General features: G+C 62.3%; 53 protein-coding genes, 1 pseudogene and 1 riboswitch. Of the genes and pseudogenes, 43 read left to right on the top strand and 11 right to left on the bottom strand.

Annotated features, from left to right (window positions below; translation table 11 throughout):
* The first annotated feature begins 202 nt into the window (after positions 1 to 202).
* Positions 203 to 958 (top strand): phage terminase large subunit family protein, encoded by a 756-nt coding sequence (locus NKH02_RS27055; RefSeq protein ID WP_352882765.1) that lies wholly within the window; start codon positions 203 to 205, stop codon positions 956 to 958.
* Positions 959 to 1,043: 85 nt separating this feature from the next.
* On the opposite strand, the gene NKH02_RS27060 is transcribed toward NKH02_RS27055, so the two are convergent.
* Positions 1,044 to 1,487: a hypothetical protein gene (locus NKH02_RS27060; RefSeq protein WP_352882766.1), complete on the bottom strand. Its 444-nt coding sequence runs from the start codon at positions 1,485 to 1,487 to the stop codon at positions 1,044 to 1,046.
* Positions 1,488 to 1,619: 132 nt separating this feature from the next.
* Positions 1,620 to 1,991, bottom strand: a complete 372-nt coding sequence (locus NKH02_RS27065) for a nuclear transport factor 2 family protein (RefSeq protein WP_352882767.1) — start codon at positions 1,989 to 1,991, stop codon at positions 1,620 to 1,622.
* Positions 1,992 to 2,118: 127 nt separating this feature from the next.
* Between NKH02_RS27065 and NKH02_RS27070 the strand changes: the two genes are divergently transcribed.
* The 3 genes from NKH02_RS27070 (at position 2,119) to NKH02_RS27080 (ending at position 4,190) form a co-directional block, all read left to right on the top strand.
* Complete coding sequence (locus tag NKH02_RS27070) at positions 2,119 to 2,688, top strand: hypothetical protein (protein ID WP_352882768.1); 570 nt, start codon at positions 2,119 to 2,121, stop codon at positions 2,686 to 2,688.
* Positions 2,657 to 2,782 carry a hypothetical protein gene (locus tag NKH02_RS27075; RefSeq protein ID WP_352872657.1) on the top strand — a complete coding sequence of 42 codons (126 nt, stop codon included), beginning with the start codon at positions 2,657 to 2,659 and terminating at the stop codon, positions 2,780 to 2,782. The genes NKH02_RS27070 and NKH02_RS27075 overlap by 32 nt, the downstream gene beginning before the upstream one ends.
* A gap of 232 nt (positions 2,783 to 3,014) precedes the next feature.
* Positions 3,015 to 4,190: an acyltransferase family protein gene (locus tag NKH02_RS27080; protein ID WP_352882770.1), complete on the top strand. Its 1,176-nt coding sequence runs from the start codon at positions 3,015 to 3,017 to the stop codon at positions 4,188 to 4,190.
* Positions 4,191 to 4,269: 79 nt separating this feature from the next.
* Here NKH02_RS27080 and NKH02_RS27085 read toward each other — a convergent pair whose 3' ends face one another.
* Positions 4,270 to 5,385 (bottom strand): acyltransferase family protein, encoded by a 1,116-nt coding sequence (locus NKH02_RS27085; RefSeq protein WP_352882771.1) that lies wholly within the window; start codon positions 5,383 to 5,385, stop codon positions 4,270 to 4,272.
* A 94-nt stretch (positions 5,386 to 5,479) separates the two neighbouring features.
* On the opposite strand from NKH02_RS27085, the gene NKH02_RS27090 reads away from it, so the two are divergent.
* From NKH02_RS27090 to NKH02_RS27115, 6 genes are all read left to right on the top strand, one after another.
* Positions 5,480 to 7,249, top strand: a complete 1,770-nt coding sequence (locus NKH02_RS27090; RefSeq protein WP_352882772.1) for a portal protein — start codon at positions 5,480 to 5,482, stop codon at positions 7,247 to 7,249.
* A complete protein-coding gene (locus NKH02_RS27095; RefSeq protein ID WP_352873994.1) occupies positions 7,246 to 7,566 on the top strand; it encodes a Bbp19 family protein in 321 nt (106 codons plus the stop codon). Before NKH02_RS27090 ends, NKH02_RS27095 begins: the two co-directional genes overlap by 4 nt.
* Positions 7,567 to 7,916: 350 nt before the next feature.
* Positions 7,917 to 10,478: a hypothetical protein gene (locus tag NKH02_RS27100; RefSeq protein ID WP_352882774.1), complete on the top strand. Its 2,562-nt coding sequence runs from the start codon at positions 7,917 to 7,919 to the stop codon at positions 10,476 to 10,478.
* A 3-nt stretch (positions 10,479 to 10,481) separates the two neighbouring features.
* Positions 10,482 to 10,919 (top strand): hypothetical protein, encoded by a 438-nt coding sequence (locus NKH02_RS27105; RefSeq protein ID WP_352874000.1) that lies wholly within the window; start codon positions 10,482 to 10,484, stop codon positions 10,917 to 10,919.
* Positions 10,920 to 11,456, top strand: a complete 537-nt coding sequence (locus tag NKH02_RS27110) for an SMI1/KNR4 family protein (protein WP_352882776.1) — start codon at positions 10,920 to 10,922, stop codon at positions 11,454 to 11,456.
* The gene (locus tag NKH02_RS27115; protein WP_352882777.1) at positions 11,453 to 11,659 is read left to right on the top strand and encodes a hypothetical protein; all 207 of its coding nucleotides are present in this window, start codon (positions 11,453 to 11,455) and stop codon (positions 11,657 to 11,659) included. The genes NKH02_RS27110 and NKH02_RS27115 overlap by 4 nt, the downstream gene beginning before the upstream one ends.
* A 223-nt stretch (positions 11,660 to 11,882) precedes the next feature.
* Here the strand turns inward: NKH02_RS27115 and NKH02_RS27120 are convergent, their stop codons facing one another.
* Positions 11,883 to 12,197, bottom strand: a complete 315-nt coding sequence (locus NKH02_RS27120) for a YMGG-like glycine zipper-containing protein (protein ID WP_352486238.1) — start codon at positions 12,195 to 12,197, stop codon at positions 11,883 to 11,885.
* 256 nt (positions 12,198 to 12,453) lie between these two features.
* On the opposite strand from NKH02_RS27120, the gene NKH02_RS27125 reads away from it, so the two are divergent.
* The 16 genes from NKH02_RS27125 (at position 12,454) to NKH02_RS27200 (ending at position 30,634) form a co-directional block, all read left to right on the top strand.
* Entirely contained in the window at positions 12,454 to 13,026 is a 573-nt protein-coding gene (locus tag NKH02_RS27125; protein ID WP_352882778.1) for a hypothetical protein, read from the top strand.
* Between the two features lie 246 nt (positions 13,027 to 13,272).
* Positions 13,273 to 14,205 carry a hypothetical protein gene (locus tag NKH02_RS27130; RefSeq protein WP_352882779.1) on the top strand — a complete coding sequence of 311 codons (933 nt, stop codon included), beginning with the start codon at positions 13,273 to 13,275 and terminating at the stop codon, positions 14,203 to 14,205.
* 43 nt (positions 14,206 to 14,248) lie between these two features.
* Positions 14,249 to 15,238: a Coat protein gene (locus NKH02_RS27135; protein WP_127383322.1), complete on the top strand. Its 990-nt coding sequence runs from the start codon at positions 14,249 to 14,251 to the stop codon at positions 15,236 to 15,238.
* A 359-nt stretch (positions 15,239 to 15,597) separates the two neighbouring features.
* The gene (locus NKH02_RS27140) at positions 15,598 to 16,194 is read left to right on the top strand and encodes a phage connector family protein (RefSeq protein WP_352882781.1); all 597 of its coding nucleotides are present in this window, start codon (positions 15,598 to 15,600) and stop codon (positions 16,192 to 16,194) included.
* Complete coding sequence (locus NKH02_RS27145; protein ID WP_352882782.1) at positions 16,194 to 18,659, top strand: phage tail protein; 2,466 nt, start codon at positions 16,194 to 16,196, stop codon at positions 18,657 to 18,659. Before NKH02_RS27140 ends, NKH02_RS27145 begins: the two co-directional genes overlap by 1 nt.
* Positions 18,660 to 18,980: 321 nt before the next feature.
* On the top strand, positions 18,981 to 19,676 hold the full coding sequence (locus NKH02_RS27150) for a hypothetical protein (protein WP_352882783.1): 696 nt from the start codon (positions 18,981 to 18,983) through the stop codon (positions 19,674 to 19,676).
* Positions 19,664 to 20,200 (top strand): virion core protein, T7 gp14 family, encoded by a 537-nt coding sequence (locus NKH02_RS27155; RefSeq protein ID WP_352882784.1) that lies wholly within the window; start codon positions 19,664 to 19,666, stop codon positions 20,198 to 20,200. The genes NKH02_RS27150 and NKH02_RS27155 overlap by 13 nt, the downstream gene beginning before the upstream one ends.
* Positions 20,201 to 22,780: an HNH endonuclease signature motif containing protein gene (locus tag NKH02_RS27160; protein ID WP_352882785.1), complete on the top strand. Its 2,580-nt coding sequence runs from the start codon at positions 20,201 to 20,203 to the stop codon at positions 22,778 to 22,780.
* Positions 22,777 to 23,250: a hypothetical protein gene (locus NKH02_RS27165; protein WP_352882787.1), complete on the top strand. Its 474-nt coding sequence runs from the start codon at positions 22,777 to 22,779 to the stop codon at positions 23,248 to 23,250. The genes NKH02_RS27160 and NKH02_RS27165 overlap by 4 nt, the downstream gene beginning before the upstream one ends.
* Positions 23,251 to 24,042: 792 nt before the next feature.
* The gene (locus NKH02_RS27170) at positions 24,043 to 26,880 is read left to right on the top strand and encodes a hypothetical protein (protein WP_352882788.1); all 2,838 of its coding nucleotides are present in this window, start codon (positions 24,043 to 24,045) and stop codon (positions 26,878 to 26,880) included.
* Positions 26,881 to 27,098: 218 nt separating this feature from the next.
* Positions 27,099 to 28,109 carry an EpsG family protein gene (locus NKH02_RS27175; RefSeq protein WP_352882790.1) on the top strand — a complete coding sequence of 337 codons (1,011 nt, stop codon included), beginning with the start codon at positions 27,099 to 27,101 and terminating at the stop codon, positions 28,107 to 28,109.
* A gap of 853 nt (positions 28,110 to 28,962) precedes the next feature.
* Positions 28,963 to 29,694: a glycoside hydrolase family 108 protein gene (locus tag NKH02_RS27180; protein WP_352882791.1), complete on the top strand. Its 732-nt coding sequence runs from the start codon at positions 28,963 to 28,965 to the stop codon at positions 29,692 to 29,694.
* Positions 29,694 to 29,912, top strand: a complete 219-nt coding sequence (locus NKH02_RS27185) for a hypothetical protein (protein WP_352882792.1) — start codon at positions 29,694 to 29,696, stop codon at positions 29,910 to 29,912. Before NKH02_RS27180 ends, NKH02_RS27185 begins: the two co-directional genes overlap by 1 nt.
* Position 29,913: 1 nt before the next feature.
* A complete protein-coding gene (locus NKH02_RS27190; protein ID WP_352882793.1) occupies positions 29,914 to 30,141 on the top strand; it encodes a hypothetical protein in 228 nt (75 codons plus the stop codon).
* A complete protein-coding gene (locus tag NKH02_RS27195; RefSeq protein ID WP_352882794.1) occupies positions 30,126 to 30,311 on the top strand; it encodes a hypothetical protein in 186 nt (61 codons plus the stop codon). Before NKH02_RS27190 ends, NKH02_RS27195 begins: the two co-directional genes overlap by 16 nt.
* On the top strand, positions 30,311 to 30,634 hold the full coding sequence (locus NKH02_RS27200) for a hypothetical protein (RefSeq protein ID WP_352882795.1): 324 nt from the start codon (positions 30,311 to 30,313) through the stop codon (positions 30,632 to 30,634). The genes NKH02_RS27195 and NKH02_RS27200 overlap by 1 nt, the downstream gene beginning before the upstream one ends.
* Before the next feature lie 50 nt (positions 30,635 to 30,684).
* On the opposite strand, the gene NKH02_RS27205 is transcribed toward NKH02_RS27200, so the two are convergent.
* The gene (locus tag NKH02_RS27205) at positions 30,685 to 30,834 is read right to left on the bottom strand and encodes a hypothetical protein (RefSeq protein ID WP_352882812.1); all 150 of its coding nucleotides are present in this window, start codon (positions 30,832 to 30,834) and stop codon (positions 30,685 to 30,687) included.
* A gap of 206 nt (positions 30,835 to 31,040) precedes the next feature.
* On the opposite strand from NKH02_RS27205, the gene NKH02_RS27210 reads away from it, so the two are divergent.
* Together NKH02_RS27210 and msrA are read left to right on the top strand one after the other, a co-directional pair.
* A complete protein-coding gene (locus NKH02_RS27210; RefSeq protein WP_352882796.1) occupies positions 31,041 to 32,585 on the top strand; it encodes a glycosyltransferase family 39 protein in 1,545 nt (514 codons plus the stop codon).
* Between the two features lie 131 nt (positions 32,586 to 32,716).
* Positions 32,717 to 33,235, top strand: coding sequence for a peptide-methionine (S)-S-oxide reductase MsrA (gene msrA, locus NKH02_RS27215; protein WP_352882798.1), 519 nt, complete (start codon positions 32,717 to 32,719; stop codon positions 33,233 to 33,235).
* A 193-nt stretch (positions 33,236 to 33,428) separates the two neighbouring features.
* Here the strand turns inward: msrA and NKH02_RS27220 are convergent, their stop codons facing one another.
* Positions 33,429 to 34,166, bottom strand: a complete 738-nt coding sequence (locus NKH02_RS27220; RefSeq protein ID WP_352882799.1) for an SDR family oxidoreductase — start codon at positions 34,164 to 34,166, stop codon at positions 33,429 to 33,431.
* Between the two features lie 145 nt (positions 34,167 to 34,311).
* Between NKH02_RS27220 and NKH02_RS27225 the strand changes: the two genes are divergently transcribed.
* Positions 34,312 to 35,232 (top strand): LysR family transcriptional regulator, encoded by a 921-nt coding sequence (locus NKH02_RS27225; RefSeq protein WP_352882800.1) that lies wholly within the window; start codon positions 34,312 to 34,314, stop codon positions 35,230 to 35,232.
* A 124-nt stretch (positions 35,233 to 35,356) separates the two neighbouring features.
* Here the strand turns inward: NKH02_RS27225 and NKH02_RS27230 are convergent, their stop codons facing one another.
* Positions 35,357 to 35,692 (bottom strand): hypothetical protein, encoded by a 336-nt coding sequence (locus tag NKH02_RS27230; RefSeq protein WP_352882801.1) that lies wholly within the window; start codon positions 35,690 to 35,692, stop codon positions 35,357 to 35,359.
* A 217-nt stretch (positions 35,693 to 35,909) separates the two neighbouring features.
* A riboswitch (TPP riboswitch) is annotated at positions 35,910 to 36,022 on the top strand.
* On the opposite strand from NKH02_RS27230, the pseudogene NKH02_RS27235 reads away from it, so the two are divergent.
* A pseudogene (locus NKH02_RS27235) lies at positions 36,013 to 36,414 on the top strand (YkoF family thiamine/hydroxymethylpyrimidine-binding protein); the annotation flags it as partial. It overlaps the preceding riboswitch by 10 nt.
* Positions 36,415 to 36,458: 44 nt before the next feature.
* Positions 36,459 to 36,704, top strand: a complete 246-nt coding sequence (locus NKH02_RS27240) for a hypothetical protein (protein ID WP_352882814.1) — start codon at positions 36,459 to 36,461, stop codon at positions 36,702 to 36,704.
* On the opposite strand, the gene NKH02_RS27245 is transcribed toward NKH02_RS27240, so the two are convergent.
* Positions 36,701 to 37,480, bottom strand: coding sequence for a hypothetical protein (locus NKH02_RS27245; protein ID WP_352882802.1), 780 nt, complete (start codon positions 37,478 to 37,480; stop codon positions 36,701 to 36,703). The genes NKH02_RS27240 and NKH02_RS27245 overlap by 4 nt on opposite strands.
* Positions 37,459 to 40,836 carry a tetratricopeptide repeat protein gene (locus NKH02_RS27250; protein WP_352882803.1) on the bottom strand — a complete coding sequence of 1,126 codons (3,378 nt, stop codon included), beginning with the start codon at positions 40,834 to 40,836 and terminating at the stop codon, positions 37,459 to 37,461. The genes NKH02_RS27245 and NKH02_RS27250 overlap by 22 nt, the downstream gene beginning before the upstream one ends.
* Before the next feature lie 328 nt (positions 40,837 to 41,164).
* On the opposite strand from NKH02_RS27250, the gene NKH02_RS27255 reads away from it, so the two are divergent.
* On the top strand, positions 41,165 to 41,800 hold the full coding sequence (locus tag NKH02_RS27255; RefSeq protein WP_502913556.1) for a methyltransferase family protein: 636 nt from the start codon (positions 41,165 to 41,167) through the stop codon (positions 41,798 to 41,800).
* A gap of 270 nt (positions 41,801 to 42,070) precedes the next feature.
* Positions 42,071 to 42,235, top strand: coding sequence for a DUF3309 family protein (locus NKH02_RS27260; protein WP_352873469.1), 165 nt, complete (start codon positions 42,071 to 42,073; stop codon positions 42,233 to 42,235).
* Between the two features lie 232 nt (positions 42,236 to 42,467).
* Here NKH02_RS27260 and NKH02_RS27265 read toward each other — a convergent pair whose 3' ends face one another.
* Positions 42,468 to 42,725: a hypothetical protein gene (locus NKH02_RS27265; protein ID WP_352882806.1), complete on the bottom strand. Its 258-nt coding sequence runs from the start codon at positions 42,723 to 42,725 to the stop codon at positions 42,468 to 42,470.
* A 74-nt stretch (positions 42,726 to 42,799) separates the two neighbouring features.
* Here NKH02_RS27265 and NKH02_RS27270 point away from each other — a divergent pair, with 74 nt between their 5' ends.
* The 10 genes from NKH02_RS27270 (at position 42,800) to NKH02_RS27315 (ending at position 51,679) form a co-directional block, all read left to right on the top strand.
* Positions 42,800 to 43,069, top strand: coding sequence for a DUF982 domain-containing protein (locus tag NKH02_RS27270; protein ID WP_352873467.1), 270 nt, complete (start codon positions 42,800 to 42,802; stop codon positions 43,067 to 43,069).
* 233 nt (positions 43,070 to 43,302) lie between these two features.
* Positions 43,303 to 44,028 carry a GntR family transcriptional regulator gene (locus tag NKH02_RS27275; RefSeq protein ID WP_352873466.1) on the top strand — a complete coding sequence of 242 codons (726 nt, stop codon included), beginning with the start codon at positions 43,303 to 43,305 and terminating at the stop codon, positions 44,026 to 44,028.
* A gap of 3 nt (positions 44,029 to 44,031) precedes the next feature.
* Entirely contained in the window at positions 44,032 to 45,072 is a 1,041-nt protein-coding gene (locus tag NKH02_RS27280) for an ADP-ribosylglycohydrolase family protein (protein WP_352873465.1), read from the top strand.
* A complete protein-coding gene (locus NKH02_RS27285) occupies positions 45,069 to 46,040 on the top strand; it encodes a PfkB family carbohydrate kinase (RefSeq protein ID WP_352873464.1) in 972 nt (323 codons plus the stop codon). The genes NKH02_RS27280 and NKH02_RS27285 overlap by 4 nt, the downstream gene beginning before the upstream one ends.
* A gap of 53 nt (positions 46,041 to 46,093) precedes the next feature.
* Entirely contained in the window at positions 46,094 to 47,155 is a 1,062-nt protein-coding gene (locus tag NKH02_RS27290; RefSeq protein WP_352882807.1) for an ABC transporter substrate-binding protein, read from the top strand.
* A 67-nt stretch (positions 47,156 to 47,222) separates the two neighbouring features.
* Positions 47,223 to 48,086: an ABC transporter permease gene (locus NKH02_RS27295; RefSeq protein WP_352882808.1), complete on the top strand. Its 864-nt coding sequence runs from the start codon at positions 47,223 to 47,225 to the stop codon at positions 48,084 to 48,086.
* Positions 48,083 to 48,874 carry an ABC transporter permease gene (locus tag NKH02_RS27300; protein ID WP_352882809.1) on the top strand — a complete coding sequence of 264 codons (792 nt, stop codon included), beginning with the start codon at positions 48,083 to 48,085 and terminating at the stop codon, positions 48,872 to 48,874. The genes NKH02_RS27295 and NKH02_RS27300 overlap by 4 nt, the downstream gene beginning before the upstream one ends.
* A complete protein-coding gene (locus NKH02_RS27305) occupies positions 48,874 to 49,941 on the top strand; it encodes an ABC transporter ATP-binding protein (protein ID WP_352873459.1) in 1,068 nt (355 codons plus the stop codon). The genes NKH02_RS27300 and NKH02_RS27305 overlap by 1 nt, the downstream gene beginning before the upstream one ends.
* Positions 49,942 to 50,012: 71 nt before the next feature.
* The gene (locus NKH02_RS27310) at positions 50,013 to 51,263 is read left to right on the top strand and encodes an aconitase X (protein WP_352873458.1); all 1,251 of its coding nucleotides are present in this window, start codon (positions 50,013 to 50,015) and stop codon (positions 51,261 to 51,263) included.
* Positions 51,260 to 51,679, top strand: a complete 420-nt coding sequence (locus tag NKH02_RS27315; RefSeq protein ID WP_352882810.1) for an aconitase X swivel domain-containing protein — start codon at positions 51,260 to 51,262, stop codon at positions 51,677 to 51,679. The genes NKH02_RS27310 and NKH02_RS27315 overlap by 4 nt, the downstream gene beginning before the upstream one ends.
* Positions 51,680 to 51,753: 74 nt before the next feature.
* Here the strand turns inward: NKH02_RS27315 and NKH02_RS27320 are convergent, their stop codons facing one another.
* Positions 51,754 to 52,185, bottom strand: a complete 432-nt coding sequence (locus NKH02_RS27320) for a siderophore-interacting protein (protein WP_352882811.1) — start codon at positions 52,183 to 52,185, stop codon at positions 51,754 to 51,756.
* Between the last annotated feature and the right edge of the window lie 128 nt (positions 52,186 to 52,313).

Below are 52,313 nucleotides of genomic sequence, written 5' to 3' on the forward strand. Positions count from 1 at the left end.
GAAGCACGCTGGCCGCTACCTTGGCTCGTTTGTTGGGACGCGTATGATTGGCGAAACCATCGGACACGGTGTCCTTCTCCCCGTCACTATACGGGGAGATGTGCCCGGCAGGGCGATGAGGGGCAGCGCGACCGGGGCTAGAAAATCGCGTCCGAACAACAACATACAGCCGCCACCTCGCAATGCAATTCAGGAATCCCCCATGTCCCGTCACGTCACCTTCATGACCATCGACGAAGCCGAGCACTACACGCCGCAAGAACGCGCGGCGATCGTTGCCGCCTATCCCGCGCATGAGCGCGAGGCCCGCGCGCGCGGCATTCCGGTGCTGGGCTCGGGCCGCATCTTTCCGGTGGCGGAGGAATTGATCGCCTGCGAGCCGTTCCGGCTGCCGCGCCATTGGCCGCGCATCGGGGCGCTGGATTTCGGCTGGGATCACCCGTCGGCTGCGGTCGAGCTGGCCTGGGACACGGAGGCCGATGTCGTCTATGTCACCAAGGCTGCCCGCGCCTCGCAACAGACGCCGGCCATGCAGACGCTGACGCTGAAACCATGGGGCGAATGGCTGCCCTTTGCCTGGCCGCGCGATGGCCGCCGCGAGACGCTGGAAGGCGCGGGCGTGGCGCTTGCCCGGCAATATGCCGCGCACGGGCTCAACATGCTGACCCGCCACGCGCAATTCGCCGACGGTTCGGTGTCGGTCGAGGCCGGGCTGATGGAAATGCTGGACCGCATGCAATCCGGCCGCTTCAAGGTGTTTTCCACGCTGGCCGACTGGTTTGAAGAGTTTCGGCTGTTCCATCGCAAGGATGGTCAGGTGGTCAAGCTGCGGGATGATCTGATGGCGGCGACCCGCTACGGCGTGATGATGTTGCGGGAAGCGGTGGTGGATCCGGCGGAGTTCAAGAGCGCGCGGAGGAAGGTGGGGCAGAGTGATCCGCTGGGTGCCTTTCGATAATTGAATTGGTGCTTCGACGAAGCGTGCCGGAATTACGGCGACAGAAGAGTGCACCGTCACAGTAATTCTCGTAATTCGTAGCTCTTTAGGTGGGGCGGTCTTTCCCGCCAGCTTCCCCGCCAAGGCTTTCAAAGCGGCCGTCGCGCACGTTGTTCCTTGCCACGTGGAGCGCATCAGCCGCTCTCTCCAACTCAGACATTGTGAACAGGCGATGGCCCGCCGACGTGTGACAAACAACGTGCGGCTCACCAGCGGTGTGCGGGTCCGCTCTTGCACCACATAGCCCATGCGCCAGGCAATTTCGGGTATCGGCAAGTGTCTGGATGTCACTCTGGACCCCTTGGCAAGCCTCTGGCTCAACTGAGCGCCAGTGGCCCCACAATGATCCCTTGAACAACTGGCGGTCTGGCTCGATTGCCTCGATGCGCTCGCGGATTTCTGCTTCCAGCCATCCCCAATGCAGCAGCACATATGCCACTGCGGCCATCAAGTCGCGCATGTTGGGTTGGGCAGCCAAATCATCAGCCATATTCGTAGATCGACCTGCGTTTGCGCCACAAGAATGACGGCGACATGGAACTGTTATCACCCATGTGACTGGAGTGAACCTTCGGGCTGAAACATGGAGAATAGTTGAGAAAAGTGCACTGTCACCGTGATTTCACTCCACGATCTTCCAGTAAGAATCCTTGCGGATCACCTTGCCGTTGCGAAACGTGTAGAAGTCGCAGCCTTGGACTTCCTTTTTCACGCCCTCGTGGGTGGTGCCGGTGAGGGTCCATTTCGACATGCCGGTGTCGGCGGCCTCGTCGGCAAAATGCTCTGCCTTGCCGTAGTGGACATCGGGCAGGCCTTCGAAGCGTGTTGCCAGCGCGTCCCGTACGTTGCGCTTGCCGTCGCAACGCGTTCCCCAGGGCTCGGCTCCCCTCGGCATCTCCAGGACGCAGTCGTCGGCAAAGAACGCCATGATGCGATCGAGATCGTGCGCGTTGAAGGCTTCGCATAGCTCCGTCAGTGTCGCTCGAATGTCCATTCGCCCGTCTCCTGGATAGCCGCAGCGTTCGATGTTCGAAGTAGGTCACCAGCGACGGGGGCGGTCAAGTGCGCAAGCCGTCGAGACTCCGCCCGGAAGCGGGAACCTCCGTTGCTCAGGCCTGCTCATGACCCTTCGCATCGTCCCCGCCACCTTGCGCGACCTGTCCTATATCGCCGCCAACCTGCGTCCCGAAGATCGGGCCGAGATCGACTGCCAGCTCGACCACTGGTCGCCGGCGCTGCTGGCGCTGACGGCGCTGCAGGGGTTTGCCTATGTCGCCGAACTGGACGGCAATCCGGAGGCCGGGTTTGGCGCCGCCGAACAGCGCGGTGGGCTGTGGATCGCCTGGAGCTGGGGCACGCGCCGCATGCGGCGCTGCGTGCCTGGGATCTCTCAATTCTTTCACGCCACGCTTGGGCCTCAAGTCGCGGCGCGCGGCGCCTGGCGGGTCGAGGCGCGGGCGCTGGCCGCCAATGAACTGGCGCTGCGCTGGCTTGGCCGGCTGGGCGCCACGCAACGCTGCCTGCTGCCTGGATATGGCCGCAACGGCGAAGACTTTTTCCTCTATGACTGGACAAGAGAAGGCTGGAACCATGTGTCTGTTTCAAAAACCACCGGAACTGAAGCCGCTGCCGCCGACGCCGACCGCCGAGGACAAGGATGTGCAGGCGCGGGAAGCTGCGCTGCGGGCTGAACTCGAACAGCGCAACGGCACCGCCGGCACGATCAAGACCGACCTCGCGCCCGGCAGCCTCACAGGCCAGCGCCGCGTGCTGTTGGGGATGTGACCATGACCGCGATGAAGCGCAGTTTTCGCAAACGCGTGTGGGATTGGTGGGTGTGGAGGCGGCATGCGCGGGCGGTGAAGCGGCGCGGGTGATCTCCCCCGGAGGGATCGGTTGCTCAGTGTCCCGCCCGCTTTTGCGTTAAAGCGGAGAGCAATTCGTCATCTTGCGGCGGGTTGACAATCCGGCCCCAGCCGCCATGCTGCACTGCAACATTACTATCTAGGAGTCCGCAATGACAGATATCAGGTCATCGCGCATCGAATGCCTCGACGGGCTTCGGGCGCTCGCGGCGATCTGGGTGCTTGTCGGGCATTGCCTGCTTCTGACCGGCTGGCGTGTTCCCATCGTCGGCGAGCCGGATCTCGGCGTCGATCTCTTCATCATGCTGTCCGGCTTCCTGATGGTGTTCCACTATCAGCTGCGCCAGGACAAAGAGCCCTGGCAAAGACCGGGAACCTGGCTGAAATTCTGGACGCGCCGCTACTTCAGGATCGCGCCGCTGTTCTACGTCATGCTTTTGCTGGCACTCGCGCTTGGCCCCTATCTCTACGGTTCCAGGATAATCATCGACGATTTCCTGTCGAGGTCGCACCAGGCGCCCGAGCGCTATCTCGACAGCGGCCCGAAGAACATCGTCGCGCATCTGACGTTCCTGTTCGGCCTGCTGCCAGGCTTCGCCTACCGCACGCCGCTCCCCGACTGGAGCCTGGGACTGGAGATGCAGTTTTACGCGGCCTTCCCGGCCATTATGCTGTTGGTGCGCAGGTTCGACTGGATAAGAAGCGCCGGGCTGGTCGCCGCGGTTGGTTGCATCATCGTGTTTGCGCTGGGCCGATTGTCGGTCCATTTTCCGATGCCGTCGTTCCTGGCGCTGAAGATGCAGATATTCCTGTGCGGCATGCTGCTGGCGGGCGTCGTGCATCAGAGCCAGCCACGGCCGATCCTGTATCTGGCACTGGCGCTGCTTCTGGCGGCGCTGCCGTTTGGCGGCGACTACGGACTTGGCAAGCTGCTGGTGCGAGAAGCGCTGGTGGCGGGGTTCTTTGCCCTGGTTCTCTACCGCATGCTGCCGGGAGCGGCAGGAAGGCTGGCGAGGGCGATAGCCGTGACGCTCAGCAACCGGTTCTTTCATCTCATGGGAGAGCTTTCCTTCAGCATCTACCTGATCCATCTGCTGGTGTTGCAGCCTGTCGCGGCGTTCGTCATCAGCCAATACGGCCACGGGCTGGCGGCGCCGCTGCGTTTCGCGATCGTCGTCGCCATCGTCCTGCCGACGGTGACCCTGCTGTCCTGGGTCACCTATAATCTGATCGAGGTTCCCGGCCAGAAGGCGGGCCGATTCGTCGTCCGGCGCTTTGGCCGCAAGGGCGGCGCGCCGGCGCTGGAGAGCATCAAGCGCAGCGCATGATCGTGCGTGCCGATCGCCAATCGCGCGTCGGCCAAATGGGCACGCTGCCATGACACGACCGGCGGCGAACCAAATCCCGCTAAAACTGTGTCACGCCCTCTCGTGCGCGCCAAAGTGAAAGCCACTGCCGCAGCAGTGTCCGGATGTTCTTGTCGTAGACATAATGCGCGAATGCCGAGACCGCGATGATGACGATGGATGTTCCCAGAATGAACGGCAAGCCGTGCTCGTTCCACGAGGCCCCGGTCACAGATTCGACCACGGCGTTCGAAAGGCGGATGAGCGGCGTGTGAAGAACATAGATGGCGTAGGAGATATTGCCGGAGAAGAGCGCAACCCAGCGCCAAAACCCGGATAGCCGCAAACGGGAGGCCACGAGAACGAGCCAGGGCCAGACCAGGACTATTATCGCCAGACTGCACAATTGCACATGTTCGACGGGTCTGAAGATCATGAGCACGCCGCACAGCGTCAGGAGAAACGGCATATAAAGATTGCCATCCCGACTCTTCCCGGTCGCATATCGGTTGAGAAAGACCCCGAGAAAGAATGAGAACGCGATCCGGGCGGGAGCCGCGATCGTGTCGTCCCAATGGGCGCCGCCCCCAAGGACGAAACCCTGCCAAGCCAGAAGCACCAGGGCCAGGAACGCAACACCGACAATGAGTGCAAGTGAACGAGCAGCCAGCCTTACGGCCAGCGCGGCAAAAACAGCGTTGGCGACGAGTTCATAAAATAGCGACCACGCTGGGCCATTCAGCGGGAAAAGCACGTCGGGAAATGTCGAGAGCGACGGCGGCGTGGGTAAAAAAAGAACGGAAAACCCAAGACTTGCGAGCAAATCCAGCCGCGAATACGAACTGAGCCCGCGCGTTGCGATGATTGCACCCACGCCGATCACAGCCAGGCCGACCGCGGCAAAATATAGCGGGTAGAGCCTGAGAAGACGGATCTCCGCGAACTCCCAAAATGACATGCCCTTTCGGAACTTGTCGTCGTAGGCGTGGGCGATCACGAAGCCGCTCAACAGAAAAAACAGGTCGACGGCGAGGAACCCGGACGGCGCCAGATCATATCGCCGGCCCGTGAATTCGGTGAAGTGGCCTAGCATCACCAAAACAGCAGCGATGCCCCGGAGGCCATGCAGAGCGTCGAAGTGGGCCGTTTCCGCCCTTGATTCTGGCGTTTTGGTCATCCCGTATCCGTTACTTTGCCCATCTACGCACGGATTGCTGCAACGCACAAGAACGTTTTGCGACGCACACTCAACCCACATCCAGGAGCCCCACATGGCCATTGCAGAAGGCTCGATCAGCCGCGCCCGCGATATCCTTTCCCGCCAGTCCGAGCTCGAGAGCGAGCGCGGCCAGTATGAGGCCGTGTGGGAGCAGGTGGCGGAGTTCTGCGACCCCGACGCGCCCGATATATGGAGCGGCCGCCGCGGCGTTGGGCCGGACTCGCAGGCAGAGCGGCAGGAGCGGCGCGGTGCGCGCGTCTATGCCAACACCATCAACTCGGCCGCCAACCGGCTTGCCGCGGGGCTCGAAAGCCTGATCATTCCGCAGTCGGAAAAATGGCATGGGTTGTCGACTGCCGCCATGAACGACGACGAGACCGACGAGGAGAAGGAATGGGCGGAAGGTTTGCGCGATTTCCTGTTTGCGCTGCGCTACTCCGCCAATTCGAATTTCGTGCCGGCCACGCAAGCCTGCCTGCGCAACGTCGTGCGCTACGGTCCGGCCTATCTCTATGCCGAGGAAGGGTTCGGCGCCACGCTGATCCGCTACGCCTCGATCCCCGTGGTCGAGGGCTATCTCAGCCGCAACCGCTGGGGTCAGGTCGATATTTTCCATCGCCGCTACGAGCGCACCGCGCGGCAGGCCGCACAGCTGCTCGGCTACGAAAAGCTGCCGGCGCGCATCAAAGTGCTGGTCGACGATCCGGCCAAATGCGAGACGAAGATCTCGCTGATCCAGTGCATCCAGCCGCGCGACGAGCGCAAGATGTACAGGCTGGGCGGTCAGTACCAATATCTCGACACGGCGTTTGCCTCCTACCACGTCATTGAGGACGAGGAGGAGATCGTGCGGGAAAGCGGCTTTCGCACCTTCCCGGTGTCGACGTTCAATTGGCGCCGCTACGAGGGCGACCCCTATGGCATCTCGCCGACCATAGAAGCACTGACGACCGTGCGCGAGGAAAACGCGGTGCGCCGCTCCGGCCTGCGCGCGCTGCAGCAGATCACCGATCCGGCCACCGCCTCGAAGGCCCGGCTCGACTATGTGCCGGTTCTCAATCCAGGCGAGAATTATCCGGGCCTGATCGACGACAATGGCCGGCCGCTGATCGCGCCGATCTCGACCGGGCAGAACCCGACCTATGCCTTCAATTACGCGCAGAGCCGCGCCGACGAGATTCGCGACATGATGTTCGTCAACCTGTTCCAGACGCTGGTGCAGAACCCGCAGATGACGGCGACCGAAGCGCTGATCAGGCAAGAAGAGAAGGGCGCGCTGCTCGGGCCGTCCGGCTCGATCATCCAGGCCGGCTTCGCCACCAATCTCGACCGCGAGCTTGGCATTCTCGAAGACAAGGGGCTGTACGACGAGGACAGCCGCTTCCTGCCGCCGGAAAGCCTGGCCGGCAAGGCGGTGCGGCCGACCTTCACCGGCCCGCTCGACGTGCTGCGCCGCTCGGCCGAGGCGCGCGACACCATCCAGGTGGTGACGACGGCCATGCAGATGGCGCAGTTCGATCCGGGCGTCATGGACAACATCGACAGCGACGAGGCGATCAAGATCGTGCAAAGCGCCGGCCGCAGCCCGCAGCGCATCTTCCGCCGCAAGGAGGAGGTGGACGAGTTGCGCGGCGCGAGAGCCAAGACCCAACAGGCGCAGGCCGGCATGGCGGCGATCGCCACCGCCGGCAAGGCCGCCAAGGATGCGGTGCCGGCGGCCGTGCAAGCACGCGACAGCGGCCTGCTTGATGGGCTGCAAGACATGCTGGGCGGCGGTGGTCAAAACGGGCAGCCCGTCGGCCCGGCGGGTAACAGCGCATGAGCCGGAAACGCTTCGCTCATGCAGGGCAGGCCGGCAGTCCTGCCAAGGCGCGGGACGCGCTGGCCAAGGCTTATCTCCGTGTGTTTTCCGGCCAGGACGGCGAGATGGTGCTGGCCGACCTCGCGGCGACCACGGGCTATTACCGGCGGCCGTCCTATGGCGAGTGGATGGCGCGCACCAGGACGCCGAACGGCTTCGAACTGCACAGCGCGCTCAGCAATGCGCGGGCCGAGGTGGTGCAGCATATCATGGGGTTCCTGACGCTGGACGACACGCAGCTGGTGGCGCTGGAGAAGGCGGCACGGGCGGAGATGTAGGCGCTGAAGCTGCGTCCCTCGCCGCGTTTACGGGGAGAGGATGCCGGCAGGCAGGTGAGGGGCGGCGCCAGCATGTCGAACCTAGCGCTGCCCGTCCTTCGGACTCCCTGCCGGGGCCTTCTGCCCGTTGAACGGGAGAAGGGGCTAGTAACGGTCGCAGCGGCTCTGCGACGCGGTCGCGCTGCCGAAGTGATCCATTGACCCACACGGGGCAGCACCGCTGCTCCAGGATTCTTTCAAAAAAGTCGATCCGACAAAACCCGCGAAGGCGGACAGCCAGCGTGCGACCCGGCCGTGCCGTGCTCGCCGGCGCGCCCTTTGTTCAAAGCCAGTTGGGCAGGAAACAGCCAATGGTCAGCATCATCCCCCTCTCCATTGCCCCGCGCCGGCTCGATACCGGCAACGCGGTGCAATACCCGCAGGGATCGCCGATCGGCGGCGCCATGCAGGGTCTTGGCGACGAGTTCTCGGCCATCGCCGCGCGCTACCAGCAGATGAAAGACCAGCAGGAGGCATTCGACGCGGAGCTGGCGCGCCGCCGGTTCAATGGCCGGATCGCGCAGGCGGAAGACGAGGTGACGGCGAATGCGCCGGCCGACGGCGCCGGCTTGCATGAGACGATGTACGGCCAGGTCGATCCACGCAGCGGCCGAGTGGTCAAGACTGGGCTGTTCGACACGCTGTTCGACGATGCCCTGCCTGGTATGCCCGAGAGCCAGCGCCCTGGTTTCGCCAGGCAGAAGGAGGCGATGCGCGCGGTTGGCGCGCGGCGCATGGCGCAGCGGCAGCTACAGCGGCGGCAGGATTATGAGCAGACCGAGGCCGACACGGCGCTCAAGACCAGCGCCATCGCCATCGGCAACGCCAACCCCGACGATCCCGTCACCTTCGAAGCAGCGCGCCAGGAAGGGCTCGACCTGATCGACAAGATGGGGCTCGACCCGGGGATCAGGCAGCAGAAGGTGAAGGACTGGTTCGGTACCGCCGCCAAGACACGGTTCGAGGCGTTGATCGCCAAGGACCCGAAGCGCGCGCTTGAGATGTTTGGTGCCGGGACGCCGGCTTCCGGCGGCGATGTCTCCGGCGATGTCGCGCAAACCGCAGGCGCCTCTGGCAGCTCAAAGATGGCTGCGGGAAAAGGTGACCGCGTTGGCAAACAGACGCCGGAAGAAATGCTGGCGCAGGCGTTTCGGGACGACCTTCCGCAACAGGAACAGGCCGCGCTGGTTCGAAAAGCAAAGGTGGCCAAGCTCACCCAGGAGGTCGAGATTCGCGCCGCCATCGGTCGCGCCGAGGCAGAGGCACCAGACGAGATCGCACGCACCGGCGCCTATTCCGGCAAGATGCCGGGCGAGGATGCCTACAAGATCATCTATGGCCGCGACGAGGGCGGCAGGCGCTGGCAAGGCTTGATATGGCAGGCCGATGTCGGGAAGCGGATTTTCGACATGGGGACCATGTCGAACCAGGAAATCCACGCCGCGCTCCGCGATTCCGATTCGGGGCCAAGCGGTCAGCAAAAAGACCAGGATCGCCGTTACGCGACCGCCATAGCGGCAAAGCTGGTCTTGGAGCGGAGACGGGCCGATTCCGGTGGTTACGTCAGCGAATTGTCTCCAGACATCTCCGCGGGCTGGAAAGCTGTGTTTGGCACTGGGCCTTCCGATCCAGAGGCTTTTGATCAAGACAATTACGACAAAACGGTGGCCTTGTCGGTCGCTTCGCAAAAAGCATTGGGTATTGATGATGAAAATCTTCAGCCCGTGCCGTTCTCCATCCTCCGCAAGCTTGCCGAAGACCGCGACAGCGGAAGTATGTACTTCATGGACAGCTACGCGAAGGCAAGCGAGTTGTTCGCGCGCACGAAAAACCCTGTCGCGCGAGCAGCTCTGGTCCGGGAGTTGGATGATGCCGGTCTGGGCGGGATTCTCCCCGGCGGCAAGCCGCGCCTTTCGATGGGCGAGGTGCTTCGCGCGGACGCCAAAGCGCTTGGCAAGACAGCTGCGAATGCCGGGATCGCCCTAGCCAACGCAAATGATTGGATTGCCTACGGTATGTCCGGAGGAACGATCAGCCCTCCAGATTACAAGGATGCCTACTACGAGCCTTCGGACAATGTCGAGAAGGTGATGATGCGTCAGGGAAGTGACGCATTGGGTTGGGCCATACCGGTGCCCGGGGTTGGTCGAGTTGTTGAGAGCGCAGTGGGCGCTAGAGCCGCCGGGCGAGCGGAAGGCCCAATCACCAGAAAGTCCTTCACAAACTCAGAGGGGGCGAATGCCTCGATCCCCGAAGCTGCTCCCGGCCATGTCGAGAAGACAAGTCCTGAGCAAGCGGCAGGCATAACGCCGAAGCCGCAGCCGACGGATTTCTCCAAGCATGATGCCGCGGTGGAGCCTCCTATCGCTGACTCCGACGCCCTCTCTGGCGCTACGACGCCTAGCCCCACGCAAGGTGCTCGCCAGACGATCCGTTCGCCTCGGAAGTCAAAGCTGGACCAAAAGATGATCGCCGCAGTGGCGCGCGAGCTATTTGCTAGAGATCCCGATCGCGTAGAACTCCCCGTCGCAAAATTTGGCGAGGCGACTACAAAAAATTACCGGAAAGAGTATGCTCGGGCGAACCCTGACGTGGATATCAAGGATTTGGTAGTCCATCATCAGGCTGAGCAGCAATTGCTCAAGAGGTTTTTAAATTTTCTATCAGAGAAAAAGCTCAATTCGGCAGAAAATCTTCGTGGTATCCCTAAGAAATTTAATGATATTCTGCATCTTGTTATCCTTAGAGCCGAAAATGACGAATTCTACGCAAATTACCCGAATCCGACAGAGCGGCAAGTTCTTGATCATCGGACAATGATGGATAAGAAGTATGGTCATCATTTCGTCCCGCCTGTCGGAAAATATAGGTGAGCAATGGATTATTACTATGTACAGCCATTTGTTGCTGGCGACTTTGGCAAAAACACGGTTCTCGACAACCGCGTTCACCCGCCGATCGTGCACAAACTGCACTATGAGATCGATGTTTGGATTGGTGATGTCCTGATAAGGAGTTTTCCTTGCTATCTTGTTACCGAAGAAGCTCAGCGGGAATTGTTGAAGATAGGTGTTTCGGGGGTGACGTTTGCCGATGTCGAGGTGACTGCCTCGGAGCTGTTCCATCGGCTGCAGCCAGAGACGAAACTTCCACCTTTCGTCTGGATGAAGATCCATGGGCAGCGGGGACATGACGACTTTGGGATGGCTCCGAACCACGAGCTTGTTGTTTCAGAACGTGCCCTGGACGTGTTTGAGCGCCTCGGCAATGAGTCAGCCGGGATTCGTTCATTCGACGAGCCGGAAATGGATTGAATGATCCTGGTGACGGCGCAGGTAATCAGGAGCGGAGATGACGAGCTCGATTCTGCCCCGGCTCGCACTGCCTCGCGAAGTTCACCGACAACAGGCTACGCCGTGGTGGAATCGGTTGCTGAAGGACCTGGGAGGATAACAGTGGGATATAGTCTAACGGAGGGACAGCTCGACGCGCCGGCTGACTCCGCGGTCGTAGATGGCCTATCCTCACGCCTGGGAGTCGCGCTGCCAAAGGATTACACCAATTTCCTCAAGGAGCATAATGGAGGTGAAGGCTTCATTGGCGATAGCTATTTAATTTTTTTTAAAGCCGAAGAATTGGCTGAATTCAATCGAGAGTATGAGGTTGAAAAATATGCGCCAGGCATCCTCCTATTCGCATCGGATGGAGGAGGTGAAGCCTATGGCTTCGACACTGAAGATGCGGCCATGCCAATCGTGCGCATCCCATTCATAGGTATGGATCGGCGATCCGCTGAGACGATAGCGCGTGACCTCGCCGATCTATTTGCTCGGCTGGAGGAATGGAAATGAGCGCCCAAAATATACATTTGCGTCCCAAGGGAATGGAGCTGTTTGAGATTACACCGATAATCGTTGGCGGCGATCCAGTCAGCATGGAAAACAAGATCTGGTTGACCAGACAAGAGCATTTTGAAGCGGTGCGCTACTGGAATCGAGCTATCGGGATTCTGCGTAAGGCGGCGCTGGAGAAGGGTGCAGGGGCGGAGGGGTAGGCGGTAGCCGTGAAGCTGCCTTGCCTGCCGGCGTTCGTCCGTTGCCCGGACCACGAACGCTGTTCTCTGATTGGAATCGCTGTGATGGCTGGTGCCCTACGGCGCCCCCTCTGTCCTGCCGGCTTTCGTCGCTCGGTAAGCCAAGCAGTTGGCTTACCGTCTGCTACGCGGACCGCTCCTCAACCCCCACGAGGGGGAGATTGGCAGCTTCGCTGCAATCGCCTCAATAGTCGCCGTTGTAGTACCGGTCGTCGCAAGGTGCCGTGTAGATGCGGCCGTAGCGGTCCTGGTAGCGGCAGAGCTGCTCGCCGCGGCGCTGCGGGGTGGTGGCTGAGCCGACGACGGCGCCGAGCAGGGCGCCGCTGGCAGCGCCGATGACCGTGCTCTTGGTGTTGCCGCCGATGGCCTGGCCGACGAGGGCGCCGCCGGCGCCGCCGATCAGCGCGCCGGTTCCGGCCCGCTGCTGGCCCTCGGTCTGCGCGCAGCCTGCCAGTGCCGCAGTCATCAGCACGGCGGCGATGGCTTTGTGAAAGTTCATGTGAGGTCTCCCTTGAATGCCTGAAATCCCTATCGCTCGTCCCGTGCGGCCGCATTGCGGCGGAACGGGGGCACGGGGCCTCACGATATAAGACATGGTTTCTCGGGCGTTGATGGACCGACGGCCGAAAACACCCCTTTCGAACAAGGCGCTAGCGGTGCGCCTTGTCAAAATGATTCAGCTTTTGACGGCCGCCCAAGCTTACAGCTCCGACCGGCCTGAATTGTCACAACTCTTCCAAAAATGGAGAAATGCCATGACCCGAGGTCTTCCCCGGACGCTTGCCCGCGCCGCCGCCCGCGAGGCCGGCCTTGCCCCGCCCAGGCCCGGCCTGAAAGCCGTCACCACAGGGCAGGGCGGCACGTACCGCACTGTCTTCACATTCGCCGGCATGCAGGTGCCGGTCACCGACGCACTGGCCTATGCCGGCCAGAAGATCTTCGATTTCGCCGACGGCAAGGTGCGCATCAAGGGCGGCACGGCGCGGTTGCAGTTCGCTGTCCTCGGTACCCGTGCGGCGACCATCAACGACAATGCCGCACTCACCTGGTCGCTGGGCTCGGCCGCTGCTTCCAGCGCCACTCTGGCCGGAGCCATGGTCAACGTGCTGGCCTCGACGGCTCGCACGCTCGACGGCGCCGGTGCCGCGCTCTCCACCGCGTCGACCGCCGACATCGCCGCCGCTGTGACGCTGGATGGCACCACGACCCCGGTCGATCTCTATCTCAACCTGGCGTTTGCCACCGGCACAGATATCGACGCCGACGGGACGATTGTCGTGACCGGCACGATCACGCTGCTTTGGGAAAACTGGGGCGATAATGTCTAGGCGCCGATGACGCGGCCAATCTCCCCCCTCGTGGGGGAGATGCCCGGCAGGGCAGAGGGGGGCGCTGTCCCGCCAACCTGTCCTGCGATTTTCAGCTCGATCAATGAAGCTAGCGCCTCATAGGCAAACGCGAACGCCGCGTTCCTTCGCGCCCCCCTCTGCCCTGCCGGCCATCTCCCCCTCGAGGGGGGAGATATCAAGCTTTGCCGGCCGGCTCCTTTCTAACCTCAACAAAGGAAACATCACATGACAGATCTGGCAGATTCCGGGTCCGTGGCGGCGCGTGCGCTGCCGGCGGGCAACCCGGCATGGCCTCCGGCCAGCCCGGCATGGCCTCCGGCAGGCGCGGACAACGGGTCCGCCGCGCCTGGCGCCAAAAGTTGGTTTGACGGTCTTTCCGAAGGCAACCGCAAGCTCGCTGAAGCCAAGGGCTGGACCAAGCCTGAAAGCCTCGACCGGTTTTTCACCTCCTATGCGGAGTTGGAGCGGCAGCAGGGTGAGAGCCTGCGCGTTCCCGCGCCGGACGCGCCACGGGAAGACTGGGACAGGTTTCATGCCCGGCTGCCCGAGACCATGCGTCCGGTCACCTCGTCCGAGAAAGTCGAATACCGGCGCCCGGAGGGACTGCCGGAAACCTTCGCCTATTCGGACGAGCTCGCCAATGCGTCCAAGGCGTGGGCGGTCGAAGCCGGTGCTTCGCCGAAGACCGCGCAGGCCTATCACGACAGGTTCGTCGGCTACATGGCCGAGCAGGCCGCGCGCCAGGAAATCGCGCTGGCCCGCTCGGTGGAAGCCACCCATGACGACCTTGTCAGGGACTGGGGACCGACCGACAGCGACGGCTTTCGCCAGAAGCTCGAGGTTGCCAATCGGGCGATGAAGAAGCTCGGCCTGGTCGACGCCTACAAGGCGAAGGGCATCCTTCTGCCTGACGGGGCGCTGACCGATCCGCAGATCGCCAAGGCGTTCCAGGCGATCGGCGAGGCGATGTTCCGCGAAGACACGATCGACGGCGGTGCTGGCTGGAGCGGAGCCAATCCGTTCAAGCGCAATGCCGCCGGCGAACGCAACCTGACCGACATTTCAGCCCTCGTCAAAAGCGACCCCGCCCGCGCCCGGCGGCTGGCTCGCGAGGCGGGAGAAAACCCCGACCTCTGGATGCCGAACAATCCTCTCTGATTCTGAGAGGCCACCGCAAAACCAAACCCGAAGGAAGAGAAAAATGGCAGATGCCTACACCCGCATCGCGGACGCGATCGTTCCGTCCGTCTATGCGCAATACGCTTTCGAGGAACACGTGCAGTCGCTCGAAATCTACCAAGCCGGAATCCTGTTCTCCGACCCGGCCATCTCGTCAAAGCTGTCGATGGGCGGCCGCTCCGTCGACATGCCCGGCTGGAAGGATCTCGGCAACGACCCGTCCGAGCCGGTCAATGACGATCCGGCCGATTCCATCGAGATGAAGAAGATCGGCTCGCGCCGCGAGGTCGCTGCCCGCAATGTCCGCGCCCAGGCGTGGGGCGTTCCGGACCTGACCTCGATCCTGGCCGGCGACGATCCGCAGAAGTTGATCGTCAAGCGGCAGACCGAGTACTGGCAGCGCGCCAACAAGCTGACCTTGCTCGGCATCCTGAAAGGCGTCGTCGCCGACAACATCGCCAATGACGGGGGCGACCTTGTGCGCACCACCGGCGCCTCCATCGTCGACACCGACATCATCGAGGCCGCCTATCTGATGGGCGACCGCGCGGACAAGTTCAAGACGATCTGGATGCACTCCAAGCAGATGAAGGCGCTGAAGCTCGCCGACCTCATCGACTATGTGCCGTCTTCCGAGCAGGGCGGGCCGCTGATCCCCTATTACATGGGGCTGCGGGCCGTCGTCGACGACGACATTCCGCAAGCCGCGGGCGTCTACACCGCCTTCATGTTCAAGGACAAGGCGATCCTGTGGAACGAGCTGCCGGTCAACACCGAAGGCGGCCCGCTGGAGTTCGACCGCAAGCCGCGTCAGGGCCACGGCGGCGGCGTGACGGAAATGGTGGGGCGTCGTCACTTCGTCCCGCATGTTCCCGGCACCCGCTTCCTCGACGCTTCCTCGGCCGGCGAATTCGCCACCGATGCCGAGTTGGCGCTGGCGGCGAACTGGGACCGCACCGCGTCGAGCGTCAAGAACATGACGTTCATTGCACTGAAGACGACTGAGGCCTGATTGGCTTGAGGCGAGGGCGGGGCGATGAGCGCCCGCCCTACCTCTGAACCTCAAAGCCTCCTGTTCCCGGATGACCTACGGCGCGAACAGACAGCCGGGATCCGCGGCCGGCAGGAGCAATTCGCGCGTTAGCGACTTCTCCAAAATCTACGCCCCGACCAAGGCGGCAGCCAAGGCACGGCAGCCCGCCCGATGCCTATCTTGTTGCGACAGCATTCCTTCGCGCCCCCTCTGTCCGGCAGGACAGAGGTGTCTGAATATCGCCATTCAATTCCCCAGCAATTCCCCAGCCGCTTCGCAGCGGCTTTTTTTATGTCCGGAGAAAAATCATGACCCGACCTGCATGGAGGCGCTGACCCATGGCCATCACCCCGCTCGATATCGCCAACATGGCGCTCGCCGTGCTCGACGAGGCGCCGATCGACAGTCTCGATCAGGACGTCAAGGCAGCGCGGCTTTTGAACCTGCATCTCGATCTCACCCGGGAAGCAGAACTGACCAAATGTGCCTGGGTGTTCGCGATCCTGCGCGCCACGGTCGCGGGCGCGGATACCGGCGGCAATTGCGGTTTGAATTTCGCCTATGAGCTGCCGGCTGACTGCCTGCGGCCGCTGCCTTTGACCCATAATGGCGAACCGGACGGCGTGCCGATTTCCTGGCGACAGGAGGCGGGGCTGATCTATTCCGACCGGTCCGGGCCGTTGACCATCCGCTACGTTGCCAACCTTACCGATCCCAACGACTGGGACGCGCTGTTCACCGAGGTGCTGGTGGCTGCGCTCGCCATCAAGGTGGCGCATCCGCTGACGCACAAGTCGGGCATGATCGACATTGCCCGCTCGGCCTATGACCGGGCGCTCGACGCCGCGCTGACCGCCAACGCCATCCAGCGCGGCGGCCGGCTCTACACCGGCTCCTGGTCCAGCCAGCGCGGCGACAACGGGGTCGTGCGCTGATGACGACGCTGTATCCGATCCAGGACGTCTTCACCCGTGGCAAGATCTCGCCACGCCTGCATGCACGCGCTTCGCTCGACTTTTATCGGGCGGCGCTGTCGAAATGCGAGAACTTCGTCACCCTGCCGCATGGCGGCATCCGCAAGCGCGGCGGCACTTATTTTGCCGGCGAGGTGAAGATCTCGGCGAAGAGGACGCGGCTGATCCCGTTCATCTTCTCCGCCGATCAGGCCTACGCGCTCGAATTCGGCGACCGCTACATCCGCGTCTACGCCTATGGTGCGCGCGTCGGCACGGTGGAGGTCTCCTCGCCCTATCTCGAGGCAGACCTGTTCGAACTCGCCTATGTGCAGTCGGCCGACCAGATGTGGATCACGCACAGGAATTATCCGCCCAAGGTTTTGACGCGCAGCGCGCACACGGCGTGGGCACTGACGGATTTCGAATTCCTCGACGGTCCCTATGACGACATCAACAAGACCAGCACGACGTTGACGCCGGCCGATACCGGTCACCTCACGCCTGACATGACAAGCAACAGCGCGCCAAGCGGGGCTGCCTCGAACGCGGAAGGCGGCGCTGCTTGGCAGATATTCGACCGCGACAAGACGCAGAACATTCTCATCTCCAGTGGCGGTGACGGCTATGTGCGCTACCGCAATGCGGGCGGTGCGCAGCGCGTGATCGACGCCTACTGGATCACGGCCGCCAACGAGGCCACCAAGAATTTCGACTATGCGACGGCCTGGGAAATCCAGGGCTCGAACGACGGCACGAACTGGGTGACGTTGGATACAAGGACCGGCGAGTCCGGCTGGGGCAATGGCGAAACGCGTTTCTACGAGTTCACCAATGCCAACGCCTACGAATATCATCAGTTCGTCTTTTCCGGAGGCGGCGGCGCCGATGCCAGCAACACCTATCTCGCGGAAATCGCCTTCCACATTGCCGCTTCCGACCAGACGCCGTTCGATCTGACGGCGTCCTCGATCCTCGGCATCAACAACAACATCGGCTTCCAGACGACCGATGCCGGCCGCGCGATCCGCTTGCTGGGCGCCGACGGCATCTGGCGCTGGGCCAAGATCACCAGCCGCACCAGCACCACGGCGGTCAAGATCATTCTCTATGGCCATGCCCTGCCGAACATGAACCCGATCACCCGCTGGCGGCTCGGCACCTTCGTGCCCGGCAGGCACGTCGAGAGCGGCTCGCTCTACGAGGAGCGGCTGGCCTTCAGCCGGAAATTCTCCGTCTATGCCTCGGCCACCGGCGATTTCGACAATTTCGCTCTCGGCGAGAAGGACGATGACGCGCTCGAGTTCATCCAGGCCGGCGGCGGCCAGGCCAACGACATCGTCTGGATCGCCGACAGTGACGGTGCGCTTTTGATCGGCACATCCGGCGGCATCCGCGCGCTTTCGGGCTCGGGCATCGACGAGGCGCTGACGCCGTCCTCGTTCAAGAACCGGCGCTCGCGCACCTTCGGCTGCGCCCGCATCCGTCCGGTCGATGCCGGCCAATCGTTCCTCTATGTCACCCGCTCGCGCAAATCGATCGCCGAGCTGGCGCAGACGGCGCAAAGCCGTTTTGCTTCGGACGATGTCGGCCAGATCTCCGAGCATATCCCGAAGCAAGGCGTGGTCGAGCTCGCCTTCCAGACCGACCCCGACCCGTTGCTGTGGTTCCCGCTCGAGAATGGCGAACTCGGCGGCTATACCCACCAGCCATCCCAGGAGGTCAGAGGCATGCATCGGCATCGCCTGGGCGGAGCCTTCAACGGTTCCGATTGGGCGGTCGTCGAAAGCGCCACTGTCACCCCCGGCCAGGACGGCAACGATGATCTATGGCTGATCGTAAAGCGCACCATCGGCGGGGTGACGAAGCGCTACATCGAGATCAAGACCGCGCCGTTCGAATATGGCGCCGTTGCCGATGCCTTCGAGGTCGACTGCGGCCTGAGCTACTCCGGCCTTGCTGTCACCACGGTGGGCGGCGCCATGCATCTCGCCGGCCAGTCCGTCGATGTACTGGCCGACGGAAAAGTCTATCGCGGGCTGACCGTCAGCGGCGGCGGCACCGTGACGCTGCCGGGCGGTTCGACCGCCGCCAAATGGCAGCTCGGCCTGCCCTATGCGGCGGGCGCCGACACGCTGGAGCTTGATGTCGGCGGCCGTGACGGCTCCATCATCGGCCGCCGCAAGAAGGTGGCCAAGGTGATCCTGTCGCTTCTGGAGACCGATACGACCGGGCTCCAGGTGCAGTCCTTCATGCGCGGCCGCTGGGAGCCGGTGCGCATGCCCTCGATCGTTGCGCCGAGTGGTCGGGCAATGCTGTTCACGGGCAATGTCGAGGTGCCGATCGACGACAGCTGGGAAGGGCAGGGCCGGGTGAGGATCCGCCACGTCAATCCCACGCCCTGCACGATCAGGGCATTTACGCCGGTGTTTGACGCTGAGCCGTAGCGCGAGGCTTTGAAGCTGGTGATCTCCCCCCTCGAGGGGGAGATGTCGCCGAAGGCGACAGAGGGGGTCGGCACGACAGGACGCGACCTCCCGACCTGAAAAGAGGACGCCAGCGCTTCACGCGAAGCGCCAACCCTCATCTGCCGCAGAAGGTCGCATCCGGTCGAACCGACCCCCTCTGGCCTGCCGGCTCCGGCCCTTCGCTGTCGCTTCGGGCGTTCGTCGTTCGGAAAGCCAAGCAGTTGGCTTTCCGTCCGCTGCGCGGACCACTCCTCACCCCCCTCGAGGGGGAGATAACACTCCATCCACAAGGATCCCCCAATGACATCCCCCCATGCCGAACAACTCGGCAGGGCGCGGACGGCTGCCGAATTCGCTGCCGTCATCGCCTTGCTTGACACCGACCTCAACGACGCGGCCGCCCGCGGAGCCGAGCTAGCGCAAGCCGAGGACCGCGCGGTCTTCGGCGATGGCGACTTGGCCGCCGCGCGCGCGGCCCTCGACGACTGCAACGACCAAATCGCCCTTCTGGAAAAGACCATCGACGCCGCCGGCAAGCGCCGTGCGGAGGCCGCGCAGGGCGAAGCCCGTGCCGACATCGCCGCCCTTGGCGACGAGATCAAGGCCAAGGCAGCAAACCTCGGCGAGCGCTGGCGCGGCGTGCACCGGCTGGTCGAGCAGCTGCGCCAAGAACTGTTCGAGGCCGATGCGCTCGCCCGCACCATCGCCACCGCCAACGGCCTGTTCGATGCCGCCGGCGTCACCGAGCTGAAGATCAACCTGACCACCGCGCGCCGCGCCGCCATGGCCGGGCGGCGGGCCGCCCCACCCGCCAGCCTCAGCCGGCCGGCGCTGCAGGCCGACAGGCTTTTGCTTTCCTTCCTCAGTCCCGGCGGCGCGCTCGACCCGCGTCCGCCGCTCGGTGCGCCCGTCGCGAGCGTCAAAAGCAAATTCATTCCGGCAAGCACCCCGGCAAGCAAACCCCTGGGCGAACGAGGCCGACCATGTGCACACTAGCCCTTCTTGGACTGGCTGGGACCGCTCTGTCGGCCGGCGGCGCGCTGGTCGAAGGCCAGCAGTCGAAGCAGATGGCCGACCACCAGGCCAAGGCCTACGAGCAGCAGGCGCAGGCCGACGCGCAAAGTGCCGCCTTCGACCAGAGCCAGGAGCGCCACAAGCAGGATCTCTTGCTGGGCCAGGCGCGCGCGCAAGCCGGCGCTTCCGGCGTCGGCATATCAGGCTCGCCGACCGAAGTGCTGGCCGCCATTGCCAGGCAGGGCCAGCTCGATCTCGACGCGATCCAGTACGGCTCGAAACTGCGCCAGAACAATCTCAACACGCAAGCCGCCATCTCGCGCTTCTCCGGCAAGCAGGCGGTGACGGCGTCGATCTTCAACGCCGGCAACGCGCTCGTTGGCGGCCTTTCCAAGATCCAGGACCCGACGAAGGCGGCAGCCTCAAACACCGCCCGTGCCGTGCCGACGCGCTCCGTGATCTTCGGCAGATCGCCTTTCCGGGCCGCGTGGGCGGGGAGAAGCTGAATGGCGACCATCCCTCTCCACGTAGCCCAGCGCCGGCTCGATGCCGGCAACGCGGTGCAATATCCCCAGGGTTCGCCGATCGGCGGCGCCATGCAGGGCGGCATGGGCGATAAATTCTCAGCCGTCGCCGAATGCTACCAGCAGATGAAGGACCAGCAGGAGGCGTTCGACGCTGAACTGGCGCGCCGCCGGTTCAACGGCCGGATCGCACAGGCGGAAGACGAGGTGGCCGCGAATGCGCCGGCCGACGGTGCCGGCATGCACGATGCGATGTATGGCCAGATCGATCCGCGCACCGGCCGGGTGGTCACGACAGGCCTGTTCGACACGCTGTTCGACGATGCCCTGGCGAACATGCCCGAGAGCCAGCGCGCCAGTTTCGCCGGGCAAAAGGAGGCGATGCGCGCCGTGCGCGCGCGGCCCATGGCACAACGGCAACAGACGCGCCGCGACGGCTATGAGCTGGCCGAGTGTACCAAGGTCGACAACATCTCCACCAGTTCCATTGCACAAAGCGACCCGAACGACACCGCGAACTTCGAAGCGATCCGGCAGAGCGGGCTCGACCTGATCGCCAAGATCGGCAACCCGCTCGCCCGGCAAGCGGCGGAAGCCGCCTGGCGGAGCAACACGGCCAAGGCGCTGGTCCAGGCGATGATCGCCCAGGATCCGAAGCGTGCCGCCGAGATGCTGGGTACGGTGCAGGCTGGAAGCCGAACAAAGGACGATACCGCTGAGGCGGTTGGTGGCTCCGGTGCCTCGAGCACGTCGACATTCGATAGAAGCAGTTCGACGACGCTTGATGACAAGTCAGTTATTCCGCTCGACGCCATCACGCACTTGAAGCTCAGCGATGTCGCAGCACTAAGGGATCAGGCCAACACTGCGACCGCAGCGCAATTGGTCGGCGCTCGCGCCAAGGTGCAACTCGCGGAGCAAAACGCTCCGGCTGTCATCGCCGCCACGGGCAAGTATCCCGAAGAAGAGCCGACCGCACAGGATTTCGTCAATATCTATGGCACGGAAGACGGCCCGAAGCATTTTCAGACCTTCAACGTAACGGTTGGCATCGCTGGTTCGGTCTTTGACATGCGCAGCGCGCCAAACCGAGCGATACACGCTGAGCTTCGGGATCTCGAGCCCGCGCCCGGCGGTTCGCAGGAAGAGTGGGCGCGGTACGAAGCAAAGGCTGCCGGCGCACAATTCGTTCTGGGCGCTAGGCGGGCGGACCCTGCCGCCTATGTCAGCCAAATGTTCCCGGGCAGGGCTCCCGACTGGGACAAGATCACAACTCCCGAGGACTACAAGGCTGCCATTACCTGGGCCGTTGCGGCCCAGCAGGAGATGGGTTTCGACAAGATATTGCCGTTGCCGCGGTCTGCCGCGGAAAGCCTTGCCGCGAAATTCATCGACCCAAGCGTGCCGTGGCGGCAGCGCATGACTGATCTGAGCACGATTTTTCTAGCTGTCCGCGATCCACAATTGCGCCTTGAGATGGCGAGGCAATTGTTTCAGTCCGGCTTGCCTCGGCTGCGACAGAACGCGGCAACCGATCCGAAGCTGACACCAGCAGACATTCAGGCACGGGAAGATGCCTTGGCGACCGGGCTGTTGACTGTCGCATTGCATCCGGCTCGATCACAATACAATGCTGCGTCTTTCTGGCTGCAACCTCTCCAAGCCGCCGATGACGTGGCCCGGCTAATGGCCAAAGGGATCACCTTTGGTCACGCGGACAAAGCCGCAGCCGGCCTCAATTCGCTTTTCTCCGACAAAAGCTATGAGGAATTGCTCGCCGCCGAACGGACAGCGACGGAAGATGCCGAAGACCGGGCAGGGTCGGCAGCTCTGCCGGCGGAGCTCCTTGGCGGCGCTATCGCCGGACATGGTCTGGCGAGTTCGGGCATCACTCTCACAGGCAAGTTGGGCACAGCAGCCCTGGACGGCTTGACCGGTCTGGCCGCACGAACCGCCGTCGCCAGCGGCGAGGGTGCAATCTATGGCGCCGCATATGCGCACGGCTTGGATGAGGACATGCTGAGCGGTGCAGCCGCCGGGGCACTTTGGGGTGCCGGCGGAAATGTCCTTGCCGAAGGGATCAGTGCCATTGGCAGCCAAGTGATGGCAAGGCTCGCTGGCTCGTCTGAGGACACAATAGCATCCGAACTCGCGCAAAGCAGAGCGGCTAAAGAGGCAACCGAAGTACCTGGAGGTGACCCGAAGTCGGCAGAAGCCGAGGTTTTGGAACGCTCTGCCGTTGCAGAGAACCCGGTTGCAAAAATTACTGATGAAGATGATCTGAACCTCGTTCCGACCAAGCGCACCATGACGAGCAGAGCTCTTCGCAAAGAATGGGAGCTGCTGCACGGTAAACCTTGGCCCAAGGACCCGGCTACAGGTCGAAATATGGATGTTTCCCATGAGAAACCACTGGCCGATGGGGGGCTGGATCACGTATCAAATATTGGGCCTCGTACCAAGGAAGATCACATACGGCACCACAAAGAAGCGGGGGATTTTCGGCGCTGGGCTAAGAGACGATGGCGGCAGAATAAAATTAACAATGGAGAGATGATGTGACCGAAATTACCCCGGATCTCAGTAAGGTCAGCCGTTTTCCGCTTGCAGCAGACGATCCAGATGCGGATGATAATCTTGATGGCGCCCTTCTGGACGCTCGTAAATTCATTGGGTTTTACGATTGGGGAAAGAACATAAAAGCCGAATACCTTGGATTTTGTGCAGAGGGTATAGTATATATTTTTCTCTTTGAGGTTTCACCCGGGAGACCAGATGTGCCTCAATGGATATGGGTAATCGTGGGAGATGTTCCTCCAGCCTATATACCCGGCGATGACGCCGAGACCCCGTATGAGGCGCTGGATGGGTATATTGGCGCAATGGAAGACTGGGTTGAAGCTGCGCGGCAAGGGAAGTCGGTTGCGAAGCTGATCCCTGTTAATGTCCCTGCGAATCCCGCCAACGCCGAGATGCTGGCGAGCCGGCTCAAATTTCTCGATGAGAAGGTTCTGCCGCTGCTTCAAGAGTGACGTGTTGGCGCTTTTCGCCAGGCGCCTTCGGCTGAACCTGCGATGATCACGCGACTATTACCCGGAGATTACTGGCGAGAACGTTGCCCGCGAATGAAACAGTAAGCAGGTATCTTGTTTTCGATTTATATAGGCCTCATCTTGTTGTAGTCAGCTCCGAATTAAGAGACTGGGTATGTGTTTAAAAAAGAAATATAGTCATCACCGACAGGTGACCGGTGAGATTATTTTGAAGTTGAGCCCGATGTCGCTGGCGACCTGGACAAACGTACGGTCATGGACACCAGCGTCCATCCGCCGGTTGTGAGCAAGCTTGTTTGTCGGGTGGGAGGATGGCTTGGTGACGTACCGGTGACCACCTTCCCTTGTTTCCTCGTAACCGAAGAGGCCAAGCGCGGGTTGCTCGCGTCGGCATCTCCGGCGCCACATTCGCCAATGCGGAAGTAACCACATTCGAGGATTTTCAAGGCCTTCAGCCTGACGTTGAGCTCCCTTCATTCGTCTGGCCCAAGGCCGACGGCAGGGCAAGTCACGACGGATTCGGTGTCAACCAGAGCCTAAACCTCGTAATATCGGAGCGCGCCTTCGATGTGCTTGATGAACTGGGCTTACCCTCAGACAGCATCAGGCCATTGGGTGCCGACAACAAGTAGTGCTGCGAATTACGGTGACAGTGCACCTTTATCACGCCCGCGCATGTGACTGGAGTTAACCTCCCGACGCGTCCACGCCCCAAATCAGAGCCTTTTCACAGCCTCGCTTTCGCGGGGCTTTTTTCATGGAGCAAGCCTCATGGCCCGACCCGCAACCGCCGCCGTTCGCCTGCTGACCGGCGAGCGTGAACCCGTGCGCCTGGCAACGACGGCGAACCTGGAGACGATCGTCATCGACGGTGTTGCCTGGATCCAGGGCCTCAAGGTGATCGACGGAGTCCAGACCGCGACCGGCGACCGGGTGCTGGTCAAGGACCAGGCGGACGCCAGGCTGAACGGCATCTATACGGCGTCGGAGGGCTACTGGTACCGCGCCGCCGACGCGCGAGCGGGTCGCACCATGCAGAAGGGGACGACGGTGCATGTCCAGGAGGGCACGGTTTCGGCTGATTTCGTCTTTGCCTTCCAGACGCTGGACCCCGTCATTGGAACCAGCAGCATCGTCCTCAGCTTCTATCAGTCCGATGACATCGTCGGCGATATTCGGGACGCCACGCAGGGCATCATCGACCAGACCCAGGCGGCGGCCAATGTCGCGGCCGAGGCCATGACAACGGTGATCGATCCGCAATTCGCGACGCTTGCAGCGGCCCAAGCGTTTTCGCCGGTTATCGCCCCGACCTACATCCGCACCGCGTTCTACGACAGCCATCAGGTTGCGGGCAGTGGCGCCGTTTACCGCAGGAACGCCACCTCGGCCGGGGATCTGGTGATCACCTTGAGCGATGGCGTGACGCTGGCGGGGTATACGTTGGCAGACACGCCGCTTGCTTCACAGAAAGGCGCTCGTAAGAATAACTCCAATGACGATGCGCCGGCCGTGCAAGCGGCACACGACCTGGCGCTGGGCGGGGTCAGGTTGCCAGCCGGTTCCTACAAGATGGTGCCAGGTTCAGTCTCGCCTTTCACCTTCGGCAATTTCCCTACGGTGAACGTCTATCGTGCGGTCGCTCTAACTGCGGACAACGTCACTTTCAATGGCCATGAGGCGGTATTGCACGGTGTGAGCCGGGCCAGCGCTATCGCGGCGGATGTCCAGCCGGTCTTCTCGACCGACAAGAACATGATCGTCGGCGCCCGGAAGAACATTACGTTTGACAGTCTTACCTTCGACCCTGAAAATAATTCCGATGCAACGAACAGCAACCAACGCTTTGTCTATGCGGTCGGCGTCGACGGACTGAGGTTTCTGGATACTAAGAGCGGTTCCAGCGGCAACCGGCGTGGCTACTACGCCCACATCCAGAACAGCAAAAATGTGCAGGTTGACGGACATCGTCATCAGAAGGTGACGGGCGGCTTCAATGTTCGCTATGTCGATGGCTTCGTGATGACGAATTTCCTTTTCGAAGATTTCTCGGAAGCGATCGATCTCGACGGTGCCAGCCAACGTGTTGTCATCCGCAATGGAGTGTTCAAGTCGACCGCGCGCGTGAACCAGTGCATCGACGTCAACGATCAGGTCGATGCTTCGATCGGTGATTTTTCAGTCAACAACACTGGAAACATCGTCACAATAAACTACAAAACGACGACGCCCGATACGTTTGCGGAATATGTTGCAGGCACGATTGTCAGGAATTTCCAGGTTGGGAAGCGCATCCTTCTGTCAAACATCTCGGGTTCGGCGGTCGGCTCAGCGGCCACTCCGGCTTTTTACATCGGGTGGGATTGGTCGGCAGGGAATCATGCCGGTGCGGCCCCGGTGCAGGACATTACCCTGCAAAACATTGTGCTCGACGATCACGGCTACTTCGATATTCGCGAGGCGGTCAACCTGAAGCTCAAGGACATCACCTCCCGCCGGGCGCAATGCGGCTTCAACCATGCCGTGAACTGCATTTCGGCCGCGTCGAATGCCGATCAGATCGCCTGGTCTGATCTCGATGTCGATATCGACGGACTACGCATTGAGGCATCTGACAAAGGCGGCCTGAATATTTCGACACCTTCACAGGCAAAGGTTAGGCGGCTGATAACGCGGGGAAACAACACGCTTGGTGGTGCACTTACGGATCTAACAATCACAGGGCTTGCCACTCGTGCCGGACGCGCTTCCGTCGACGAGTGCGATATCGGCGGTAACGTGGTGTTGAACGGCGACAGCACCGCCATAGCGGCTTGGGCTGGTGACACGATCTACAAGCGCAACGCTATTGTGACCAACGGCGGGAATTTCTATCGCGCGACAGCCGAGGGGAAATCGGCCAGCAGTGGCGGGCCAACCGGAACGGCGCTTTCTGTCACAGATGACGGCTCGGCATCGATTGCGGTGTGGGCGGCGTCGACCGTTTACACTGTGGATGCATTGCGATCGAACGGTGACGCGTATTTCATCTGCGTGACGGCAGGCACTTCGGCGGTTGCAGGTGGTCCGGCTGGGACGGATCATAGGATCGCCGATGGCACTGTGGTTTGGCGGCCATTTGGTGGCGCGGTGAAGTGGGAATATCTGCTTTATCCATATTCCCTTAGATGGGGGAAAACCAATCACGTCAAGGGAGTGGTTACACTCCAAGGTGACGCGCAGAAGTACATATTCGGCGAAAGCATCGCCGCTCAGCTAGGCGATTATGCTGCAACCGGGTTGATAAACAAGGGCGTGTTCGTAGCGCGTCGCCGTGGCCGGGTTGTTCGGGCCAGCTACCAGGCGACTGCCGATGCTGCCGCCGATGCGGCCAATTATCGGAATCTGATCTTGCGACGCTTCCGGGCAGGTGCTTCGGCAAACGTGTCGACCATTGATACCAGCGCAACAGGGCTGACGGCGCTCGTCATGCGCGACGGCGCTGTTGCTGCCAACTCAGCCGGCGCTGACCTGGAGCCGGGCGACGTCATATTCGTCAACTCAAATTCAGTCGGCGCAGGCAGAACTCTGATAGGGCTTTGCGTGACAGTTGAGTTCATTGAGTTTTGACGCCCGCAATCGGGACCGCCGGTCGGCAAGCACCGAAGGTGCTTTCAACGTTGATCCACGGGCGGCGTGCTTGGCGATCACCACGAGGACCATGTTTGGCGGGCCCACGTAGCGCTGGCCGGCAACTTAATTTGGAGGGCGTCGGCATCTTGCGTTTCACATGACAATAATGAAGGTGTTTATTGCACGTGTCGCCAAGAATCGAAAAGGCGTTTCGAATGCGGCCCATTCGCCAATTCTGGTTCCCAAAGTTGCTCTTTCTTGCCCCGGTGCTCTTCTTCGCGGTTTCTCGAACCGACTATGCGAATTATGCCTCGTATGCCTTGGAAGGTGATATCGTCGCCTACTCGAGAGATTTCGCCTATGCGACAAGAGCAACGTTCCTAGTCTATATGACGGCTGTGGCGCATGAACCTGTGTTCATCGCCATGCATTGGCTATACGCCAACCTAGGGTTTTCGATTTCTGACAGCATGCTAGCCAACAGCATGGTCATGGTCTCAGTCTACTATCTTTACTCGGTCAGACAAAGCGATAGCGTAGTCCTTGGTGCGATATCGGCTGTCGGCCTGATCATGCTGCCATGGTTCGAGCAACTGGGCCAAAACACGTTGCGTCAAGGGTTTTCGCTTATCTTCATTCTCGCGTTCTTCCTCGCGATTAATGACGGCAAGAAATACCGAGCCATCCTCTTTGCCGCCTTGGCGATCGGCAGCCACTATAGCGCTGCTCTATTCGTTGCGATCTATGTCTTGGCAGATTTTGTTCCACGTTCAGGAAAATTGATCGTTGGCGCAGTTACCTTGATTTTCGCGGGTTACATTACAGATTTTGTTCCTGATATTTCGAATGTAATAATTACTCCGATTTTGGCGCAGGCTGGCCTATACACTCAGTACTCCTCCGACATGTTTATGAGCTATCGAATAGGGTTCAAGGCGCTGTTTTTTGCCTATTCGTTAGTCCAATGCATCGCCAGTGTCTTATTGATTAAGAGGGCGGCAAAGAAGTCTGATGAGCGCTTGGGAAAGTATTGTGTCCTCATGACTGTTATATACATGTTGGCGAGCGGACTACCTTACTACAACCGAGTCGCCATGATGCCGATGCTTTTGCTGCCGGTGGTGCTCGTGACGCTGTATGCCCGTATAACCGCGCCGCGCCGGTTTTTTCGGCAGACCGATCCGCGTAGTGAAACTCACTCGTCCAGTCGTTGGCAAGGCGCCTAACTCATATCCACGGCTTGCTCAGTTCTCGCGCTGCCCTTCGGTCTAGCCTAATCACCGCTTGAGCATCGCTCTGCGCATCGATTGAGGTGCTGTGGGCTGCTTTCTCGTGTCGCATCTCTTCGACCGTGAAATCCTCTATCGGCCCCGCAGAACATATTCAATCTTCAAGGAACCATCACCATGGACCAACCCGCGCCGGCTCTTGCGACCGTTCTCAAATCGGACGGCGGCCGGGCAGTGACGAGGGCTTGCGTGCAGCACCTGCTCTGTTGTGCTCGATGCGTGCGGATCGTCATTGCCAGCCAAGAAAGTACCAGGCGACCCGTCCACGCAGCTGAGGCATAAAGGGTCACCGAAATTGGCAGCACGAGGAGCGAGCCAAAAGAACCCGTCCAGCGAAGGTCGCATTTGAGACTGCGTAAACTGCCAAATGAGCCCGGATACCGATCCGATCGCAACGGCAGCCGAAATCATTCCAAGCGATGAAACAGGCTACGGAAAGCCCGTCCTTCAGCCTTGAGTAGATGGCTGAGGCCGTGGCGCATAGCGCGAGAACAACAAGCACGAAAGATATTGCTGCGATGCGCCTCACTACGAGCCCGGCAGGTTGCGTCCGGCCGCTGCGATTTTGCAGGCGTCGGTGATCGCACCTTCGACGTTGTCCGTCATCTTGCCCCTCTCCTCAGGATTTGCGTCCTGACCAGAACACCACGGCCATGTCCACCAGTATGGCTGCGGCAATCAACGCCATGATCCTCCGGTCCATCCTTGGCCGGGACATGTCGTGAGCAAATCGAACCATCGTGTCCACCCTCCCAGCCTGGCAAAAACCGATCCGAAAGGAACCATCTCCATGGACCGCAACTTCGCGCGGGCGCTTGCGCTCGTCCTCAAATCGGAAGGCGGTTGGTCGGACAATCCGGCCGATCCCGGCGGCGCCACCATGAAGGGTGTCACGCTCGCGAACTTCCGACGCTACGTGAAGGCCGACGCGACAAAGGCGGACCTCCGCAGCATCGGCGACGCGCAGCTTGCCACGATCTACCGCCGCTTCTACTGGGACGCCGCGCTCGGCGCCGAACTGCCTGACGGCGTCGACTTTGCCGTGTTCGATTTCGCGGTGAACAGCGGGCCTGGCCGGGCGGCGAAATATTTGCAGGCGGCCGTGGGCGTTGCCCAGGACGGCCGGATCGGACCGGCGACCCTCGCGGCAGTCGAGGCAAAGCCGGCCGGCGTCATCATCGATGCGCTTTGCGATGCGCGGCTGGCGTTTCTCAAACGGCTGCCGACATGGGCAACATTCGGGCGCGGCTGGTCCGATCGCATCAAGTCGGTGCGAGCTCAAGCCCTGCTGATGTCGGCGCAACGTCCCGCGGCACCGGTGGCCGCATCCGCGCCTGTTCCGTCATTGCAGCCACCCAGGGTCGAAACGTCCGCTAATGGGGCGCCGACGGATCAGCCCGGGCCGCCTTCACGGCCATCCGGCGGCAAGACGGCGGCCGCGACCGGCATTCTCGTCCTCATGGCCGGAGCGCTCGCGGCCTTCTGGCACCACGTCACCGGTTTTTTCGGGAGCATCTTTTGATGGCATGGTTCAACACCAACGCGCTGCACAATCTCCTCAACACGCTGATCGCCATTATTTGCGGTGGCGCCCTGGTCGGCTTCGACTGGACGATGTTCGGCGTCACCGATCGCACCGCGCTTCAGATCAGCGGCGCTATCGCCCTTGCCAAGATCGTCATCAACGCCGTGCGTGACGGTCCGCGCGGTATGGTCGCGCCGCCGGCCAAGGAGACATGAGATGGGAACGCTCGCACTGTTTGGCCAGGTCTGGCCATATCTCCTTGCAATAGGTGCCGCGCTCGCCGGTCTCTGGACTGCCTACGCCAAGGGCAAAGCCAGCCAGAAGGCCAGGCAGGATGCCGCCGACGCCGCGGCCCGCACCGAAGCCCAGAAGATCGACGACGCCGTCGCCGGCCGGACGCTGGACGACAACCGGGGGAGGCTGGGCAGATGGTCAAAATCATAGCGCTCTCGCTCACGCTGGCCGGCTGCACCACATCAGGCGGGTCGTTCTGCGCGGCCGGGCATCCCATCCGGCCGACACAGGCAGAGGTGGCGATCCTTTCCGCTGCGTCGGTGGCGGCGATCCTGGCTCACAACGAAAAGGGCCGGAAGCTCTGTGGATGGAGGCCGTGATGAACGATCTTTTCGACCTGCTTGGCATCAAGGGGCCGGTCGTCGCGGCGGGCCTTGCCGGCGGCGTTCTGCGGGCGCTGTCGCGGCATCGCTACAAGCTGCGCGAAATGGTGGCCTCGCCGATCTGCGGCGCGCTTGCCGCGGCCTATCTGACGCTGCCGGCGGTCTCCTATGCCAGGATCACCGGCCTGCCGATGCCCGATCCCGCCGACGACACCACCACGCTGGCCGCCGCCTTCCTGATCGGCGTCTGCGCCATGTGGATCTCGGACGTCCTGTTCGAGTTTGTGGTGCGGAGATTCAGGCCGGCGCCAGAGGAATAGCTGCTGGCTCCGGCTGCACTTTTTGCCCGCCTCGGCTCACGCCGGGCGGGCTACTTTGCGTTTCGGGCGGCCTCCAGCGCCGGGGCCAGCCAGCGCGGCCCAAATGAGAGGTTGTTGATGACCAGAAGCTGCAGGCAGATGATGACGAGAACGGCCGCGCGCCATCCAGAAGTCGAGCGCACGGTAATGGATGACTGCATGGTGGTGGCGCATTGGGATCTGGATTTTTCAGGCTGGGTCAGACGTGCGGCGCTGTCGTGCCGGGAGAGAGGGGCGTCGATACTCCTGCTCGATCTTGATGCTGCAACGGCACAAAGCTATACTTTTTCGTAAGCTTCGATGTTCGGGCTGTTCGTCAAACCGGACTATGTGATTTAAGCGCCGCATGGCGGGGATAGATGGATCCATGGACAACTGGGTGCCGGCGGGATTGCCTGCCGCCGGCGTCGATTCTCCATCGCTTTTGTCGAGTCTAATCCGTCATCCCTTGTATTTGCTGGCGATTTTGTGCCTGATGCAGATATTGTGCTGGACGGTGATGCCCGCACTTGTCAACGTCTCACCGCCCAACGATGTTGTCGAAGGCTTCATGTGGGGCCGCGAATGGGTGCTGTTGACCTACAAGCATCCACAGCTTCCCGCATGGCTGCTCGAGACCAGCCATCTTCTGACCGGATCGTTCCGCTGGCCGCAATATTTCGTGGCCCAGCTGATGATCTCGGCGACTTTCGTCCTGGTCTATCTGCTGGCCCGTGACCTGATAGGGCAGAAGCGCGCGCTGGCTGCCGTGCTTTTGATGCCGTCTCTCTATTTCTTCGGCTGGCCGACCCCGCAGTTCAACCATGACTACGCGCAGATGCCCTTCTGGGCCGCTATCTGCTGGCTGTTGTGGCGTGCAGGGCGTGGTAGTGGGCCGGGCTGGTGGCTTGCGCTCGGACTCGTATCGGGCCTCGGGCTCTACGCCAAGTTTTCCACCGCCCTGCTGTTGCTGTTCGGCGCGATCTGGCTGTTGTCCGACCCGCGGGCACGCAGTCGGCTCGCCACGCCTTGGCCATGGCTTGGCCTTGTGGTTTTCGTCGCTGTCGCCGCGCCGCTGGCCGTCGAACTCACCCGCGCCGATTTCCTGCCGCTGACCTATGCCGCCTGGCGCGATCAGTGGGTGCTGGCCCATCGTTCCCGCTTTTACTATATCGGCGTCCAGATGGCCGGGCTCTGCGGCTTTGTTCTGGTGCTCGCGATATCAGGGCTGCTGCGGCGTTCGGCGGCGCCGCAAGAGCCCGTTGGGCGTGGTATCCTCGTCTATCTCTTGTGGATGGGGCTTGGTCCGGCGCTCCTCGTCATGGTGGCGTCCCTGTTCACCGGTGCAGGCGAGGCCTGGGGCGCGCCGATGTACAATCTTGCTGGCGTTGTGGCGCTTGCCTTGCTGGGCCACCGCCTCGGCACCGTCGAGATGCAAAAGCTGGCGATCTGCGCGTTCGCCTGCATTATCGGCATATCTGGTGCTTATGCGGGAATCCGCTGGACGAAATGCAATTTGCGTGGACGCATGGACGCCGTCTGCTGGCCGGCGCGGCAGATATCGGATGAGGCCGAGGCCGTCTGGCACGCGGCCGCGCCCGGTCGGCTCGACATCGTCGGCGGCCATACACTTATCGCGTTGCTGGCGGGCCTCAATGCCTATGACAAGCCGTCGATCTTCACCGACCTGAACATGCGGTACGCCCCCTGGATCACCAAGGAGCGGCTGCGCGACCACGGCATGCTGCTGGTCTGGCCTGGGCGCGACGTGCCACCCTATCTGCAGGCGTGGCTGGGTAGCGTCCCGGTCAAAACCGTTCTTTTCGACTGGTCGCTCAGAGCGGCGCCTGTGGCGGTCAGCTTTGCCGCCATACCGCCCGGCGCGCCGCAATTGCCGAATGCGATCGACAGCCTCGCCCGAACGAGCAACTGAAGCAGGTCGGCGGTCCGCTGGACGAAGCAAAAGACAATGCCCATTTATGGGAGATCCAACTTGCTTTTGCGCAATTCCAGACGGAAAATCGCTACACGCTTTGCCCGGAATTGCTTTTGAGGAGACGTGATATGGCGACTTCGACCGAACGCGCAGTCCTTGCCGGCGGCTGTTTCTGGGGCATGCAGGATTTGATACGGCGCTATCCCGGCGTCATCTCCACGCGTGTCGGCTACAGCGGCGGCGACGTGCCCAACGCCACCTACCGCAACCATGGCACCCACGCCGAAGCCATCGAGATCAATTTCGATCCGGCCATCATCAGCTATCGCACACTGCTGGAGCGCTTTTTCCAGATCCATGATCCGACGACCCGCAACCGGCAGGGCAACGATGTCGGGCTGAGTTACCGCTCGGCGATCTATTACACCAGCGACGAACAGAAGCGCGTCGCCGAGGACACTATCGCCGATGTCGATGCCTCGGGTCTGTGGCCGGGCAAGGTCGTCACCGAAGTGACGCCGGTCGGTCCCTTCTGGGAAGCCGAGCCTGAGCATCAGGACTATCTGGAGAAATATCCCAACGGCTACACCTGCCACTTCGTCAGGCCGGGCTGGAAGCTGCCGGTTCGCGAAAAGGCTGTTTTGTAGACTTCACAACCGGCGACTCGGCCATGCATTGCCGCTCGACGAGGTCGTCGAGCGACTTCATTGCACGCCAAACCCTTTCGGTCAGTGCGCCTTGTCGCCTCGGTGCAGTCGTCGAGCGCCGAATACAAAGACTGGCGCCATCTTAATACGCCACGTGGCAATCAAGCGCGGCTAGGAACAGGCCGCGGGTTTTTCATGCCTGCTGCGTTGGGTAGAGCGTCAGGATGTTGACGTTGACCCTTGGCGGTTGCGACACCGCGTAGAGCATGGCGGCGGCGATGTCCTCGCTCTCCAACTGCTCCATGTCGCCCAACCTTTGCTCGACCGCCAAGCGTACGTCATCGCGCATGTTGGCGGTGAATTCGGTCCTGACCGCGCCTGGCTCGATCACGGTGACGCGAATGCCATCCTTGCCGATTTCGCGGCGCAGCGATTCCGCCATGGCGCTGGCCGCGTGCTTGGTGCCGGAATAGACGACTGAAGGATGGATGTAGCGGCCGGTGCCCGACGAGACGATGATGATATGGCCTGATCCCTGCCGTTTCATCGCCGGAAGCGCTGCGTTGATCGTATAGAGCAAACCCAGAATGTTGATATCGACCATTGCCCGGTATTCACTCGTGGTGGTGTTCTGGAAAGGGGCGGCGACGCCGACGCCGGCGACATTGAACAGCATATCCAATCGGCCGTAGCTCTCCAGCACGCGACCGACCATGGCGGTTGCTTGCGCCTCGTCGGTGATGTCGGCCTCGATGGCCAGCACCTCGCCGCCGGCATCACGGATGCGCTTGGCCAAATCATCGAGCCGTTGCCGACGTCGCGCCGCGATCACGACGACCGCGCCTTGCGCCGCCAGAGCAAATGCTGTTGCCGCGCCAATGCCCGAGGAGGCGCCAGTCACCAGGGAGATTTTTCCATTGAGTTTCCGCATGTTGGTTGCTCCTGCTCAAAGAGAAGTTCAGATGCGCTCGATGCCGATGATCGGCATCATTCGAGATATGTCCTCAACCTAGGCAACAGACACCCTGCGGAAAATGCGATAGAATTCGATCATACTCATTGGAGAATCCGAGATAATGCGGGGTAGCGACTATGCGGAGCTGAAGGCCTTTGCCACTGTCGTCGCGCATGGCAGTTTTGCTCGCGCCGCGGAAGATCTCCGGATTTCCGCATCGACGCTCAGCCAGACGATCCGCCAGCTCGAAGCGCGGCTTGGCTTGCGCCTGCTCAACCGCACAACCCGCAGCCTCTCGCTGACCGAAGCCGGCGCGCGCCTACACGCGCGCTTCGCGCCGGCCATGGCCGAGATGGAGGCGGCGGTCGGCGATGCCATAGCCTTGCGTGGCATGCCAGCCGGCATCTTGCGCGTCCATATGCCCAGTGTTGCCGCCACCACCTATCTGGAGCCGGTGCTCGGCCGTTTTCACCAGGCTTGGCCCGACATCGTGCTCGATGTGACGATCGACGATGCCGCCATTGATAGTGTCGAGGCCGGCTTTGATGTCAGCGCCAGACTTGGTGAATTTCTTGAAGCCGACATGGTCGCCGTAACGCTCGGCGGCACCCAGCGCCAACTCGCCGTGGCCTCGCCGGAGTACGTCGCCCGTCACGGATCGCCGTCGGCACCCGCGGATTTGCACCAACACCGCTGCATCAACTGGCGCCGGCCGGGCAGTGCCGGTCCCTACAGATGGGAATTCGCCAGGGATGGCCAATGGTTTTCGGTCGCGGTCAACGGTCCGCTGATCGTCTCTAGCCGCGACATGGCGATTGCCGCCGCGGTGCAGGGCGTCGGCATCGCCTTCTGGGCGGAAGAGCTGGTACGTCCGCTGATCGATGCCGGCAAACTGGTGTCGCTGCTGGATGAGTGGTGTGCGACCTTTCCCGGCTGGTTCCTCTGCTATCAGAAGCAGCGCCATACGCCGCCGGCCGTGCGCGCCTTCGTCGATTTTCTGCGTCATGCACATGCCGGACGCCAAACGCTGCCGGGTGGCTGACGCGCGCGCCGCTTGAACAGGTCGATAATGCCAGCTTGGCCTTGTTTAGGAGTGCCCGGTTCCGCTGACGCCCAAAGAAGCAGCGGAGCATGGGCTCGCGGCTTCTTTGGTGGCCAGCAATGGCCTACTTACCGCAATGGTTGTCATTGACCGTCGGCGCAGAGGTGCCCGGCGACGTGTGGGTAGCGTCAGGCTGCGCGCCCTGCGGGCCGGCCGGGCAATTTCGATCTGCGTTCGAATTCATGTCGCCGGGCACGCCGGTCGTGCTGTTGGTTATGCCGGGGTCGACAGTACCCGGGCTGACCGTATTCGGCGAAGCCGGGGTGTTCGGCTCCACAGTCACCGACTTCCCGCTGCCGCTGCCATCGCCATTTGCGTTGTTGCTACCGGCGCTTTGCGCCATGGCTGACATGGCCAGACCGACGGTAAGAGCCGAAGCTGCGATGATTTTCATGAACATGGTTTGTCTCCATTTCTGTGAACTCGTCGCTTGTTTCTACGAAGGTGATCGCATTGCGACTGTGGGGACAACAGGTCGCGGCAGCGAAGGTTCCCGACAAAATTCAGCTCCAGCAGCATCGGCAGCTTCGACCCAAGAACCAGGCCTGGCGCAATGCTTTTTGGCGCAGCGCGCTGAAAAAATGGCTTTCACTTCAGTTTGATTGGTGCATTAACCCGCGCATCCACGGGGGTGCTCCGTACGGTCGGGGCTGAGACGGGGCGGCAAGCCCGCAGACCCTAAAAGCTGATCTGGGTAATACCAGCGGAGCGAGGCGGGCGATGTTTTCAGGCGCACAGATTTCCCTATATCCCATGGTCGACGATTTCGTCGGCGACATCCTTGGCGCGCTGGGCGGGCTGTGCGCGACCTCTTCGTGGCGGCGGCGCGCAGCGGCGAACTCGCGTGCTGTCGGCTACCATTTCGCGCGGCTGTCCGGGCGAGCCGGATGATCCGATCTGCCGCTCCGATGCGCTTGGCGGACCTGTCGGGCCACTCGGCCCACGTAGGGATGCGGCATCGCGGCGGTGCGCGGCGCCGGCGGCAGCGCAGTTCTCGCTCTACGTGATGGGCGCCGACGACAATATGGACGAGATCTACGGCTGCATCGATTTTCTCAAGCAGTCGGGCGTCTATGAGCGCTCCAGCATTTCTGCACGAAATTGCGCGGAGGCAACGCGGCGCGGCTATCAGTTCGCTGTTGATCCCGAGGAGGCGGGCAGCCCTATTGGTCGCCGCCAACAAGGACACGCTGACCAATCCGGCACTGATCGAGGCTTCACTGAAGATGCTGGTCGACGGCCATTATCTGCGCAGCCAAAGCGGCGCCATCGGGACGATGGATCCGGCCAAGATGGACGCGATCGGCGGCTATCTCTTCGCGTCGACCTTCGAGGAAATGGCTGGCCAATCAAAGAAGCTCACGAAGTGCGGCAGCTCTACGTCGGACACACAGATCAGCAGATCCGACTAATTCCGGACGATCTCATAGAGCAGAGTGGTTTTGATGTGTCGCCCGGATTCACCCTGCAGCGACAGGGCGGCTGCGTAGAGTTTTGCCACGGCCGGGCAGAGACCTTCGAAGTCCCGGCTGACATTGGCAATGGCAGTCATCTCGGCGGGAGTGCCGCCAGCATTGATGAAAGCGTCGGCCAGCAGCGACCAGTCTCCGTCGCTAGCAGCGGCGGCCGGCAGACCGCCATCCTTCGCTGCACCGAAGGCATGAAACAGGGTGGCGCCGACCTTGTCCATGTCGATCAGGAAATCCTGGTCCGGCGCGCTGAGCGCGTCCGGCCCTTCACGTAGGTAGTTGTTGCAGATGGCGGCGGTTTCCCGCGCCATGACATGGTTGAGCATATCCGATTGCGCACGCAGCGCATCGGCGGCTTTACCGTCCGGAGCCGAGGACAGCAGGGATGCGTATCTTCGCCTGAGATCGGCGACAGCCATCCTGCTCGCGTTTCGCACCTGTTCGACATTTCCAAGTCTGGCCACGGCCGTGATCTTTTCCACGACGGTGTCGTAGTCGTCTGGAAACTCCTGCTCGATTGCCTTGAAAATCTGGCTTCCCTGGCTCTGAATTTGTTGGCTTACCAGAGCTTTGGTCAGCGTTTGTGGATCTGGCGAACCCGCAACCGTCTGATAAAGATATTTACCGCCGGCAAAGCCGAGCGCCCAGGGCAATGCTTTTACCGCAACAAAGGACAAAGCGGCGACCGCCGCCACGCCTAAGGCTTTCCAACGCGACATCGACGGCCCTCCTGAACCTTGTCTCTATTTCGTCTCGAGGCTGCGCGCTTTCTTGCGGTCGGCCTCGGCTCGCTTGGGTTGCCCTTGGCGTCCCACGCTCTGCTCCGCACTTTGTAGGCGGCGGCGAAATCCGGTTTGAGCTTTATCGTCTGGCTCAAATCGGCGATGGCCCCGTCATAATCCGCCTTGCTGATCCGAATGACGCCCCGGCCCAAATAGGCAAAGGGGTTCTTGCGATCGAGGCTGAGGGCCTTTTCGAAATCACGCAACGCAGCGACGTCCTCATGCCTGCCCATCAAGATGAGGCCCCGATCGGCATAGACCCTTGCGTCCTTGGTATTGAGACTGATGGCCTTTCCGTAGTCAGCAAGCGCCCCGTCGTAATCTCTTTGGAAACCGCGGTTCTGACCACGGTCGTAGTAGGTATCGGCAAATTTCGGATTGAGCGTGATTGCCTGACTGTAATCGGCGATGGCATGAGCGTAGTCGCTCTTGGCCTCCCAGACCATCGCTCGGGCCAGATAGGCATCATGGAACGCCGGAGAGAGTGCAATCGCCTTGCCGTACATGGCTATGGCGCCGTCATAGTCGTCCTTTCCATACAGCGCTCGACCCTTGTTGAAGGTTTGCGCGGCGAGTGAAGTCCAACTCGGCCTGGTCGCTCGCTCGCCAGCCAGGCCAACGGCCTTGCCTGGCATCTTCGATGCGTTCGCTTCGTCTCTTGCAACCATCGCCGACTTGCGGCCCTTGCGGGCGGGAGCCATCTTTGGATTGAGCTTCAGCGCCTGGTCGAAGTCGGCAATCGCCGGGTCGTAGTCGCCCTTGGTGAACCAGACGGTGCCACGCGCAAAATAGGCCGGCGCATATTGCGGGTTGAGTTCGATCACGCGGCTGTATTCGGCGATGGCGCGATCGTATTTGCCTTTGTCGTAGAAGGCGTCGCCGCGATCCATGAAGACCTTGTGGTTCTTCGGATCCGAGCCGACGGCATCCGGCGCGGCACCGCCTTTCTTTAACGCAGCCACCGCCGCCTTGCGGACAACCGCGTAGTCCGCATTGTCCGGATCGAGCCTGATCGCCTGGCCGAAGTCGGCGATGGCCTCGTCATAGTCCTTCCTGTCGGCCCGCGCCATGCCGCGCCCATAGTAGCTGGCGTCGTCCTTCGGATCGATCTCGATGGCTACCGAATAGGCAGCGATCGCGCGCGCCGGGTCGCCCTTGGCGTGCAAGGCCATGCCTTTGCAGAAGTAAGCGTCGCGCACCTTTGGATCGAGTGTTGAAGCCCGGTCGCAGTCGGCAAGAGCGCCATCGGTATCGCCTGAGGTGACCTTGGCGAGGCCGCGGCGAGCATGCGCCGACGCCATATTGGGGGCGAGGTGGATGACATTGTCGAAGTCGGCGATCGCCTGCTCGTAATCGCGCTTGGCGGCCCAGGCCTTGCCGCGGCCGAAATAGGCAAACCGGTTGTTCGGATCGAGCGCGATCGCCTTGCCATATGCGCCAATCGCCTGGTCGTATTTGCCCATGTCCAGGAAGGCATCGCCGCCCAGGATCGCTTCCAGCGCGCGCCGGTCTGTAGACTCCAGGGCCTTTGCTGCCAGCGTGTCTTCCGTGGCCGCCATGTCGGGAACGGCGGCTTGGGCCTTTGGCGCATCCGCAATTGCGGGCGGCTTGCCTTCGACGTTCGCATCATGTTCGCGACAGCTTCCCGTCCTATGCGGGTCGAGGTCGATGGCGTGCCGGCAATCCGCCGCCGCTCCGGCCAGATCTCCCTTCAGTGTCTTGGCGCGACCGCGGCTGAAATAGGCATCGGCATTGTTCGGATCGAGGCCGATGGCACTGTCGAAATCGAGAATGGCGCCCTCGATGCCATACTTAGACAGCCGCACCATGCCGCGCTCGATCAGGATTTTGGCGGCGCCGGGAGCTCCGATCTTTTCCGTTGCAGCGGGTTCGACTGGCTGGACCCTGTCGTCTGCGACCTGTTCGTTGCAGGTACCTGTCCGCTTCGGATCGAGCTTGATTGCCTGTCTACAGTCGGCAGCAGCATCCACATAGTCTCCTACAGACGCCTTGGCCAAGGCGCGATCGTAATAGGCTTCGGCATTGTGGGGATCGAGCCCGACTACAAAGCTGAACGAGTCTATCGCTCCTCCGACATAGCCTTGAATCTGCTGGTCCAACCCCCGCTGCAGATTCCAGGCGATAGCTGCTGAATTGTCCTGCCGTGGAGCGGCCATCGGTGCTTCCGCAGACGGAGCTTCACCGCCTGTCACCTGCTCGTTGCAGGCGCCGGACCTTTTTGGGTCGAGTTCCATGGCTTTTCGGCAGTCGGTGGCCGCGCGGTCACGATCGCCTTTGCGGGTCAACGCGAGCGCGCGGCCGAAATAGGCGGCGGCGTCCTTCGCGTTGACGTCAATCACCTTGTCGAAATCAGCTATGGCGCGATCATTGTCGCCTGTATTCGTCCAGGCGACGGCTCTGTTGTAGTAGCCGTCCGCGCTGTCGGGGGCGAGCTCAATCGCCCGATTGGCATCGGCAAGTGCGCGCGGCCAGTCGCTCTTGCCAATCCAGGCAGCGCTTCGATTGGCATAGGCGTCGACGCTTTCCGGATCGAGGCTGACGGCATGGTCGAAATCAGCTATCGCAAGGTCGTAATGGCCCTTGGAAGCGTGGGCGATGCCTCTGTTGACATACACTGTGACGTCTTGTGGATCGAGGCGGATCGCCTCGTCATATTCGGCGATAGCCCTGTCGTGGTCGCCCTTGCGTTGCCATGTGGCGCCGAGACTGTTGCGCGCATTGTGGTTTTGCGGATCGACAGTGAGCGCCTGCTCGAAGTCGATAATGGCCGCGTCGGTCTTGCCTTTGCGAAAGAAGGCCAGGCCACGGCTGTAGTAGGCATCGCCGGAGCCGGACTCGAGGCTGATGGTGACATTGAAATCAGCGATAGCGCGGTCGTTTTCCCCCTTGTTGTACCAGGCAGCCCCGCGGTTGAAGTAGGCTGAGGCCTCTCTAGCATCGAGCATGATCGCCTCGCTGTAGTCGGCGATCGACCGGTCGTAATCATGCTTGTCGTCCCAGGCGAGGTCGCGATGGAAATAGGCGATGACACGGTTCCGCGACGGTTCGGTCTTGTCGTCGGCAATCGGTGCGCAGGCGGCGATGAGCTGGTCGGCACCGATCTCGCGGTCGCTGAAGCATACGGCGTAGTCCTTGCCGGCGGCGTGTGCGGACGTGTTCTGGACAAGGAGGACGCTTACCAACGACCAGCGCACCCATGGAAGGGCTTTTTTCGTCAGCGCGGATAATCCGCTTACGGCGGCAGCCAGCCCCACACCTTTCCAACGCGCCATTTCGCTGGTCCCCCCGAACGCCTTTGTCCGCTTAAGCGGTGTTCTGCACATTGTTCTTTATTTGTTCCAAAAATGCAAGCAGAAATTGCAGAGCGGGATGGATCGAACCTGCGTGCTGCCATGGTGATTGCCGAACTTCTTGCGAGCGGCAAAGGCGTTCCGCGCTGCATCCCCGGTGGCGTCATATCCCGTTTAATGCCGATCTGATCTTGTTGATTAACCGCCCGGCAATGGTTGCATGCAAAGGTTGCCCTGATGGATCATTGGGGTGCTTGCCTTGCTCATATCAAAAAGCGAAACCCTTTCGCACATCAATGACCACAGGATATTGTCCGCGGTCCGAAAGCACGAAATCCTGGTCGATTTGCGGGAAGGTTTCTTTCGGATCTGCGCGCTGGCTTTCGCGGGGATGTTCGTCTACCGCGGCGTGTATCACCTCATGCTCGATCCAACCCGCCTCAATGTTGCGCTGGTGGCGATTTCCGAGGTCCTGACTTTTACCTGGCTGCTTCTGTCGCGGCGACCGCAGGTTCGCGACTGGAACCCGCTCACGGTGGTTGTCTCCGTGATCGCCAGCTTCGGTGTCGGCTTCATCGACCTGGAGCCTGGGGCAGCCATCATCCCGGTCTATGCCGCCGCGCCGCTGCAAGCCTTGGCGTTGGGGTTCGTGATCTGGGGAAAGATATCGCTGGGGCGTTCGTTTGCCATTCTGCCGGGCAATCGCGGTGTGATGACCGGCGGTGCCTACCGTCTGGTGAGGCACCCGATCTATGCCGGCTACCTCATCGGTCATGTCCTGTTCCTGCTATCGGCCTTTTCCATCTACAATCTTGCCGTCTACGCCGTGATCACCTTCTTCCAGGTGCATCGCATCTTGCGCGAAGAGGCGCTGCTGGCCGCCGCGCCGGAGTACCGGGACTACATGAAGCGCGTCCACTACAGGCTGTTTTACGGGATCGTCTGACACCAGGGACGCCGTTCGGCCTGCATTCACGCCGGCAGCTTTTTCACGTGGCCGGCCCGCCGGCCTGCAAATTGACCGTCGGCGGCCTCCGGCGGACGAAAAGCCCGCAGCCCTGGCGGGCTTTCCGTGTGTGCGGTGCTGATTGTTCCTGGGCAATCCAACCTCGACCTTGGGCGGAACGCAAAGGCGTTCAAACCGTTCATCTCTGGGCAATATCGCCAAAGCTTGACGCCGGAACCGGCACGCCAAGCGCAGAGAGGAGCGAGATCCATGGGCCTCGGGACCATACTTATCGTCATTCTTATCCTGGCGCTGCTTGGCGGCTTCAGCGGCCTCGGCGGCGGTCCGTTTTACGGAACTGGCTACTATGGCGGCGGCGGGCTGGGGCTTGTGCTGTTGATTGTCATCCTCCTTGTCGTCCTCGGGCGCATTTAGCCGGTGATCGCAATCCCGTGACCGCACCGGGGGGCCCGCGCACCGCATTGTGATGCGGCATTCGACAAAACCCTCGTATGGTGATCGCGGTCCACACCCCCTGTGGAAAGAAGAGGAGAGGGTTCCACCCCTTGTCCTCCTCCAAGGCCCGCCCGGTTTCACCGCGGCGGGCTTTTGCCTGATGGTGACTGGGCTTGGGTCCCACCGTTGCGCTTGGTCCCGAACCAATAGATTACTCCATGTCAGGTACGTCGCCGCTGACGAAGAGGGTGTTCGGCGGGCCGTATTCGCCCAGTGTCGGGTCGGCCTCGCGGCTCCAGGCGATGACACCGGCATGCTTTCCAGCCAATGCCCTGGCGGTGCGTATGGCGCGATCCTCGCTCTGCTGGTCGGCGGGTCCAAAGGATGGAAATAATTCGCCATCCTCGCCGCGATCGAACGCAACCACGACGATCAGCCTGGGATTTTTCTGGCCACTGGAATCGGACATCTTGCACCTTTCCTCCGGAACCTATCACAATACAGGGAATTGGGTCGGCACGTTCGATTCCGGGAGGTGGGGTAGTGCAAGACCAGCGTTTCGATGAGCCGGTCAGGATTGCGCTCGGCCGATCGCGAAACTCGATCTTCAATGTGGAGCGGGTCGCTCAGGCTGCCGACATCCTGATGAACCGCTGGCCGGTTGCGACGGGGCAAAGGCATATGGTTGCCCGCAAAGTCTGCCTGGCCGTACTCGAGGGAAAGAAAGAAGCCTCGGCGGCACGGGCGGCATTCATCAACGCCGCGATCGAGGCGGATATCCTCGTTGAGCCTCGTGAAGTGTCGATGCCGTAGCGCGTGCGGCCAAAATTGAATCAAGACTCGCCTTTATCATCTTGATTGATCGCGATCTTTTCAGCGATCGGTGGTCGGCTTTTCCAGACCCATATTTGGCCGGCCTGTCGGTGCGCCCTGCTGGCATTCCGAAATTTTCTGCCCCGTTTGGCTTGCCTCAGGCATCCGTTGACAGGTCATCCGTGTCTCTGTATTGAACAGGGTTATACAGGTTCACTGAACAGGTACCCCATATGAAGAGGCGCGCGGTTCAACTGTCTCCCGGCACGGGCAAGCCCGAGCAGATCGCGACCGTTCTCGAACATGAAATCCGCTCTGGCGTTCTCGGCTTCGGCGACCGCCTGCAAAGCGAGAACGAGCTTGTCCAACGCTTCTCAGTCAGCCGCAATACGGTCCGCAAGGGCCTCGAGGAACTGTCCAGCCGCGGGCTGATCACCACCAAGGTCGGCATCGGCTCGTTCGTCACCTTCGACGGCAAGCCGGTGGATGACGCCATCGGCTGGTCGCGGGCACTGGCCAATGCCGGAGCCAATGCCGAGACCCGGACGCTGCGGCTGGAGGTCATCGAGGACACCGATCTGGCCGCGCTGCTTGGTATCGAAAGCCCGTTCTTCATCGCCGTCGATCGGGTGCGCACCAGCGCCAGCGACGGCCATGCGATCTCCATCGAGCGCAGCCGGCTGCCATTGTCGTCCGAGCTTGAGGACGTGCCGTTGCGCGGATTGCGCGAGGGCTCGCTGCACCAGACGCTGCGCGCCGCCGGCCTCATTCCCGACCACGGCGAGGAATGGGTCGAGATCGAGATGCTCAACGCCGAGGACGCCGCCATCCTCGGCTGCCCGCAAGGCACACCGTTCCTGCGCGGCCGCCGGTTGACACGCGCCGTCGACGACCGGCCGATCGAATATGTCACCAGCCTGCTCAACCCCGCGCATTTCGCGCTGCATATGAGGTTCTGAGCGATGCCGGACAAAGCCAAGGACCCGCTCGATCGCGCCATGGGCGCGCTTGTTGGCGGGGCGCTTGGAGACGCGCTCGGCATGCCGACGCAGCTTTTGTCGCCAGCCCGCATTGCCGAACTCTATGGTCATGTCGAGGATTTCATCGCGCCTTTCGCCGATCATCCGGTGTCGAAGGGACTGGCTGCCGGCACCATCACCGACGACACCGAACAGGCGCTGCTGCTCGGCCGCATTCTCGTCGAATCCGGCGACCGCTTCGATCACGCGCGCTGGGTCAATGCGCTGCTCGACTGGGAACGCGAGGTCAAGGCGCGCGGCAGCTATGACCTTTTGGGACCATCGACCAAACGCGCCATCGACGCCATCAACAATGGCGTGCCGGCCGAGGAAGCGGGACGCAGCGGCGACACCAACGGTGCGGCCATGCGCGTCGCGCCGGTTGGCATCATGATGCCAACCGAACCATTGGAGACGTTCGTTGCCAAGGTGGCTGAGACCTGCCGGGCAACGCACAACACCTCGATAGCTATCGCTTCCGCCGCTGCCGTTGCCGCCGCTGTCAGCCGCGGCGTCGCCGGCGGCGGCTGGCGCGATGCTTCCGCCAGCGCCGTCGCGGCGGCGAGGCGAGGGGCGACGCTCGGCCATTGGATCACCGGCGGTGACATCGCCACGCGTATCGTCTGGGCACAGGACATCGTGCGCGGCAAGGCGATCAGGGATGCGATCCGGCTGATCACCGATCTGGTCGGCACCGGCGTCGCCAGCCAGGAATCCGTTCCGGCGGCCTTCGCCGTGCTGGAAGTTGCCGATGGCGATCCATGGCAGGCAGCCATCATCAGCGCCAATCTCGGTGGCGACACCGACACGATCGGCGCCATCGCCGCCGGCATGGCCGGCGCCTGCACCGGTTTCTCGCGCCTGCCGCAGCAGCATATCGCGCGGCTGAAGGGCATCGACATGTCAGAGGTTCGCGCGCTTGCGGCCGACCTCGTGACGGCACGAGTGGCGAAAACCGGTTCCGGCAAGGACGCGGCGGCATGACCGGGCGTCTCGTCCATGTCGGTAGTGCCGTGGTCGATTATGTCTACCGCATCGACGCCTTGCCGGCGCCCGGTATGGAAAAGACGGCGTCGAGCTTCGCCCAGGTTGCCGGCGGTGGCTTCAACATGATGGTCGCGGCCAGCCGCACCGGGACGAAGGTGGTTTTCGGCGGCCAGCTCGGCAGCGGGCCGAACGGCGACTTCCTGCGCGCCGCTTTCGCCGCGGAGGGCATCGAGACACTGACGCCGCCATCGCCCCTGATGGACAGCGGCAATTGCGTCGCCATGATCTCGAGCGACGCCGAACGCACCTTCGTGTCGTGGCCAGGTGCGGAAAGCGTGCTCAGCCTCGACATGATGGCGCCGGTGATGGTCGCGCCTGATGATTGGGTGTTCACCTCCGGCTACACGCTGAGCTACCCCGCAAGCCGCGACGCGCTCACCGACTGGATCGAGGCGTTGCCTGCTGAAACACCTTTCGCCTTCGACCCGACGCCGGTCATCTCGGACATTCCGCGGCCGATCCTGTCGCGCGTGCTTGCCCGCACGACATGGCTGAGCTGCAACACGACGGAGGCGGCCGAGATTGCCGGGCCGGGCGATGTCGAGGCCGTCGCGGCGCGGCTTCTGGACGACCATTGTCCGCAGGCTGCCGGCGTGGTCATCCGCGCCGGCGCAAAGGGCTGCCATATCAGGTTGGTCGACGGGTCAGCGCGGACCATTGCCGGCTATACGGTCACCGCCATCGATACCAATGGCGCCGGCGACACCCATATCGGGGCTTTCGTCAGCGCGCTGGCGCGCGGTATCCCGCCCTTCGAGGCGGCGCGCTATGCCAATGCGGCGGCGGCGATTTCGGTCACTCGCCACGGCGGCTCGTCAGCGCCGACCGATCACGAAATCCAGACATTCCTGAGCCATGCCGCCGATCCATCGGGCGCAGGCCGGACACAGAAGGCCAATGCATAATTGCCGGAAGCCTGACAAGCCCGGGAAGCGGGCAAACACAGAGAGGAACCAACATGCGCATGCCTGACTTGACTGCTCTTGTGACGGCGACCGCCGTCTTTACCTCCGCGCTCGCCTTCGCCGCCAAGGCCGACGAAGTGCATGTGCTCAACTGGAAGGGCTACGGCACCGACGAGCCGTGGGCCGTAGAGGCTTTCGAAAAGGCGACCGGCAACAAGGTCGTCAACGACTTCTTCAATTCCGAACAGGAAATGCTGACCAAGATCCGGACCAATCCCGGGCTCTACGACGTAGTCATGATCAATGCCGCCTTCAACGACCAGGCGATGGCCGGGAAACTGATCCAGCCCATCGACGTCTCCAAGTTGCCGAACTATGCCGACATCAGCAAGGACAAGGCGGGATCGCCGATGCTCGTCCACGATGGCAAGGTCTATGGTGTGCCGTGGGTGTGGGGCCTGACGGCGCTCGCCATCAACGAGAAATCCTTCGACAAGCCGCCGACGAGTATCGCCGAGATGTGGGATACCGCGCACAAGGGCCGCGTCGTCATTCGCGACGACGCCGTCGAGGCGGTCCAGTTCGGCGCCATCGCCACCGGCCAGAACATCAACGACATCAAGGATATGGACGCGGTCAAGGCGAAGCTCACCTCGCTGATGCCGCAGATCAAGACCTTCTGGAGTTCGGAGAACGACTGGAACCAGATGGTTGCCTCCAACCAGATCGACATCGGCACCTATTGGAGCGGCTCGGCCGATCGCGCCAAGACGCATTTCAAGCTGCCGGTCTCGCTGGTCGTGCCGCAGGAAGGCGCCGTCGCCTGGCTCGACGCGTTTTCGATCCCGGTCGGCGCCAAGAACGTCGCCGGGGCCGAGGCCTTCATCAACTACATGATCGACCCCAAATTCTACGTCGAATGGGTCACCAAGGTCGGTGCGCCGGTGTCAGCCAACACCAAGGCGGTGGGAGCGCTGCCCGAGGATGCCTTCAACCGCAAGGTGATGGGTGATCCCGAAGTGGCCAAGCGCATCCAGTTCCAGGCGCCGATCACCGACGCGCAGCGCGAGGCCTATCTGGCCCTGTGGCAGCAGCTTAAGGTCGACGTGAAATAAAGCCGACATCCGGGCCAGCCGGCGGTTCGCGCCGGCTGGTTCTAGGAATCCTGCGGAGGAGGCTGTCATGGCAGCTGCAACAGCGTCGCGCAGCGGGCTGAGATCGGCATTGCCGCTGCTGGCGCCGGCTTATCTCTGGCTGACGGTGGCGATCTTCCTACCACTCTCGGCCATGGTCTTCTTCTCGTTCATGACCGAGCTGCCGCTGTCGGAAAAACCGTGGGCCTTCACCCTTGGCAACTATGCCGCCTTCTTTTCGCAAAGCCTTTATCTGACACTGCTGCTGGCCTCGCTGCGCCTCGGTCTCGAGGTGACGTTGTGGTGCGTCATCATCGGCTACCCTGCGGCCTATGTGCTGGCCAAGGTGCTGAAAGGGCGCAGCCGTGAGGCCATCTTCCTGCTCGTCATCCTGCCGTTCTGGTCGAACGGACTGGTGCGCATCTTCTCCTGGGCGATGGTGCTGCGCGAGGGCGGCATCCTCGACACCGCACTCAACGCCGTGCTGCCGTTCAAGATCAACATCGACCTGATGTATTCCTATCCGGCCGTCATCATCGGGCTGGTGCATTCCTACGTGCCCTATATGGTGCTGACCTGCTATCTCACCCTGCAGGCCATCGACGACTCGCTGATCGAGGCCGGACGCTCGCTTGGCGCCTCGCGGCTGCAGGTCTTGAAGCGGGTGATCATCCCGCTGTCGATGCCGGGGCTGGTGGCGGGTGCGGCACTGATCTTCGTGCCGGTCGTCGGCTCGTTCATGGAACCGCGCATCCTTGGCGGTCGTACCGGCACCTTCTACGGCACTGTCATCGAGGACCAGTTCGTCGCCGTGTTCAACTGGCCGCTGGGTGCCGCGCTCTCCTTCATCCTGCTGGCAGTGGTGCTGGTCATCCTGGCGGTGGCCTCACCGGTGCTGAGGAGGGCCGCGTGACGGCCACCACCCGCATCCTCGAATGGTTCGGCCGCCTCTACATCTGGCTGCTGCTTGCCTTCCTCTATCTACCGATCATCATCATGGCGCTGATGTCGTTCAACGTCTCGCCCTTCTACCAATTACCGTTCGAATGGACGACCGAATGGTACGCGTCGCTGTGGCAAAACGACCAGCTGATCGCCGCCACCTGGAACAGTGTCGAAATCGCCGTCATCGCTACCGTCATCTGCACGGTGCTCGGCTCGGCGGCGTCGCTGGCGCTCTATCGCTATGAGTTTCGCGGCAAGAAATTCCTGCAGGCGCTTTTGTTTCCGCCGATCGCCATACCGTGGCTCATCACCGGCACGGCGATGCTGATCTTCTTCTTCGGCGTCGGCATCGGCCGCGGCCTGCATGCGATCCTTCTCGGCCATGTCGCATTGGCGCTGCCCTATGTCATCGTCGTCGTTTCGGCCCGGCTGCAGACCTTCGCGCCGGAGCTGGAAGAGGCCGCGCGATCGCTCGGCGCCAACCAGTGGCAGGTGACGCGGCGCGTGACGCTGCCGTGGATCATGCCTGGCGTCATTGCCGGCGGACTGTTTGCGTTCGCCGTCTCGTTCGACCAGTTCGTGGTGTCCTATTTCCTGGCGACGCCGGGGCAGACGACACTGCCGGTCGAAATCTACGCCGCGATCCGCAAGGGTTTCACGCCCGAGATCAATGCGGTCTCGACGATCATCATCGTCGTGTCGATGGCGCTGATGCTGCTGACGGCAAGGTTCTTCAAATTCGGCGGAGAAAAATAATGGCCGGCGTGCAGGTATCGAACGTCTCGCGCAGCTTCGGCGCGCACAAGGCGCTGGACGACGTCTCCATCGATTTCGCCGATGGCGGTTTCTATGCTCTGCTTGGGCCATCGGGCAGCGGCAAGACTACGCTGCTCCGGCAGATTGCCGGCTTCGATTTCCCCGATTCAGGCCGCATCACCATCGGCGGCGAGAGCGTCGAGCGGGTGCCGGTCGAAAAACGTCGCATCGGCATGGTGTTCCAGAACTATGCGCTGTTTCCCAATATGAGCGTCGCCGACAATGTTGCCTTCGGCCTGTCGGTGCGCGGCGAGGCCAAGGCGACCATCGCTACCGAGGTGCAGCGCGCGCTCGATCTGGTGCAACTCGGCAAGCTCGGTGGCCGCCGGCCGCACCAACTCTCTGGGGGGCAGCGCCAGCGCGTAGCGCTCGCCCGTGCCATCGTCACCAAGCCGCGCGTGCTCTTGCTCGACGAGCCGCTCGGCGCGCTCGACAAGGCGCTGCGTGTCGATATGCAGATCGAGCTCAAGCGCATCCAGCGCGAGATCGGCATCACCACCATCTTCGTCACTCACGACCAGGAAGAAGCGCTGACGATGAGCGACCGCATCGGCATCCTGCGCGACGGCAGGCTGGTGCAGGAAGGGCCACCGGAGGAGATTTACGATCGGCCGAAGAGCGAGTTCGCCGCCACCTTCCTAGGCGACGCCAACATCTTTCGTGGTGACTCGACGGGCAACGGCATCCGGCTGCCGGACGGCACGGCGATTGCCGCCGGCGCGGGCGCGACGCTTGCCGCCGGCGCCAAGGCGAGCTGTGCCGTGCGGCCCGAACGCATCCGCATCGCGACGGAGGCTGGGACGCCTGATGCGGCCAATTCGAACACGCTCAAGGGACAGATTTCCAAGCGCATCTTTGCCGGCAACAACAGCACCTACTTCGTCGAGCGTGCCGGCCAGACGCTGAAGGTGATCGTGCAGAACACCGGCATGGAACGGCTGGCGGAAGGTCAGGATGTGGTGCTGCACTGGTCGCCGGAGAGCACGGTGCTGATCGCGCCGGGCTGATGCTCACACCGGCTCTTGCCAGACTGTTCGCAATCAGGGACAGCATAGACGGCACAGCCCGGAGCATACCGATGACCTTGGAACTGAGTGCGCGGGACCGATCCATGCTCGACGGCGAGCAGGGCCCTTCCGCGGCCGCCGCGATGAAGATACTGATCGCCTTTTCCAAGGCCGTCGGGGCAGGCAGTCTGCTCGACATTGCCGGCGCACATATCGATGGCTGTCTCTACCATGGCAAGGCCGGCCTCGATTTCGTCGAGCGGCTGGTCGACGGCGGCGGCCGAGTCCAGGTGCCGACGACATTGAATGTCGGCTCGTTCGACCTCATCCATCCCGGCATGGTGAAAATGCCGGCGGCGGTAGAGGTGCCGGCGAGGCGGCTGATGAAGGCGCATCTGGAGCTTGGCTGCGAGGCGACCTTCACCTGCGCGCCTTATCAAACGCGGTTCCGGCCAGACTTCGGCCAGCAGATCGCCTGGGGCGAATCCAATGCCATCGTCTTTGCCAATTCGGTGATCGGCGCGCGCACCAACCGCTATGGCGATTTCATCGATTTGTGCTGCGCCATGACCGGACGCGCGCCGGCCTGGGGCCTGCATCTGAGCGAGAACCGGCGCGGCCGGCTCCTGTTCGAGCTGGCCATTGCCGACCTGGAGCCGAGCGACAGCCTGTTCGTCGGCATCGGGCTGGTGATCGGGCAAGCGAGCGGCGACCGCATTCCGGTGATTGCCGGCCTGCCGCGGCCACGCGACGAGGACCAGTTGAAGGCGCTGGGGGCGGCGGCGGCAACGACCGGCGCGGTGGCGCTGTTCCATGCTGTCGGCATCACACCGGAAGCGCGGACGCTGGTTGAGGCGTTCCAGGGCCATGCGCCTGACGAGACGATACGCATCACCCGCACCGATATCGACCACGCTCTGGCCAGGCTGTCGAGCGTGCCCGAAGGCGCGCCGCTGGCGGCCGTTTCGCTCGGTACGCCGCATTTTTCGCATGAGGAATGGATGCGGCTGCTGCCGATGCTGCGCGAGGTCGCGCCGGGCAGGCGCATCCCGATCTATGTCAATACCGGCCGGGCGACCCTGACGCGACTGCAGGCGGAGGGGGCGTTGGCTGGCATGGAGGCGTTCGGCCTGATCCCGGTTGCCGACACCTGCACCTATGTCACCTCGATCCTCAAGCGCCTCGACGGCGTGGTGATGACCAATTCCGGCAAATGGGCGCATTACGCGCCCGGCAATATCGGCGTGTCCGTCGCTTTCGCCGAGATGAAGGACTGTATCCGTTCGGCTGCGGCCGGGCATGTCGTGCGGAGCGCCTCATGACGATAGAACGAACCGGCACCTTTCAGCTGGCTGGGGAGGCTCAGGGCCAAGCGCTGGTGTTTTCGCAACCGCTCAGCTTCTGGGGCGGCATCGATGCCGAAACCGGCGACATAACGGACCATTCGCATCCCGGCCTTGGCCAGAATGTCGTCGGCAAGATCCTGGTCATGCCGAGCGGGCGTGGCTCGTCGTCTTCATCCTCGGTCCTGGCCGAGACGATCCGCAGGGGCACCGCGCCTATCGGGATTCTTCTGGAGCGGCCGGATCCGATCCTGGCGGTCGGCGCTATCATTGCCGAGTTTCTTTACGAGATCCGCATGCCGCTGGTGGTGTGTGATACTATGGGCATTGTTTCCGGCGATCGGATCGTGATCTGTGTTGGCGAGGATGGCGCGGCGGTCATTCGCAAAGGCTAGGGACCAGTGCTCGTTGGCCAAGGGGCGGCGCCAGCGATTCTTAGGTCCGCTGCCATCGAAATGTGCTTCAGCCCTCAGCCAGCCATCAATCCCGCCGAGCCGCGCCGCCAGTAGGCCGCGGCCAACGTTTGATCGCGGCCGAGCCCCAGCGTATCGCGCCAATATTCGCGCACGATCTTGGCGGCGGCCGCTTCCGCCGCGAACCAGCCGAAGGCCGAGCCGCCCTGCGGCCACGCCACCGAGCGGACGGCCTCTGCCAGCAGTCTGTCCTCGCCCGCCGGCACGCCGTCCCGTGTCAGCCAATGCAACTCGATGCCGGTTGTATTGTCGATCGTCTGCCGTTCACTGCCATTGACGATCTCGACAAAGGCGATGCCTTTTGTCTCGGCCGGCAGCGTCTCCAGCAGCCGCGCCAGCGCCGGCAGGCCGGTTTCGTCGGCGCCCATGACATACCATTCTGCTTGCCGCACCGGGCGGCCGACCGGTCCCATGATGCCGACCCTCATGCCGCGGGGCGCCGGGCGACCCCCCGCGGCGCCGGCCCGCGGCCCGGGGGGGGCGGGGGGGGGGGCCTAGAATGGGGGCGTTGGGGCCGCGGGCGCGCGGGGGGGGTTGACGCGGGGGCCCCGGCGGC

Source organism: Mesorhizobium sp. M1396 (assembly GCF_040317725.1).
Taxonomy (GTDB): domain Bacteria; phylum Pseudomonadota; class Alphaproteobacteria; order Rhizobiales; family Rhizobiaceae; genus Mesorhizobium.

What these genes read in the sequence shown, in the direction of transcription:
- NKH02_RS27055 (WP_352882765.1), top strand. Translation starts at nt 203, where the DNA reads ATGTCCCGTCACGTCACCTTCATGACCATCGACGAAGCCGAGCACTAC.
- NKH02_RS27060 (WP_352882766.1), bottom strand. Translation starts at nt 1,487, where the DNA reads ATGGCTGATGATTTGGCTGCCCAACCCAACATGCGCGACTTGATGGCC.
- NKH02_RS27065 (WP_352882767.1), bottom strand. Translation starts at nt 1,991, where the DNA reads ATGGACATTCGAGCGACACTGACGGAGCTATGCGAAGCCTTCAACGCG.
- NKH02_RS27070 (WP_352882768.1), top strand. Translation starts at nt 2,119, where the DNA reads ATGACCCTTCGCATCGTCCCCGCCACCTTGCGCGACCTGTCCTATATC.
- NKH02_RS27080 (WP_352882770.1), top strand. Translation starts at nt 3,015, where the DNA reads ATGACAGATATCAGGTCATCGCGCATCGAATGCCTCGACGGGCTTCGG.
- NKH02_RS27085 (WP_352882771.1), bottom strand. Translation starts at nt 5,385, where the DNA reads ATGACCAAAACGCCAGAATCAAGGGCGGAAACGGCCCACTTCGACGCT.
- NKH02_RS27090 (WP_352882772.1), top strand. Translation starts at nt 5,480, where the DNA reads ATGGCCATTGCAGAAGGCTCGATCAGCCGCGCCCGCGATATCCTTTCC.
- NKH02_RS27095 (WP_352873994.1), top strand. Translation starts at nt 7,246, where the DNA reads ATGAGCCGGAAACGCTTCGCTCATGCAGGGCAGGCCGGCAGTCCTGCC.
- NKH02_RS27100 (WP_352882774.1), top strand. Translation starts at nt 7,917, where the DNA reads ATGGTCAGCATCATCCCCCTCTCCATTGCCCCGCGCCGGCTCGATACC.
- NKH02_RS27105 (WP_352874000.1), top strand. Translation starts at nt 10,482, where the DNA reads ATGGATTATTACTATGTACAGCCATTTGTTGCTGGCGACTTTGGCAAA.
- NKH02_RS27110 (WP_352882776.1), top strand. Translation starts at nt 10,920, where the DNA reads ATGATCCTGGTGACGGCGCAGGTAATCAGGAGCGGAGATGACGAGCTC.
- NKH02_RS27115 (WP_352882777.1), top strand. Translation starts at nt 11,453, where the DNA reads ATGAGCGCCCAAAATATACATTTGCGTCCCAAGGGAATGGAGCTGTTT.
- NKH02_RS27120 (WP_352486238.1), bottom strand. Translation starts at nt 12,197, where the DNA reads ATGAACTTTCACAAAGCCATCGCCGCCGTGCTGATGACTGCGGCACTG.
- NKH02_RS27125 (WP_352882778.1), top strand. Translation starts at nt 12,454, where the DNA reads ATGACCCGAGGTCTTCCCCGGACGCTTGCCCGCGCCGCCGCCCGCGAG.
- NKH02_RS27130 (WP_352882779.1), top strand. Translation starts at nt 13,273, where the DNA reads ATGACAGATCTGGCAGATTCCGGGTCCGTGGCGGCGCGTGCGCTGCCG.
- NKH02_RS27135 (WP_127383322.1), top strand. Translation starts at nt 14,249, where the DNA reads ATGGCAGATGCCTACACCCGCATCGCGGACGCGATCGTTCCGTCCGTC.
- NKH02_RS27140 (WP_352882781.1), top strand. Translation starts at nt 15,598, where the DNA reads ATGGCCATCACCCCGCTCGATATCGCCAACATGGCGCTCGCCGTGCTC.
- NKH02_RS27145 (WP_352882782.1), top strand. Translation starts at nt 16,194, where the DNA reads ATGACGACGCTGTATCCGATCCAGGACGTCTTCACCCGTGGCAAGATC.
- NKH02_RS27150 (WP_352882783.1), top strand. Translation starts at nt 18,981, where the DNA reads ATGACATCCCCCCATGCCGAACAACTCGGCAGGGCGCGGACGGCTGCC.
- NKH02_RS27155 (WP_352882784.1), top strand. Translation starts at nt 19,664, where the DNA reads ATGTGCACACTAGCCCTTCTTGGACTGGCTGGGACCGCTCTGTCGGCC.
- NKH02_RS27160 (WP_352882785.1), top strand. Translation starts at nt 20,201, where the DNA reads ATGGCGACCATCCCTCTCCACGTAGCCCAGCGCCGGCTCGATGCCGGC.
- NKH02_RS27170 (WP_352882788.1), top strand. Translation starts at nt 24,043, where the DNA reads ATGGCCCGACCCGCAACCGCCGCCGTTCGCCTGCTGACCGGCGAGCGT.
- NKH02_RS27175 (WP_352882790.1), top strand. Translation starts at nt 27,099, where the DNA reads ATGCGGCCCATTCGCCAATTCTGGTTCCCAAAGTTGCTCTTTCTTGCC.
- NKH02_RS27180 (WP_352882791.1), top strand. Translation starts at nt 28,963, where the DNA reads ATGGACCGCAACTTCGCGCGGGCGCTTGCGCTCGTCCTCAAATCGGAA.
- NKH02_RS27185 (WP_352882792.1), top strand. Translation starts at nt 29,694, where the DNA reads ATGGCATGGTTCAACACCAACGCGCTGCACAATCTCCTCAACACGCTG.
- NKH02_RS27190 (WP_352882793.1), top strand. Translation starts at nt 29,914, where the DNA reads ATGGGAACGCTCGCACTGTTTGGCCAGGTCTGGCCATATCTCCTTGCA.
- NKH02_RS27195 (WP_352882794.1), top strand. Translation starts at nt 30,126, where the DNA reads ATGGTCAAAATCATAGCGCTCTCGCTCACGCTGGCCGGCTGCACCACA.
- NKH02_RS27200 (WP_352882795.1), top strand. Translation starts at nt 30,311, where the DNA reads ATGAACGATCTTTTCGACCTGCTTGGCATCAAGGGGCCGGTCGTCGCG.
- NKH02_RS27205 (WP_352882812.1), bottom strand. Translation starts at nt 30,834, where the DNA reads ATGCAGTCATCCATTACCGTGCGCTCGACTTCTGGATGGCGCGCGGCC.
- NKH02_RS27210 (WP_352882796.1), top strand. Translation starts at nt 31,041, where the DNA reads ATGGACAACTGGGTGCCGGCGGGATTGCCTGCCGCCGGCGTCGATTCT.
- msrA (WP_352882798.1), top strand. Translation starts at nt 32,717, where the DNA reads ATGGCGACTTCGACCGAACGCGCAGTCCTTGCCGGCGGCTGTTTCTGG.
- NKH02_RS27220 (WP_352882799.1), bottom strand. Translation starts at nt 34,166, where the DNA reads ATGCGGAAACTCAATGGAAAAATCTCCCTGGTGACTGGCGCCTCCTCG.
- NKH02_RS27225 (WP_352882800.1), top strand. Translation starts at nt 34,312, where the DNA reads ATGCGGGGTAGCGACTATGCGGAGCTGAAGGCCTTTGCCACTGTCGTC.
- NKH02_RS27230 (WP_352882801.1), bottom strand. Translation starts at nt 35,692, where the DNA reads ATGTTCATGAAAATCATCGCAGCTTCGGCTCTTACCGTCGGTCTGGCC.
- NKH02_RS27245 (WP_352882802.1), bottom strand. Translation starts at nt 37,480, where the DNA reads ATGTCGCGTTGGAAAGCCTTAGGCGTGGCGGCGGTCGCCGCTTTGTCC.
- NKH02_RS27250 (WP_352882803.1), bottom strand. Translation starts at nt 40,836, where the DNA reads ATGGCGCGTTGGAAAGGTGTGGGGCTGGCTGCCGCCGTAAGCGGATTA.
- NKH02_RS27260 (WP_352873469.1), top strand. Translation starts at nt 42,071, where the DNA reads ATGGGCCTCGGGACCATACTTATCGTCATTCTTATCCTGGCGCTGCTT.
- NKH02_RS27265 (WP_352882806.1), bottom strand. Translation starts at nt 42,725, where the DNA reads ATGTCCGATTCCAGTGGCCAGAAAAATCCCAGGCTGATCGTCGTGGTT.
- NKH02_RS27275 (WP_352873466.1), top strand. Translation starts at nt 43,303, where the DNA reads ATGAAGAGGCGCGCGGTTCAACTGTCTCCCGGCACGGGCAAGCCCGAG.
- NKH02_RS27280 (WP_352873465.1), top strand. Translation starts at nt 44,032, where the DNA reads ATGCCGGACAAAGCCAAGGACCCGCTCGATCGCGCCATGGGCGCGCTT.
- NKH02_RS27285 (WP_352873464.1), top strand. Translation starts at nt 45,069, where the DNA reads ATGACCGGGCGTCTCGTCCATGTCGGTAGTGCCGTGGTCGATTATGTC.
- NKH02_RS27290 (WP_352882807.1), top strand. Translation starts at nt 46,094, where the DNA reads ATGCGCATGCCTGACTTGACTGCTCTTGTGACGGCGACCGCCGTCTTT.
- NKH02_RS27295 (WP_352882808.1), top strand. Translation starts at nt 47,223, where the DNA reads ATGGCAGCTGCAACAGCGTCGCGCAGCGGGCTGAGATCGGCATTGCCG.
- NKH02_RS27305 (WP_352873459.1), top strand. Translation starts at nt 48,874, where the DNA reads ATGGCCGGCGTGCAGGTATCGAACGTCTCGCGCAGCTTCGGCGCGCAC.
- NKH02_RS27310 (WP_352873458.1), top strand. Translation starts at nt 50,013, where the DNA reads ATGACCTTGGAACTGAGTGCGCGGGACCGATCCATGCTCGACGGCGAG.
- NKH02_RS27315 (WP_352882810.1), top strand. Translation starts at nt 51,260, where the DNA reads ATGACGATAGAACGAACCGGCACCTTTCAGCTGGCTGGGGAGGCTCAG.
- NKH02_RS27320 (WP_352882811.1), bottom strand. Translation starts at nt 52,185, where the DNA reads ATGAGGGTCGGCATCATGGGACCGGTCGGCCGCCCGGTGCGGCAAGCA.